General features: G+C 29.6%; 51 protein-coding genes and 2 tRNA genes (2 of these 53 only partly in view). 12 read left to right on the forward strand and 41 right to left on the reverse strand.

Translation table 4 applies throughout. The features are described from left to right. Window positions 1-696, forward strand: the 3' portion of a protein-coding gene (locus NPA11_RS02035; RefSeq protein WP_257043160.1) for an MAGa3780 family membrane protein. 183 nt of this gene lie to the left of the window's left edge; the window shows 696 of its 879 coding nt (coding positions 184-879); its start codon lies beyond the left edge, outside the window; its stop codon occupies window positions 694-696. A 90-nt stretch (window positions 697-786) separates the two neighbouring features. Here NPA11_RS02035 and NPA11_RS02040 read toward each other — a convergent pair. The 3 genes from NPA11_RS02040 to NPA11_RS02050 all read right to left on the reverse strand — a co-directional run bounded on the left by NPA11_RS02040 (window position 787) and on the right by NPA11_RS02050 (window position 3,604). Beyond that, a tRNA-Arg gene (locus NPA11_RS02040) sits at window positions 787-863 on the reverse strand. Window positions 864-870: 7 nt separating this feature from the next. After that, a tRNA-Cys gene (locus NPA11_RS02045) sits at window positions 871-946 on the reverse strand. Window positions 947-1,078: 132 nt separating this feature from the next. After that, window positions 1,079-3,604 carry a hypothetical protein gene (locus tag NPA11_RS02050; protein WP_257043162.1) on the reverse strand — a complete coding sequence of 842 codons (2,526 nt, stop codon included), beginning with the start codon at window positions 3,602-3,604 and terminating at the stop codon, window positions 1,079-1,081. Window positions 3,605-3,871: 267 nt separating this feature from the next. Here NPA11_RS02050 and NPA11_RS02055 point away from each other — a divergent pair, with 267 nt between their 5' ends. The 5 genes from NPA11_RS02055 (at window position 3,872) to NPA11_RS02075 (ending at window position 10,499) form a co-directional block, all read left to right on the forward strand. Further along, on the forward strand, window positions 3,872-5,098 hold the full coding sequence (locus NPA11_RS02055) for a DNA methyltransferase (RefSeq protein WP_257043164.1): 1,227 nt from the start codon (window positions 3,872-3,874) through the stop codon (window positions 5,096-5,098). 85 nt (window positions 5,099-5,183) lie between these two features. After that, window positions 5,184-5,654 (forward strand): hypothetical protein, encoded by a 471-nt coding sequence (locus tag NPA11_RS02060; RefSeq protein WP_257043166.1) that lies wholly within the window; start codon window positions 5,184-5,186, stop codon window positions 5,652-5,654. Beyond that, a complete protein-coding gene (locus NPA11_RS02065; RefSeq protein ID WP_257043168.1) occupies window positions 5,648-7,894 on the forward strand; it encodes a DEAD/DEAH box helicase in 2,247 nt (748 codons plus the stop codon). Before NPA11_RS02060 ends, NPA11_RS02065 begins: the two co-directional genes overlap by 7 nt. Before the next feature lie 581 nt (window positions 7,895-8,475). Continuing rightward, window positions 8,476-9,753, forward strand: a complete 1,278-nt coding sequence (locus NPA11_RS02070) for a hypothetical protein (protein WP_257043170.1) — start codon at window positions 8,476-8,478, stop codon at window positions 9,751-9,753. 146 nt (window positions 9,754-9,899) lie between these two features. Continuing rightward, a complete protein-coding gene (locus NPA11_RS02075; RefSeq protein ID WP_257043171.1) occupies window positions 9,900-10,499 on the forward strand; it encodes a hypothetical protein in 600 nt (199 codons plus the stop codon). 61 nt (window positions 10,500-10,560) lie between these two features. On the opposite strand, the gene NPA11_RS02080 is transcribed toward NPA11_RS02075, so the two are convergent. The 9 genes from NPA11_RS02080 to NPA11_RS02120 all read right to left on the reverse strand — a co-directional run bounded on the left by NPA11_RS02080 (window position 10,561) and on the right by NPA11_RS02120 (window position 17,972). Beyond that, complete coding sequence (locus tag NPA11_RS02080) at window positions 10,561-11,025, reverse strand: MPN499 family protein (protein ID WP_257043173.1); 465 nt, start codon at window positions 11,023-11,025, stop codon at window positions 10,561-10,563. After that, entirely contained in the window at window positions 11,012-11,890 is an 879-nt protein-coding gene (locus NPA11_RS02085) for an HAD family hydrolase (protein WP_257043175.1), read from the reverse strand. The genes NPA11_RS02080 and NPA11_RS02085 overlap by 14 nt, the downstream gene beginning before the upstream one ends. Continuing rightward, window positions 11,871-12,587, reverse strand: coding sequence for an L-ribulose-5-phosphate 4-epimerase (locus tag NPA11_RS02090; protein WP_373457086.1), 717 nt, complete (start codon window positions 12,585-12,587; stop codon window positions 11,871-11,873). The genes NPA11_RS02085 and NPA11_RS02090 overlap by 20 nt, the downstream gene beginning before the upstream one ends. Next, window positions 12,580-13,458, reverse strand: coding sequence for an L-ribulose-5-phosphate 3-epimerase (locus NPA11_RS02095; protein WP_257043177.1), 879 nt, complete (start codon window positions 13,456-13,458; stop codon window positions 12,580-12,582). Before NPA11_RS02095 ends, NPA11_RS02090 begins: the two co-directional genes overlap by 8 nt. Further along, window positions 13,433-14,089: a 3-keto-L-gulonate-6-phosphate decarboxylase UlaD gene (locus NPA11_RS02100; RefSeq protein WP_257043178.1), complete on the reverse strand. Its 657-nt coding sequence runs from the start codon at window positions 14,087-14,089 to the stop codon at window positions 13,433-13,435. Before NPA11_RS02100 ends, NPA11_RS02095 begins: the two co-directional genes overlap by 26 nt. A gap of 23 nt (window positions 14,090-14,112) precedes the next feature. Continuing rightward, a complete protein-coding gene (locus NPA11_RS02105) occupies window positions 14,113-14,592 on the reverse strand; it encodes a PTS sugar transporter subunit IIA (RefSeq protein WP_257043179.1) in 480 nt (159 codons plus the stop codon). A gap of 2 nt (window positions 14,593-14,594) precedes the next feature. After that, window positions 14,595-14,894 carry a PTS sugar transporter subunit IIB gene (locus NPA11_RS02110; protein ID WP_306429069.1) on the reverse strand — a complete coding sequence of 100 codons (300 nt, stop codon included), beginning with the start codon at window positions 14,892-14,894 and terminating at the stop codon, window positions 14,595-14,597. A gap of 81 nt (window positions 14,895-14,975) precedes the next feature. Further along, window positions 14,976-16,868 carry a PTS ascorbate transporter subunit IIC gene (locus tag NPA11_RS02115; RefSeq protein WP_257043181.1) on the reverse strand — a complete coding sequence of 631 codons (1,893 nt, stop codon included), beginning with the start codon at window positions 16,866-16,868 and terminating at the stop codon, window positions 14,976-14,978. Window positions 16,869-16,916: 48 nt separating this feature from the next. Further along, the gene (locus NPA11_RS02120; RefSeq protein ID WP_257043183.1) at window positions 16,917-17,972 is read right to left on the reverse strand and encodes a phospho-furanose lactonase; all 1,056 of its coding nucleotides are present in this window, start codon (window positions 17,970-17,972) and stop codon (window positions 16,917-16,919) included. A 383-nt stretch (window positions 17,973-18,355) separates the two neighbouring features. Here NPA11_RS02120 and msrA point away from each other — a divergent pair, with 383 nt between their 5' ends. Continuing rightward, on the forward strand, window positions 18,356-18,865 hold the full coding sequence (gene msrA / locus NPA11_RS02125; RefSeq protein ID WP_257043185.1) for a peptide-methionine (S)-S-oxide reductase MsrA: 510 nt from the start codon (window positions 18,356-18,358) through the stop codon (window positions 18,863-18,865). Window positions 18,866-19,145: 280 nt separating this feature from the next. Continuing rightward, entirely contained in the window at window positions 19,146-20,471 is a 1,326-nt protein-coding gene (locus NPA11_RS02130) for a hypothetical protein (RefSeq protein ID WP_257043187.1), read from the forward strand. A gap of 161 nt (window positions 20,472-20,632) precedes the next feature. On the opposite strand, the gene NPA11_RS02135 is transcribed toward NPA11_RS02130, so the two are convergent. The 13 genes from NPA11_RS02135 to mutM all read right to left on the reverse strand — a co-directional run bounded on the left by NPA11_RS02135 (window position 20,633) and on the right by mutM (window position 35,640). Then, window positions 20,633-21,673 carry a ZIP family metal transporter gene (locus NPA11_RS02135; RefSeq protein ID WP_306429070.1) on the reverse strand — a complete coding sequence of 347 codons (1,041 nt, stop codon included), beginning with the start codon at window positions 21,671-21,673 and terminating at the stop codon, window positions 20,633-20,635. Between the two features lie 2 nt (window positions 21,674-21,675). Further along, complete coding sequence (locus NPA11_RS02140; protein WP_257043189.1) at window positions 21,676-22,407, reverse strand: YebC/PmpR family DNA-binding transcriptional regulator; 732 nt, start codon at window positions 22,405-22,407, stop codon at window positions 21,676-21,678. 12 nt (window positions 22,408-22,419) lie between these two features. Further along, window positions 22,420-23,211, reverse strand: a complete 792-nt coding sequence (gene nadE / locus NPA11_RS02145; RefSeq protein ID WP_257043191.1) for an NAD(+) synthase — start codon at window positions 23,209-23,211, stop codon at window positions 22,420-22,422. Between the two features lie 132 nt (window positions 23,212-23,343). After that, window positions 23,344-24,927 (reverse strand): APC family permease, encoded by a 1,584-nt coding sequence (locus NPA11_RS02150; protein ID WP_257043193.1) that lies wholly within the window; start codon window positions 24,925-24,927, stop codon window positions 23,344-23,346. Between the two features lie 103 nt (window positions 24,928-25,030). After that, complete coding sequence (locus tag NPA11_RS02155; protein WP_257043194.1) at window positions 25,031-26,602, reverse strand: APC family permease; 1,572 nt, start codon at window positions 26,600-26,602, stop codon at window positions 25,031-25,033. Between the two features lie 205 nt (window positions 26,603-26,807). Continuing rightward, on the reverse strand, window positions 26,808-29,525 hold the full coding sequence (lon, locus tag NPA11_RS02160) for an endopeptidase La (RefSeq protein WP_257043195.1): 2,718 nt from the start codon (window positions 29,523-29,525) through the stop codon (window positions 26,808-26,810). A gap of 18 nt (window positions 29,526-29,543) precedes the next feature. Further along, window positions 29,544-31,880, reverse strand: coding sequence for a leucine--tRNA ligase (locus tag NPA11_RS02165; RefSeq protein ID WP_257043196.1), 2,337 nt, complete (start codon window positions 31,878-31,880; stop codon window positions 29,544-29,546). 17 nt (window positions 31,881-31,897) lie between these two features. Next, the gene (locus NPA11_RS02170) at window positions 31,898-32,725 is read right to left on the reverse strand and encodes an MPN527 family putative ECF transporter permease subunit (RefSeq protein WP_257043198.1); all 828 of its coding nucleotides are present in this window, start codon (window positions 32,723-32,725) and stop codon (window positions 31,898-31,900) included. A 2-nt stretch (window positions 32,726-32,727) separates the two neighbouring features. After that, complete coding sequence (gene upp, locus NPA11_RS02175; RefSeq protein WP_257043200.1) at window positions 32,728-33,354, reverse strand: uracil phosphoribosyltransferase; 627 nt, start codon at window positions 33,352-33,354, stop codon at window positions 32,728-32,730. A 119-nt stretch (window positions 33,355-33,473) separates the two neighbouring features. After that, on the reverse strand, window positions 33,474-33,896 hold the full coding sequence (locus NPA11_RS02180; protein WP_257043202.1) for an MscL family protein: 423 nt from the start codon (window positions 33,894-33,896) through the stop codon (window positions 33,474-33,476). Between the two features lie 14 nt (window positions 33,897-33,910). Next, window positions 33,911-34,255: a Smr/MutS family protein gene (locus NPA11_RS02185; protein WP_257043204.1), complete on the reverse strand. Its 345-nt coding sequence runs from the start codon at window positions 34,253-34,255 to the stop codon at window positions 33,911-33,913. Between the two features lies 1 nt (window position 34,256). Beyond that, the gene (locus NPA11_RS02190) at window positions 34,257-34,790 is read right to left on the reverse strand and encodes a cysteine hydrolase family protein (RefSeq protein ID WP_257043206.1); all 534 of its coding nucleotides are present in this window, start codon (window positions 34,788-34,790) and stop codon (window positions 34,257-34,259) included. Beyond that, entirely contained in the window at window positions 34,783-35,640 is an 858-nt protein-coding gene (mutM, locus tag NPA11_RS02195; RefSeq protein ID WP_257043208.1) for a DNA-formamidopyrimidine glycosylase, read from the reverse strand. Before mutM ends, NPA11_RS02190 begins: the two co-directional genes overlap by 8 nt. Before the next feature lie 166 nt (window positions 35,641-35,806). On the opposite strand from mutM, the gene NPA11_RS02200 reads away from it, so the two are divergent. Next, window positions 35,807-36,229, forward strand: coding sequence for a hypothetical protein (locus NPA11_RS02200; protein WP_257043210.1), 423 nt, complete (start codon window positions 35,807-35,809; stop codon window positions 36,227-36,229). Here NPA11_RS02200 and NPA11_RS02205 read toward each other — a convergent pair. From NPA11_RS02205 to NPA11_RS02220, 4 genes are read right to left on the reverse strand one after another with little or no spacing between them, the layout of a single operon-like run. Next, window positions 36,226-36,696, reverse strand: a complete 471-nt coding sequence (locus tag NPA11_RS02205; protein WP_257043212.1) for a Sua5/YciO/YrdC/YwlC family protein — start codon at window positions 36,694-36,696, stop codon at window positions 36,226-36,228. The two genes, NPA11_RS02200 and NPA11_RS02205, sit on opposite strands and share 4 nt — an antisense overlap. A gap of 15 nt (window positions 36,697-36,711) precedes the next feature. Then, window positions 36,712-37,320 (reverse strand): hypothetical protein, encoded by a 609-nt coding sequence (locus tag NPA11_RS02210; protein WP_257043214.1) that lies wholly within the window; start codon window positions 37,318-37,320, stop codon window positions 36,712-36,714. Beyond that, complete coding sequence (gene rlmB, locus NPA11_RS02215) at window positions 37,310-38,014, reverse strand: 23S rRNA (guanosine(2251)-2'-O)-methyltransferase RlmB (RefSeq protein WP_257043216.1); 705 nt, start codon at window positions 38,012-38,014, stop codon at window positions 37,310-37,312. Before rlmB ends, NPA11_RS02210 begins: the two co-directional genes overlap by 11 nt. Then, the gene (locus NPA11_RS02220) at window positions 38,015-39,235 is read right to left on the reverse strand and encodes a class I tRNA ligase family protein (RefSeq protein WP_257043218.1); all 1,221 of its coding nucleotides are present in this window, start codon (window positions 39,233-39,235) and stop codon (window positions 38,015-38,017) included. It lies immediately after the preceding gene. A 63-nt stretch (window positions 39,236-39,298) separates the two neighbouring features. On the opposite strand from NPA11_RS02220, the gene argS reads away from it, so the two are divergent. From argS to fba, 3 genes are all read left to right on the forward strand, one after another. Continuing rightward, entirely contained in the window at window positions 39,299-40,945 is a 1,647-nt protein-coding gene (gene argS / locus NPA11_RS02225; protein WP_257043220.1) for an arginine--tRNA ligase, read from the forward strand. A gap of 103 nt (window positions 40,946-41,048) precedes the next feature. Continuing rightward, window positions 41,049-41,306 (forward strand): DNA-directed RNA polymerase subunit delta, encoded by a 258-nt coding sequence (gene rpoE, locus NPA11_RS02230; RefSeq protein ID WP_257043222.1) that lies wholly within the window; start codon window positions 41,049-41,051, stop codon window positions 41,304-41,306. Between the two features lie 15 nt (window positions 41,307-41,321). After that, window positions 41,322-42,188, forward strand: coding sequence for a class II fructose-1,6-bisphosphate aldolase (gene fba, locus NPA11_RS02235; protein ID WP_257043224.1), 867 nt, complete (start codon window positions 41,322-41,324; stop codon window positions 42,186-42,188). 253 nt (window positions 42,189-42,441) lie between these two features. Here the strand turns inward: fba and lpdA are convergent, their stop codons facing one another. From lpdA to dnaE, 12 genes are all read right to left on the reverse strand, one after another. Further along, a complete protein-coding gene (lpdA, locus tag NPA11_RS02240; RefSeq protein ID WP_257043225.1) occupies window positions 42,442-44,325 on the reverse strand; it encodes a dihydrolipoyl dehydrogenase in 1,884 nt (627 codons plus the stop codon). A gap of 1 nt (window position 44,326) precedes the next feature. After that, a complete protein-coding gene (locus NPA11_RS02245; RefSeq protein ID WP_373457153.1) occupies window positions 44,327-45,280 on the reverse strand; it encodes a 2-oxo acid dehydrogenase subunit E2 in 954 nt (317 codons plus the stop codon). Window positions 45,281-45,298: 18 nt separating this feature from the next. Further along, on the reverse strand, window positions 45,299-46,297 hold the full coding sequence (locus NPA11_RS02250; protein ID WP_257043226.1) for an alpha-ketoacid dehydrogenase subunit beta: 999 nt from the start codon (window positions 46,295-46,297) through the stop codon (window positions 45,299-45,301). Beyond that, window positions 46,297-47,421 (reverse strand): pyruvate dehydrogenase (acetyl-transferring) E1 component subunit alpha, encoded by a 1,125-nt coding sequence (pdhA, locus tag NPA11_RS02255; protein ID WP_257043228.1) that lies wholly within the window; start codon window positions 47,419-47,421, stop codon window positions 46,297-46,299. The genes NPA11_RS02250 and pdhA overlap by 1 nt, the downstream gene beginning before the upstream one ends. A gap of 99 nt (window positions 47,422-47,520) precedes the next feature. After that, complete coding sequence (locus tag NPA11_RS02260; RefSeq protein ID WP_257043230.1) at window positions 47,521-49,263, reverse strand: GIY-YIG nuclease family protein; 1,743 nt, start codon at window positions 49,261-49,263, stop codon at window positions 47,521-47,523. Between the two features lie 64 nt (window positions 49,264-49,327). Then, window positions 49,328-50,332 (reverse strand): type I glyceraldehyde-3-phosphate dehydrogenase, encoded by a 1,005-nt coding sequence (gene gap, locus NPA11_RS02265; protein WP_257043232.1) that lies wholly within the window; start codon window positions 50,330-50,332, stop codon window positions 49,328-49,330. A 141-nt stretch (window positions 50,333-50,473) separates the two neighbouring features. Then, entirely contained in the window at window positions 50,474-51,337 is an 864-nt protein-coding gene (fmt, locus tag NPA11_RS02270) for a methionyl-tRNA formyltransferase (RefSeq protein ID WP_373457088.1), read from the reverse strand. Next, window positions 51,321-52,169, reverse strand: a complete 849-nt coding sequence (locus tag NPA11_RS02275; RefSeq protein WP_257043235.1) for a hypothetical protein — start codon at window positions 52,167-52,169, stop codon at window positions 51,321-51,323. Before NPA11_RS02275 ends, fmt begins: the two co-directional genes overlap by 17 nt. An 11-nt stretch (window positions 52,170-52,180) precedes the next feature. Then, the gene (locus NPA11_RS02280; protein ID WP_257043237.1) at window positions 52,181-53,155 is read right to left on the reverse strand and encodes a hypothetical protein; all 975 of its coding nucleotides are present in this window, start codon (window positions 53,153-53,155) and stop codon (window positions 52,181-52,183) included. A gap of 371 nt (window positions 53,156-53,526) precedes the next feature. Continuing rightward, window positions 53,527-54,081, reverse strand: a complete 555-nt coding sequence (locus NPA11_RS02285; RefSeq protein ID WP_257043238.1) for a dephospho-CoA kinase — start codon at window positions 54,079-54,081, stop codon at window positions 53,527-53,529. Continuing rightward, on the reverse strand, window positions 54,081-54,968 hold the full coding sequence (locus NPA11_RS02290) for a 5'-3' exonuclease H3TH domain-containing protein (RefSeq protein WP_257043239.1): 888 nt from the start codon (window positions 54,966-54,968) through the stop codon (window positions 54,081-54,083). Before NPA11_RS02290 ends, NPA11_RS02285 begins: the two co-directional genes overlap by 1 nt. After that, window positions 54,961-57,671 carry the 3' portion of a DNA polymerase III subunit alpha gene (gene dnaE / locus NPA11_RS02295; RefSeq protein WP_257043240.1) on the reverse strand. The gene runs 229 nt beyond the window's last position, so 2,711 of the gene's 2,940 nt are visible here — the last part of the coding sequence; its start codon lies off the right edge, out of view; the stop codon is at window positions 54,961-54,963. Before dnaE ends, NPA11_RS02290 begins: the two co-directional genes overlap by 8 nt.

Here is a 57,671-nt window from a genome sequence, read left to right on the forward strand (position 1 = left end):
AATAAAAACATTTTCACTCCTGAGCAACAGAATTTAATTTATCCTAATGCTATTAAAGATTTTTGAGGTGGATCAACTTATTGATTTACATTTATGACCAATGTGTATTTAGCCATAACTTTAGCATTTTTTTCATTTTATAAACAGTCAAAAAAAGCTCAAGTCATGTTTTTTGCTTCAATTGTATATATAAGCATTACTTGTTCAATGTATTGATTAAGTGTGATTATTGATCCTGAACAATTTAATAAATTAAGTTTATTTAGCAAAATTAAATCGGTTATATACCATGCGGTTACTCCATTTATTGCTATAGTGTTAATTATTTTTATACGGAAAGAGCTTGAAATTGATAATATTCATATTTGAGCTTTAATTATTTTTCCGTTATTTTATTATCTATTTACTCTTGCTATTTATTTTATTGGATATAAATATTATGCTAATTTTAAAGTCACAGATTCAGAAATTGATCGTGGAATAGTAATTTATTCGCAAGTATCATTTTATCGTCCGTTAGGATACCAAGGGGATAGTAAATATTTAATTGTTATTTTTAACATTATCTTATGTGCAATGAGTTTATTTATTGCACCGATTATTGGGTTTATTTATCGAAAAATTTTACGAATTAAATCAGCAAATCAACAGACTCTACCAAAACTTGTTTATCGTCGTGTGGTCAAAAATAAATAACGCAAAAAGCGTTATTTATTTTACTCTTTGAAATATTTAAAAAAGAAAACCACACTTTGCAATGTGGTTGGTCATGTATTTATCATGGTATGGCGCGCCCAGCAGGAGTCGAACCCGCAACCTTTAGGGCCGTAACCTAACACTCTGTCCAGTTGAGCTACGGGCGCATAATAATGGAGGCACCAACGGGACTCGAACCCGTAAATCAGAGTTTTGCAGACTCGTGCCTTGGCCTTTTGGCTATGGTGCCAATAACCAAATTTAACTTGCTTAATGTGCTTATTAATTATACTAGAAAATAAGCAAATTCAAATAGAAAAAATGAAAATAAAAATCAGAGCTAAAAACTCTGATTTTTGCTTGTCTCTTATTCAAATAAGTACTATCTTGTGGTAGTTGTTGGAGTACTTTCTTTGGCTTTAGCAGCATTAACTGCGTCCATATATGCTTTATAAACTTGCTCTCATCTTGTTCTTAATGATTCTGAGTAGAATCACACTTTATCAATATCAGTTTTTAAAGTAATAATGCGGTCATATCCTAAATTGTCTTGTGGTTTAAGCGGAGTTGATAATGCTGGTCCAACAAGATTAATGTAGGCTTGAGCTAATTCAAGTTGAGCTTTTCGATTATTTTGATCATCCTTATTAACATCTTTATCTACATATAAAGCTGAAAGGGCAAACCTAATATTATTTGCTTGATTAAACGCTTTAGTAACTGCTGAGTCATTTGATGAAACGTTTTCTGAATATAAATCTAAGAAATCTTCACTTTCTTGTTCAAACGAAGCTTTATTATTCATAATAATTTGTTTTCTCACATTTTGTTCGGCGTTTTTAAGGTCTTCTAAAGCTTGATCATAAACTTTTTTAACTTGAGCAAATCCATTAGTTTTGTCATTGAATTTATTTGCAAATTCAGTTAATTTCTCAATTGTATCAGCTTCTTTTAATTGTTTATATAATTCTTGTGCTTTGGTATATAAAGCTTTAACATCTTTAAGATCTTTTTCTAATTTGGTTTTGTCAAAAGGAGATACAGTGAAATGGTTCCCAAATTCTTGATTTAAGAATGCTGCGTTTTGTTCACCGTTAATATCGCTAACAAATGGGAGAAGTTGATTAGCTTGACCTTTTAATCCATCTAATATAGTTTTGTTAGATCCTTCAAAAGTTTTAAATAATGCATCAAATCTTTCAAGGTTACTTAACATTAAGAATACTGTAGTTTTTTCTGCCCCTTCATTTTTGTAATATTCTGGGTCTGAAACACTTGAGAATAATTCTTCTACAGCTGAATCACTTGTGCTAGTTGAAGCATTATTTAATGTTACAAGTTGATCATAGTAAACATCTAATTTTGCTTTTTCGTTAGCAAGAGCTGTCATTCCTAAGTTGCTAAAGATATCTAAATGTCTGTATGTAGTATATTTGTCAATTCTTTCTTTAACTTTTTGCATTAAATCACTTGATGTCTTTTTGTTTTCGTAAGCTGTTGAAAGTCTTTCGATATTGTAATCAAAATATAAATCATAAACTTTTTTAAGAACTTGAGTATATTTAGTTACTTTATCGTTAAGTTCATTTAATTTTGCTGCTGTATATTCATCATTATTTTTTACATCAACTGCTGTTGCTTTTGAGTTAATGAATTTGTAGAATTCAGCAACTTCTTGCATATCTTTATTTTCTTGGTTTAAAGGATATTTTTTATCTCTATCCTCATTTTCATTGAAAACTGCTGAAATTAAAAGTTTAAGCGAATTAATTTTCTTTGAACCATCTTGATCATTTTTAGTTAATTCTAAATAATGTTTTAATGATAAAACAGTGCTTCTTTGCTCTTCGGTTAAACCACTATATTTAGTTTCATAAGCCGCTTGTTTTTTAGCTTCATTGTATTGATGTGCTGCTCTTACTAAAGCCATTACAAATTTATGTCTATTTTCAAATTTATCTTTATCAAGTTTTGCTGGGAGATGTGGACTTATATATTCAAAAGGGATAACTTTTTTTTGTGATCCACTATTGGTGGATACATCTCTCTTTTTTCTTGTTTTTTGTTTTGATTTTTTATTAGAGGTGGTTTGTTTTTGTTTCTTCTTTTCTTCTTCTATTTTCTTCTTTTCATCCTCAACTTCTTTGAGAAGTTCTTCAGCAGATTTTGCCTTTGGATATGTTGGATTTTCTAAATTTAGATAAACTTGATATTCAGAATCTGCTTTATTAGCAAGACCTTGAGCATCAGTTGAAAGATTAGTAAATTTATCTACTTCAGCTTTGAGAGCTTCTACTTCAGTCTTAATTTTATCTAGACTGCTAGCGCTAGCAACAAGAGGTGATGTTTCTGGAGAATCAAATTCGGTAAGACCTGAAATTTCTTTAAGTGCTTTATTTAATTTTGCTTCTGATTGAACAAATAAATCAAGTCCATAAAACTGGTATTGTTCTTTAGTTTCAATTTGTGCATTTTCATCTCTTGTTGAAAAAGATTCAAAAAAGTTTCTTATTGTATTAACGTTTGAAAAAAAATGGTTTTCATCTTCGGTAAAAGCTAAGTAGTATGACAATCTTTCTAAACGATCAAGTTCTGAATCGCTGTCACTACTTAGTTTTTTAGCCTCTTTAACAAGTTTTTTATATCTGTCCACTACTTTCTTTTGTTCTGCATCGATTTTATTAGCAGTAAGATTATCGGTAGGAGTTACAGTAGTTGCTTGGGTAGTGATTACTTGTTTTAATGTTTCTTGTTTTTTAGTGGTTGTTGTCTCGGTTGATGTAGAAGGTGTTTTTGTAGGAGAAGATGGATTCTCTTTATTGGTTTGAGTAGTGTTGCATGCAATTCCTAAAAAAGGTAAAACCCCTAGTGAAAGCGATGCTACAAAAAGTCTCTTTTTTAATTTCATGTTGAATCTCCGATATTATTAATTCATAATTTGTACAATGTATTTTTTAAGTTTATATATGCATAAAATTATATCACTATTTTGACGTAATCTTTTTGACTAAATAAAAGAATTGTATTTTTATTAAATTTAAGTTCTTCTTATATAATAAATGGTGAATAAATTATTTAAAATTATACTACTTAAATTAATTAAAAAAATTTCTATTTTATATAATTAATTTTAATTTAAAAAAATTCATAAAACTTTATCAGAAACGAGTAATAAATGGCAAATATATCACAACAGAAAAGACGAAAAATGATTAATTTTTTAGATAAGTTAAAACAAATTAACGAAGATGAAGAGAGTATAAAAATTATCAATGAAATAGAAAACTATTTAAATGATAAAAAATATGGTTTAATCTGAGAAAAACACACCGAAAAGTTAGAAGAAATGTTAGAAGACAATGTTCCGGTGTTTATGGATATAACTGATAAAAAAATAAGTTATCCCGAAAATGAAGATTATAACTTTTTGCTCGAGGGGGACAATCTTCACTCTTTAACGCTTCTTGAAAAAACACATAAGGATAGAATTGATGTTATTTATATTGATCCACCATATAACACAGGGAACAAAGACTTTATTTATAATGATTCTTTCGTTGAAAAAAGCGATGGATACTATCATAGCAAATGATTAAGTTTTATGAGCAGAAGAATTCAAATTGCTAAAAAGCTTTTAAAAGATGATGGAATCATATTTATCTCTATTGACGATAATGAACAAGCTCAGCTAAAATTACTTTGCGATGAAATTTTCGGAGAACAAAATTTAGTTTCTACTTTATGTGTTGAATTATCTAAAACTCAGGGAATGAAAGTAAAATCTGCACAAGAGGGAAGAATAGTCAAAAACCACGAATATATTTATGTGTATTGTAAAGATATAAATAAGGCATACGATTCTAGAAAACCATTATTTGATAGTGCTGATATTTGAGATAATCATTATAGTAAAGTTCTAATTAAAAATGAAAGATCTTTTAATTTATTGACAATAAATGACTATATAAAAGAACATCACAAAGATATATATAAAGAATTTGAAAATAGAAATTTATTAGATAAAAATCAAATAAATGAAAAGAGTATAAGAATTGCAATAATGATTGATGAAAAAATAAAAGAATTCTTTTATAAAACAATTGCTGACAAAATCGTTCGTGAAATGGCTTGTTCGATATCGATTCCTAGAGAAATTAAGGAGAAATTAATAAATAATAAAATAGTTGAATATAAAAAGTATTTTTTAACTTATACAAGTAATGGAAAATTAAGACAATATAGAACTTTATCTGAAAACATTAATAAAAGCGATGAATACAATAGTGTTTGAGGAAGAGTTACAATAAGAGGAGCATTGTGAAAGGGTTTTTATTCAGATATGATGAATATACAAAAAGAAGGAATGGTAGATTTTAAAAACGGTAAAAACCTGTTAGACTAATATTACAACTTAATAAATGATGTAACAGACCAAATTCAATAGTACTTGATTTTTTGGTGGCAGCGGAACGACAGCGCATGCAGTTATGCAACTCAATAAAGAAGATGGCGGAAATAGAAAATACATTCTTTGTGAAAGTAATGAAAATGACATTTGCAAAAATGTTACATACAAAAGATTGAAAAATATCCAAAACGAATTACCACACAACTTAAGGTATTATAAGACAAATTTCATCCGGAAATTTCATCCGGAAATTTCATCCGATCGAGATGATCGATTAATCTCACTTAAACTATTAAAAAATATTAAAGAACTAATTGAGCTCGAACATCATATTGAAATTGATAATAAAAAATTTATTATTTTAGAAAATGAGCAAGACCTTGATGATGTTATCAAAAGAATAGTTAATAATGGTAAATTATTTATTAATCAAGGAGTATTTTTATCCAGAACTCAACAAAGAATTCTAGACGAAAAAAACATTACTATCATAGATATCCCAGAATATTACTATAAGGATGAACTTAGAAAGTCGGGGGAATTATGATAGGAATAAGATTAAAAAATTTTCAAGAAAGAGCTGTGGACTTCCTTATAAATAAAACAAATAATTTAAATTCACGATCTAAAATTGTGGTTGAAAGTCCAACAGGAAGCGGAAAAACAATTATATTATTAGCTTTTATCGAAAAATATTTAGATTATAACCCAAATGATATTGTTTGTTGATTGTGTCCAGGTAAAGGGGATCTCGAGGAACAATCGAAAGAAAAAATGAATAAATTTGTTCCAAATATAAAAAATGGTTCTTTATTCGATATATTATCAAATGGCTTTAGAGATGGGACTACTTATTTTATTAACTGGGAAACAATTACTAAAAAAGATAATAACGCTTTAAAAGAAAGTGAAAGAAAAAATCTTTTTGAACGAATCGCTGAAGCTCATAAACAAGGAAAAAAATTTATTATTATCATCGATGAAGAACATCAAAATGATACTTCAAAAGCTAATGACATTATTTCCAGTATAAATGCTAATTATGAAATTAGAGTTTCAGCTACTCCGAAAAAAAGAATTCTAGGTGAATTTCATCAAATATCTGAACTCGATGTTATTAATGAAGAATTAATCACAAGATTTATGTACATAAATAAGGATCTAGATGCTGTTAGTGTATCTAATCCAGAACATGAGGCTGAAATACTGATTGAAAAAGCTGATCAAATTAGAAAACAAATTCAATTAGCTTATATTAAAGAAAACGAAAATGTAAGACCGCTTGTATTGATACAATTCCCAAATCTCAGCGATACATTAGTTGAATTTGTTGAAAATAAGTTAAATCAAATGGGATATAGTTATGAAAATAAAATGGTAGCTTCTTGATTTAGTATTGATGATAAGAAATTTAATTCCAAAAAAATAGGAAAAATAAACATAGGTACTACCAAACAGGATAGCATTACTAATTTAGATGCAACTCCGGTATTTTTGCTTTTTAAACAGGCTTTATCAACCGGATGAGATTGTCCACGTGCAAAAATTTTAATTAAACTACGTGAAAATATGAGCGACACCTTCGAAGTACAAACTCTTGGACGTTTAAGAAGAATGCCTAGAGCTAAACATTATGGAAACGAACTTCTTGATTGTTCATATCTGTATACATTTGATGAAAAATATAAATTAGAAGTGTTGAAAAAAGGCGGGGCTTTTGAAACACAAAGGCTTTTCTTAAAAGAGGAAGTTAAACCATTAAAGCTAAAAAAAGAATTTAGAAATAAAGATGGAACTTATGCTGATGAAAAAGAAATTAGAAATAAAATTTTTGATTTTTATATTAAAAAGTATTCGTTGACAAAAGAATATGACAAAAATTTAGTGATTCTTGAAAATAATGGATTTATAATAAACGAAAATTTAAAAAGAAAATATTTAGAAGGTAAATTTTTAACACTAAACAATATAAGTGATGAACAATTTAATCACAAAGAATTTGATATTAAAATTAATACTGATCAGCATGGTAAGTATTTACGGCGTTATATTGATTCGATTAAAAAAGTTATTGGGCTTAGTTATGAAAAAACTAGTGAATTATTAAAGACTTTATTTTTAGAAGTTTTTGGAAATGAAGAATATAAGATTTTGAATTTAAATAAATATTGGTTTTATGCATTTATAATAAATAATGAAGCTATTATCAGAGAAGATTTAAAAACTTTTGCTTCTATGAAACGTGAGCAAAAGTTTCCGTTAGAAAATAAAGTGGAAGATTTTTCCATCCCATTAGAGGAACATTTTAAATATTCATCAGATGAACCAAATAAAAGAATATTAAATACAAACGTTTATAAAGAATATAATACAGCTATGATAACTGATGATTTTAGATCTAGATCTGAAAGATTATTTGAGTATTATTGCGAAAAAAATAATAAGGTTAAATATATTTACAAAAACGGTGATAGTGGACAACAATATTTATCAATTGTTTATCAAGACAATTCGGAAAAACAAAGGCTATTCTACCCAGATTATGTGGTTATATTAAATGATAATTCAATCTGATTAATTGAAACTAAAGGTGGAGAACTTAACGACCAAAGCAAAAATATTGATAATCAATCTGAAAACAAATTCGAAGCAATTAAAAACTTTGCTCAAAAACATGGTTACAATTTCGGATTCGTCAGAGACAAAAATGATCAATTGTACCTTAACAACACCCAATATACTGAAAATATGAAAGACAAAAACTGAAAAAGCATAGAAAAAATATTTTAACTATAAAAAATCATAGTTATAATAACATAAACAAGTTGTTTAGAAACTCCTATCAAATCTATTAAGGAGTTTTTTGTTTTTTATAACTAGTATGTTGTGATTTAAATTGTTTAAACAGTTGTTTTTAATATTTTTCAAAAATAATATGTAAAGAACATAGATTTAAGATAAAAAAAGAAATGAAGGAATTAAGTGAACAAAAAATTGATGTTAAGTTGAATTTATAGAAATATAAAAAAATATTTCAAATACTCTAATCATTATTTGATTGAACAAATCACTTTTTAGAATTCGACTCAATTAATAAATTAATTTATTCGTTATAAAGTAAAATATTCATTAGAAATTCTAGGGACTAGAATTAAAACACCGCATTTTAAGTTGAAGAAAAACTAAAAAATCATCAATATGTTTTAAATGTGAAAAATGTTTTTTAATACATTAAAAATTATGGTTTAAATTTAAAATTTAAATATATTAATTGTTTATTTGTAAATAAAAAGCATAGTTGCTTTTTATTATATGAAAAAAATTATGGAAATATATCCTTTATTGCTATATAGTTATATAATTATAAAACTATGAAGAAAAATAAGATATTAAAAAGTTTATTGCTCTTAGGGGCACCTATTGCTCTTAGCATTGCGACAGTGTCTTGTGGAAATTCAAAGCAAAACACTGGATCAGAAAATACTCCAAAAGAATCAGGTAAAACTGAAATAAAAAATCCTGAAGCTTCAAAAGATAACAAAGATAAAAAGGATGAAGGTCAAGGAATGAATAATTCAGGATCTTCTACTGAAAGTTCACCGAAAACTTCAGAAAAAGAAAATAAATCAACTGAAGAATCAAATAAAAAAGACGAAAGTTCAAATACTGATAATAAAACAAAAGAAGGTTCAGAATCTAAAACACCTGAAAATACTACTCAAAAAGATCAAAAACCTTCAGAATCTAAAACTGATAAAACAGCAGGTTCTACTGAAACAAAAGAAAAAACTACAAGCGGAAGTGAAACTTCTTCAGGACAAAAAGAATCAATTTCTACTCCTGCAGGCGATCAAACTAAAACTTCTGAAAAAATGGAAAACAAAGGTGTAATGCCTTCAGATGATTCAAAACACACTTCAGGTGAATCAATGGAGAAACAAGAACCAAAACAAACACAAACAACAGATTCTACTTCTATGCAAGCAAGTGGAACAGATACACAAGGTTCTAAAGATACTTCTTCAATGGGAACTGGTTCATCTACAGAAAGTACCGTAAGTAAATCTGGTAATAGCATGACAGCTAGTGGAACACAAAGTGCGGGTGATAAAATGACCACAGAATCTCAAGGTTCGAGTGATCAAATGAGCGGACAAAATCAAACTTCAGGTCAAGACAATACCATGACTACTGAAAAAGGTTCAACAGATACTGCTACAAAACAAAGCGGAGATACAATGATGAAAACTACAGGTGAACAATCAGGTTCATCTGGTAGCGGTATGAACGATGCTTCAGCATCTTCAGGTGGTACTACAATGCAAGCCGGTTCAACAAATGGTCAAGCTTCAAGTGAAGGCACAACAGGTGCATCAGGAACAGAATCAACTGGCGGAAATAGTGGAACTGGTGTAAGTTCAACAAGTGGTTCAACCGATAATATGAGTGCTAGCGGAACACAAAGTGCTGGTGGTGCAATGATGACAACATCTTCTCAACCTACAGATCAAGGTGCAAGCATGAATAACGCAGGTTCAACTGGTGCTGGTGCTGATACTTCTGGACAAGGCGGTAATGCAGCTATGGGCAACATTTCGTCAGGTTCGACAACTGATTCTTCAGCTGGTTCAGGAAGTATGACTTCTTAATTAATTAAAAAATAAATATAAAAAATCGTTTATATTCATCTTGTGAATAGACGATTTTTTATTCGTAAAATTTACTATATATTTATAAATCTTAAAAAGTACAATTGTGTTTTTAGTTTTTAATTACTGATATATAATTTACTTCTATGAAGAAAAACAAGATATTGAAAAGTTTATTGCTCTTAGGAGCACCTATTACTTTTTCGATTGCGTCAGTATCATGCAGTAATTCGCAATCAAATACCAACTCAGAAAATAAACCAACTAAAAACACAAGCGAGAAAAACGAAACTCCAAAAGATAACAATCAAAATAATAATTCTGAAAAAGATCAAAACGATCAAGAAAAAATATCAACACCAGAATCCACAAAAGATCCTGATAAAACAAATAAAAGCTCTGAAGAAACAACAGGTTCAACTGAAACAAAAGAAGTCGAAAAGAAAGCTGGTTCTAATTTAGTTAGCTTAGTTCCAGCAACTCCTGTTAAAAGCGAATCAAAAGAAGAGAATAAAGATCAAGTTAAAAAAACACAAGCAAATTCCGGAACATCTAGTAGTAGTGATTTAAATCAATCTTCAAGTACACAGAATAGTGAGCAATCTGGAGAAAAACAAACATCAGAAAGCTCTGCAAAAACTTCTGACCAATCAGCTCAAAGCCAAAACACAGAATCATCAATGAATTCAACAAATTCGACAAGTTCAACAGAATCAGGATCAACAACAATAAATACACAAGCTTAAAATTAATAATATTAAAAACAGAGTTATCAAAACTCTGTTTTTAATATTAACTATTTTATGGTTAAATTGCATGAAATCCGAATCGAGTTCATTCTAAAACAACTTTATCGTCTTTTTGTTTATGTTTGGTATATAAATACTCAAAGTGTTTGATTCTAAAAAAGAAGATGTAACCTGAATAAATAGTTTTAATGGTTTTAAAATTAAAACGAATCGTTAAATTAGAAATGACTTCTCAATCAATATATTGATTGTCGTTCATTTGTTTGATTTTGTTTAATGGTAATTCAAAATCATATCCACGGTATTGTAATAATGAATTAAAGATTTGAAATTGAGGATCTCCGTTGAAAGAAAAAATAATATCTTCATCCTCAAAACCGTTTTTTTCAATTAAATCAAACAGCGTTCATGCGTGTTTGATGGCAAAATTTCTGGATTTGGGGGTAAAAACTTGTTGGATTGATGGTACCAATCAAAAACCATTATCCATATTATTGATTTTAACTCTTCTAACGTGTCTCATTTTCTCCTATCTGTGTTAAAAAATTATAGATTCCATCATTATCGTTTGAATCAGTGATAAATTGAGCATGTTGCTTAACAAAATCTTTAGATTGTCCCATGGCTACTGAATATTTAGCCACCTTAAACATAGCAACATCGTTTTCTTCATCACCAAAAACAATCGTTTTATTAAGATCAATATTGTATAGTTGAGCCAATTTTTGTAGAGCTTGTCCTTTAGAAATATTACTTGGCATAATATCAAAGACACGTTCTTGTGAATTAATCATGTAAATATGGTTAACCTCTTTTAATTGAGTTGCTGCATGAACGTGATCTTTTGGTTCACTATCAGATTTAATCACTAAAAACTTAACAATTTCATGCTCATTGATGTTAAATTGCTCTTGGTTTCATTGAGCATAAGTTTTTTGTTCAAAATGAAATTGATTTTGCGGTTTACGTGCATTATTTGTGCTAATAATTCATTCAAACCACTTTGGTAAAGAATTGCGATTATGAAATCCAAGCATCATTTTAGTAGTGTAAATTAAAAAGGTGACATTATTATTGATTAAAATATCAAATACAGCTTGAGCAGATTGAACATTAATTGGATTTTTGTCAATGATTTGATTATTTTTAAAATCATAAATCAATGCCCCATTACAGCAAATGACTGGATAGTGTAAATCTAATGTCAAAAATTCTTCTTTAGCTAAATAAGGGGGGCGCCCGGTGATAATTGACATTTTTTTATTGAGTTTTTTTTGAGACTCAATAATTTGTTGAGAACTAGGTAAAATTTGTTTTTTTGAATTTAGTAAGGTCCCGTCTAAATCAAAAAAGAGGTAATCATAATCACTATTTTTTAATTTGACCATAATATGCGTTGGGACCGTGTTTTCTAAAGTGATGTTTATCTTGTAAGGTTTTATTAGCCTGTTCTTTGTGCGGATCGATAATAAGAGTGTTAATTGCCATTTTGGCAACTTCTTCTAAGGTGAGAGCTAAATTCACAGCATCAATAGGATTTTTAATCGATCACACAAATGGACCGTGTTCTTTAACTAGAGTAGCACTAGTTGATTCAAAACTAAGATTGTTTTTTTGATAATGTTCAATAATGACTAACCCAGTGTTGTGTTCATATGCTCCGTTAATTTCTTCATCAGTAAGTTCACGAGTACATGGCACCGAACCATAAAAATTATCTGCATGGGTAGTTCCAAAGCATTTAATTTCTTTCCCGGCTTGAGCAAATCCTACCGCATAAGGAGAGTGAGTGTGTACTATTCCTTGAATATTAGAATTAGCTTTGTAAAGTAAGGTATGAGTCGGAGTATCGCTTGATGGATTTAATTTGGAATCAATGACATTATTATCCATGTCCACAACCACCATATCTTCTGGTGTCATACTTTCATAGCTCACTCCAGAAGGTTTAATCACCATTAATTTACGATCCTTGGTAATTCCTGAAACATTTCCTCAAGTATGAATGGCTAGTTTATATTTGTATAAAAGCATATTTGCTTCATATACTTGTTGTTTTAATTGTTCAATTTCGCTTTTATTCACCTTTAGCTCTCTTTCATTGGGTTTGGTAAAATTCTTTAGCTTGTTTAAGCAATTGTATATTGTGCTCAGGTGTTTCATCATCCTGATTTTTTGATCACATTTCAATTAAAATGGGAACATTTAAATTATTGTGTTTGATTTGTTTAAGCGAGTGCACAAAATCAACAGTTCCTTGTCCTCAAGGGACTTCTTTGAATTTATCTGGAAGGGTATCTTTAAAGTGAAAAGCAACAATTTTATCACTTCCTAGAAAGATTTCGTTTTCAATATCTTTGGTAAATTGATTTAAGTTTCCTAAATCTGGATAAATGTAAAACATTGGTGAGTCGATTTGTTTTAAAAATGATAAACATTTACTAATAGTTCCAGCAAAAGGAGTATCCATAGTTTCAAAGGCTAAAGTAATACTGTATTTTTGAGCTAGCTGAGCTGCTAGTTTCATTCCTTTGATAAAGTTTTCTTTAGTAGTTTGGCTTGAAGGCTCATAATATACATCATAAGCAGCAAGCTGAATAATTCTAATTCCCAGTTTTTTAGCTAGAATTAAGGCTTGTTCCATAATTTCTAGTGCTTTAGCCCGTGTTTGTGGATTTGTTGAACCAAATGGATAACGACGATGTGCACTCAAACACATTGAATTGAAATAAAAGTTTTTAGCAATTAATAATTCTCTCAGTTCATTAATTTGCTCATTGCTTCAATTTAATCTTTCAAGACGAAAATCTGATTCATCGACACTAAATTCAATAAAATCAAAACCAGCTGCTTTGGCAATATCAATTTTAGTGGCTCAATCAAATTTATTATTAATGGCCTTTTCGTAAATTCCTAAAAAACGAGTTGGATTATGATCAGTATTTTTTAAATTCATCTTTAAATTCCTTAGCTGCAGCCTCAGGGTCTTGAGCATCGCGAATTGAACGACCAGCAATAAAAATGTAAATTGGGATATCTTTAAATAATTTAATATCTTCAACTGATACTCCACCAGTTACAGTGACCTTGAATCCCATTTGTGCTAATCTACGCACAGTTTCAATGTCTTTTTCTCCTCATTTAACTCCAGCCGCTTGAGCATCGCGAGCACGGTGTCACACGACTTGAGGAACTTGGGCTTGTTTCCAACTCTCAACTTGTTCTCAACTAAAGTTTGTGGTCATTTCCACTTGAACTTCTTTGTTTCCATCGAAAGTTTTTGAATACTTGACCAAATCATCCATGGTTGCGTTTTCAGCAGCACAAATGGCAGTGATATAATCAGCTCCATTTTCGTAAAACATTTTGGCAAATACTTTTCCTGCGTCAGCAATTTTCCCATCAGCAACAATAATTTTGTCTGGGAACGCTTTTTTCAGATCAGCAATTGCTTGTTTTCCTTCCGAAGCAAGTAGAATAGTTCCTACCTCAATAACATCAATATATTTAGCAGCTTTTCGAGCCGATTCAATTGCATCTTGAGTGGTTAAATTATCAAGAGCAATTTGCAATAAAGGTAAAGCCATATATTTTCTTCCTCTCTTATTTTTTATAAATCTGATGCTTGTTGATCGATTTTAGTAATTAATTCTACTACTTGTTCTTTGCTTGTGGCCTTAATAATCGCTTCAACATTAGCAGGGTCACCAAAAATTTTCACAATTTGTGGTAAAGCTTCAGAAGTGTGCACTTCAGCACTAGTAGCCGCAAGAGCAACTAATAATTTAACTGGGCGCTCGTCATTTTCAAAGTAAACTGGTTCAGATAGTGTCACTAATGAGAATGAATTTTTAAGCACTCCAGCCTCACTTTGAGCGTGCGGCATAGCAAAATAATCAGCCACAATGTAATATGGTCCATATTTAATGGTATTTTCTACAACAGCATCATAATATCTACTTTCAACTAAACCTTTATCAATTAAAGGTTGAACTGAATGTTTAACAGCTTCTTTTCAATCTTTAGCTTTTAGTTGTACATTAACTGTGTCGTATTTTTTTAAAATTTCAACTAAATTAATTTTTTCCATAATTAAAAACCTAATTCTTTAAGTGCAACTTTAAGAGCTTCTTTAATTTCGTTTTTGTCCATTAAATTGGTTACTCCCACGATTTTAGCTTTTTGGTTGTGGTTAAATTCACTTGATAAGTGTTTTGAAGAAATGATAATATCAACTGAATTGGTCATTCCGGTTGATTGTCCCATTGAAAGAGCATCAACTTCAGCATCAATTCCTAATTCTTTCATAATGTTTTGTACTGATAGTTTAATAAGCATGCTGGTTCCCATTCCGTTTCCGCATGCTGCGATAATTTTTAATTTTTTATCCATGATGTTTGTCCTTTGTTTGAGTTTGATTTGATTATTTAAATTATAAAGAAAAAAGATTAGCTTAAGCTAATCTTTTACCAATTAGCTATTAACTAATTTTGGTTTAATTCTAAGAACTTTTTGTAAGAATGTTGGTTTGGTTTGTGAACCATTGTCTGAAATTAATCCAAGTACAATCATTCCGATAATTGCTAGTGGAACTAAAATTCAACCAACAATAGAATTGTATGATGAAATTCACATTAATAAACCAAAGAATATATTTCAATCGGCCATACCGATGAATCCAGTTTGTACTGGCGAAATAATTCCTTTAAAAATTTCGGCACCACGCATTACTTGAATACTAGCCGCTGTATTAGAGATTGCTCTTGATGCAAATGAAATGATGATAATTTCTAAGAATCCAATTAATCCTGGTAGGATTAATGCAGCTTTTCACCCACCGCTAGCATTTGCGTAAACTCCAAGCGAACCAGAGTTAAAGAACAAGGTAATAAATAATGGAATTGCAATATAGGTAAAGTGTTGATTTTCAATATTTGTTGATAATCCAATTACAACTCCTACCCCAAGAAATTGTCCAGCAACCCCAGAAATAAATCCAAAAGTTACTGAGTTAATCGCGAATCCATAAACAGCAGCTACATCAACAGCTACAACAGCCCCTGGAATTATTTTTTCGCTAATTCCATGGAATGATTGTTGAAGTTCGGTAATGAACATTCTAACCCCAGTGATAATTGCAAGTAATGCTGCAACAATTTTAAGCGATCCGCCAATAATGTTAACAACAAAGTTTGCGCTAGATCCAAATGCACCGTTTCAAATAGTAAAGTTTAAATCAGATTTTAATCTTGGGTCTGTTAAACCATCGAGTAGTTCTTTTGATGCTACTGAATCTTTAATAGTATTAGGGTTTACGAAACTATTTCATTGTTTGTCAATTACAGTTCCAGTAGGTGCTACTAATAATAAAACAGTAAATAAGACTAAGAACAAGGTTAAAATGATAATTGTTTGAGTGAAAATGTTGTCTTCAAAGATTTTTAAGTATGAAGGTAATTTTTTAGTTTCAGCTGAATCTTCCTTGTTTCCGAAGAATTTTCCTAATTTATATGTAGTAGTAATTGCTAACATTTGTTGGTGTCCAATTGAAAAACCAGCATTCTGAGTAACTGCATTAGTTCCTTTAATAGTGGCAGTCGAAGCAGTTGCTCAGTACACTCCAAGCACAAGACCTGAAATAACAATGGTTCCAATTTGGTGTCCAACAGGAATTGAATCAGTGAGAATTCCTAAATTTCCGAATAAAACAACATAAAGAATTGTAGTAACAACAGCACTTTGTTGAATCATAACGTGCCCAGTAATCATTAAACTGTTTGTATTGGTTCATTTTTTAAGAGCTACCATTACAATATTAATTGCATAACCTAAAATAAAGGCAAATGAAATAATTGAAGTGTAATCGTTTCCTGTGACAACACCTTTAAAGAATGTATTAGCACTTGAAAGAGCGAAATATGGATCAAGGGGAACGATTCCTGTATTCCCTTTACCAATTGCTTGAATTCCAAGGAAAACAGGTTTAGCTAAACCAACTAAGGCTCCTGAACCAATATTTAAAAGTAAGAATCCAACAATTGTCTTAAGAGCACCAATAATTGATTGTCTTAAACCTCTTCCCATGGTAAGGTACCCAATAAAGGTAAGGAAACCAAGTAGAACAGCCGGTAACCTAAAGAAGTTGCTTAAGTAAACTTTATTAAATAAGAACAAAAAAGCTCTACTAAAAGCATCACTCGACCAAGCAACAATAGTTGTTATTTCTTTTCCATCTTTATCATAATAAGTTGGAACTCCTGCTTTAACTAAAACAGTAACCAAAATAATGATAAGGTTGATAATAACAAATGCTGACCAACCAATGATTAGACCTTTTTTCTTCTTGTTGTCTAATTTATTAATCATCTAATTTTTCCTTTTAAAGATTTTTTAAATGGATGTTAGTTAAAATGATTAACTAACTTTTAAAAGTTTTTTTAATTCTAAAACTCTTGGGTTAACTTTTGAAGGATCAAAAGTTCTTTTTTCATCAAATGTCAAGATTTCTCTTGGATTGTTTACTAAAATGTCTTGAATTGCTTGTTCACTAACTCCAACTTGTTTAAGTAAAGGAATAAATCTGTCGAATAAGTATCCTAAACCAAAGGTTTGTTTTCCTTTTGTTAACCCATAGTGTCTTTGGTAAAGAATTCTACCTGCATCAAGTGATAAAGTAATGTGTTTTTGATATCCTTTATCAACTAAATATTTAATGTTTTCTGCTAAAGTAGCATCTGTGTAGTATTTAACACGATCAGGTCCATCAAAACATAATGAAACACCTAGCTCGCTAATAATTTTTTCATAGTAATACTTATCTGGATTTTTATTTAAGTGTGATAATTGAATTTTTCTTGGATTTGCTCCAAAATCAATTAAGTGTTGAGCTGCTTCATAAGCCATAGTTCCAAGTTGGGTGTGCACTAAAATTGGTGCTCCAGTTTCAATACTTGAACGAGCAGCTACTTCAAGTGATTTTAATTCAAGTCGATCAATAGCAGCATATCCAGTTCCGGCTTTAATAATTCCAGCTTTAGATTTAGATCTTTTCACTACAGGTCCACTGTAGTTAAGTTCATCCATCCCTTCTTCAATTTCAGCTTTAACCATTTTGACAATTTCATCAATTGGAGCTAAAGCAAGTCATGAAGCTCCTTTGTCATAAAAGGCAGCTTTATGGAAACCTGTGGCCATAATAATGTGTGCTTTACCGTTAAGTTTTTCAGCGATTTCTAACATTTTATGTACATCTCTACCCACATTAGGCGGATCCATTGTAACCATGGTTTTTCCGCCTTTAGCAATGTATTCTTCCATTTCTTGTACTGCTGCATCAATTGAAAGCATAACAAAATCTGGATGTTCATGTGCTTCAGGACCATAGTTTTTAATTAAGTGATCATGACAATCCACAACACCTAATTCTTTTGGATCAATGTCTCCTAATACAGTTCTTGCAAATTTTTTCATCATCCTCCTTTTTTATATCTTTTTTTAATTAAAAAATAAAAAAATTTGTTTTATTGTATTTAATTAATTCATCTACTATACAAATAAGCTTAAAAAGCTAAATTATATAAAGATATAATTATATGATATTTTATTTGTACGAAATTTAAATGCAAATAATTTAAAAAAGCACAAAAAATGGTTTAAAATAATCCAAATATGGAAAAAATTCAAAAAATTTCCATATTTGGAATTATTAATTCTATCTAAGCAACTTTGAGTGGATTACTTTAGTAAAGTATTTTATAATATATGTATAAATATTTCAAAAAATAATATTTTCAAAAATTATTTGTTTGAGAAATATTCTAGTTAATTCATAACAAGAGAAAGTATAGGTTATCATGCAAAAAGAAATTTATTTAGCTGGAGGGTGTTTTTGAGGTGTCCAAGCTTATTTTCAAAAAATAAACGGAGTCTTAAAAACTAGTGTCCATTACCTTAATGGTGGTTTTGAGGGCGTTTCATACAAGCAAGTATGCAACAATTCTTCGCATGTTGAAGCAGTAAAAGTAGTTTACGATAGTACTAAATTGAGCGAAAAAGATATTTTTGAACTCTTTTTACGCATTATTGATCCATATTCATACCACAAGCAAGGAAATGATAAAGGAGCTCAATATCGAATCGGAATTTATAGTAAAGATCCAGCCATGAGACATACATTTAATTTATTAAATAATGAATTTAAAGCTCAAGAGAAAAAAGATAATTATATTGAAATTTTAAATGTACTTGATGATACTCTTGCTGAGGAATATCATCAAGATTATCTTAATAAAAATCCATTTGGATATTGCCATATTAATCTAAATTCAATTCCAAATAAATATAAGAAAGAGTCGATTAAATAAACAAAAGGTTTATTTAGTTTTGTGTAATAAAACGTCTAAAGTTAGACCAAGATTTATCAAAGAACTTAGTCTTGTGTTCAACAAAACTAAGTTCTTTTTATTTAGTTTTTAAAATCCATTTTTCCTGTTTTTTCTAGAAATTTAGAAAGTTTGGAACTTTTTTATACTTGTGATCAAAATGTGGTAATTTATGGAAAACTTCTTAAGTGGTTAGAATTTTCTATATAATAAAGATGATTTTATATTAATAATCTAGAACTTGGTTAAGGAGTTTTTACATATGTCATTAAAGAATAAATTATTAAAAATGATTTTAATTGGTGTGCCAGCATTAACAGTGTTCACTACATCTTGTTCAATTAGTATTTTTCGAAAGAAAAATAAAGATTATTTAGAAAGTTTGGTAGGCAAAACACCTTATTTTATCGATTTAATTAGATTAAAACAACATGATCAAGGAATCAAAATGAACAATAGCATTATCTTTGATCAATTTGTTGAAAGTTGATATCATGAGAGAAAATATTTTTACAATGTTTTAGAAGAGGGAAAACTATTAATAAGCTCAATTGATGATTTTTCAAATCATATTATTAGCAAAATTAATTCGTTATATAAAGAATTTAAACTTCCTAAAACTCTTTCTGACGGACAAATTAAAAAAATCTTTGAAACTGATTTCTTGAATGGTCAAAGTATTGAGAACGTTTTAAAAAACAACAATATTCTAGTTTTAGAATCAAACGAGGACCGCTCTCCTATTGGTTTAAATTACGCTCTCAAAGAAGAAAAACAAAATCATGTAAATATTTTACGAATCAATGCATTTAGAATTACTCAAAAAGAGGGGTACCCTAGAGCACAGAATATTATGCCTAATCAAAGTGTTTTTAACGTTATTTTACTTCCAAAAGATAGAAAATTTAAGTTTAAATATACAACCAAATCAGAAAACAATCAATTATTAAGTGATTTATATCACGAATATAATTACAAAGCAGATCAGTTTTATGACTGATATTATTCTGGCATTTCGGGAAAAATAGATATCATACAAAACAAACAAGGAATTTTATATAAGGAAAATTTACTCTTAAATAATTTAACTGATGAATCTTTAAGTGGTTTACCGTTAAATTCTAAGGTACATACTATAAAAGCCACTAATGATTTTGATGAATTTATTACTAGTCCAATTCAACAAGTTGCTCAAAAACTCAAAACCCCTTTAACTAAAGAACAAGTAATTGATGATTTTGAAAAAAATTATTTAAATGGTCAAAAATTAGAAAACGTACTAAAAGGTTCTGATATTATCGTGCAACGAGCAATTGAAAAACCAAGCATGTTGTCATTAAACGATCCCGATCAATTGGTTAAATTAGCTAGTTCTAATTCATCAAAAATACAATTAGCTTTTATTAATGAAAGAGAATTTAATTTTAATTTTACAAGGAAATCTCAATCACCTGATAAAAAACCACAGATTTTTTATCAGGTTCTAACAGTGCCAAAAGGTACTCAAGTAGAGATTAAAGATAAATTAAACTTTAAAGAAACAAATGACTTTTTATTGATAAACAAAAATTATTATCTAAATAAATAGTCAACTAGATACATACTTACTTTAAAAATTATTAAACAATCTTAATTCTGTATTACACGGAAATAAGATTGTTTTTTATTTCATTTTTATGAGTTTATTAAAAAATCAACCTAAAATCAAAAAGGGATAATTAAAACCTGCATTTGCAGGTTTTTGCTTGTTTAGGATATTTGATGTGTATGAATTGAAAGTAATAGCACAGCACAAATGACTCCGATAAAAAGAGTTGCAATTACTTTAAATCAACGTTTTTTTTCCATGTTGTAATGGTAAAATTCTGGAAAAAATTCAACCAAGGAAGTAAATAAAAAGATCCCTCCAATGGCCGCAAAAATAAGCGATTTAAGTTCTCAAGCCGAATTAATAAAATTCCCTGAGTACACTCCAATGAGCATAAATGGCAGAAATAAAAATAAACCCAATAGTGAAATAAAAAGTGAAGTTCATTTAGCAAATCCACTATCTCTCAGACGATAATAAAAGACCATTTCTTCAGGAATTAAATGCAAAATTAAGCTAAAAATGAACACAAACGATAGCGAATTGTTTTGACCTTGTAACAAGAGATTAATATTATAACCAAGTAACAATCCTTCAGGAATCCTGTGAGTTAGCAATAAAACTAAAGCAATGATTTTGAATTTAGCTTCAACTTTATCGGTTAGTGTATCCTGAATCACTTCGCTACGATCTTGATTATTAAAAATATAACTTGGGTGTTGGTGAGTGTGGACATGCCCGTGTTCATCTGAATGTTCATGGACAAAAACTTGGAGTTTTTGAATTTGCATTAACTTTTGATTGATTCGGTATGAAATCACAAATTTAATAAAATAAGCTGATAAAACTCCAATAAAAACTCCACCACCAACAAGTAAAATATTATAAAGATAAATGTATAAACTACGGTTTGTCTTATTTTCAGAAAGCAAGGCATCTGAAAAAACTGAAGAAATTTCAAGCGATTCACGCATAAATCCAAATGTGGACATAATCAGGAAGAATCCGGTAGTAAAAGCATATAAATAAACTTTAGAACTTTTATTAAGTTGTTTTTTTAGTAAAGGAAATAAAAATGAGATAACAATAGGAATAAACAGTAATATACTTAAAAAAATGAGTACAATAATAAATTTAGCTGTACCACTACTTGAAGTTAAAATTCATAAGCTTTCATAAAGATCTTTTAAAAAATGAATCATTATTAAGTGAGTCCAATGTTGTGATAAACTTCTTGGACATCATCATCTTCTTTAAGTTTATCGACAAATTCAAGCAATTTTGCTTGCTTTTCAGGTTCGTATTCAACATACATATTTGGTAAATATGTCACTTCACATTGAATAAAATCGCTAATTGATAAATTTTCTTCAAGTGCATTTTTTAAGTTAGTAAATTCTTCCGGTAAAGAAGTAATTACAAAACTTTGCTCAGTAGTTTCAATGTTTTCAGCACCAGATTCAAGGGCAATAAGCATTAAAGTTTCTTCGTCAACTAAAGATTTATCAATTTCAATAATTCCTTTTTTATCAAAAGCAAAAGGTACTTGTCCGGTTTTTCCTAAAGTAGCGTTTTGTTTATTAAAATATGATTGAATATTTGACTTTACCCGATTTAAATTATCTGATAGAGTTACTACAATAAAAGTAGCTCCGCCAGTAACAGTAGCATTAAATACTGTTTCCACAAACGAAGAAGCTCCTTTATCCCCGCGAGCTTTAGCAATTGCACGTTCAATGTTATCTTTGGGCATGTTTTTACTTCGTGCTTTAGAAATTGCTAACTTAAGAGCTGGATTTTTTTCTGGATCAGGTCCGCCTGCTCCAGAAGCGGCTACAAAAATTTCTTTAGAAAGTTTTTGAAAAATTTTTCCCCGTGCGGCATCTTGAGCGTTTTTACGGTGTGCAATATTTGCTGAGTGTGAATGTCCGGCCATCTTTTTTATCTCCTATTTAACGTTTTTTGGTGTATAAACTTTATCTCGTTTATGTTGTGAATTCTTGTGTAATTTTTGAATTTTATCAACAATTTTGGGTTCAATATGTTTTTGAATACTTTGAGAATCGTTTAAATGGTTAATGTAAAAATCTAATTGATCATACGAAAATCCAAGTTCATTTTCATCACTTTGTCCTTCTCAAAGTCCAGCTGAAGGAGCTTTATCTAAAATACTTTGTGGAACATTAAGCAATGAAGCTAAAAATTTCACTTCTCCTTTAGTTAATTTACTAATTGGTAATAAATCAGCTCCTCCATCTCCGTATTTAGTAAAGTATCCAACAAAGACTTCATCTGCATTATCAGTTCCCAAAACCAATGAGTTATTTTCTTGCGCAATTGCGTATAATGTGGTCATACGTAATCGAGGTTTAATATTAGCAATGGCTAAATGATTACTTAAATTAAGTTGATTTAAAAAAATTTCAAAAGTTTGAGTAAGATCTTTGATTAAAAAAGTACTATTAGTGGCTTGTTCTAATTCCTTAATGTGTTTTAAATCATTTTCCGTCATGTTGATAATAGGCATGACAACACCAATGGTTGAATTTGGAAAGGTTTGTTTTGCAATGGTATATACCAACGAAGAATCGATCCCTCCACTAATTCCAACTACAACCCCTTTAGCATTGGCTTTTTTAACCTTGTTTTTAAGAAATAGCTTGATGGTGTTTAAATAATTTAAAGCTTTTTCTTTATCGTAAATTGCTTGATTGTTTTTGTATGAAGTTATTTTGCTCATAGTTGCATCACTTTTGATTAGTTATAAATTTATCTTTATTTTATCATAAAAATATATATTCCTTTTTAGGAATATATTATATAAGGAATCAAAAATGCAAATAAGTGCATTTTTGATTTAAACATTGAATGATTAAGGGTTTTGATTAATATCCTGTTTAAATTCATTATGGGAATTAAAAACAAAAAATTGGTACTTTCTCTTATATGCATGAGTTCGAGAATTTTGAATTGAAGTTAAATTAATTCGAGTGTTCTTTTTAGCATTATGTTCAGCGATGAAAAACATAATATAACCAAGTAGTAAAACCGCTGGATAAAGAGTGATATTAAGTGTATTTTGAATGGTTCAATTTAAGAACACAATTGATTTTCCTTGGACAATTTTTGTGTCAATTGGGAAAAAGAAGATAAATAAAATAATTAAAATCAAAACAAGAGAAACTATTTGAATAATCAATGAAGTTATATTTCTTCAATTGGTTTTATCTTTAATTTTTCCTTTATGATAATAAACAAAAAAGGTGATAAATCCAAGTACATATTGGAATAATCCGCTTGCTCCGCTAATTCCGGCTGCTCTTGTAACAGCTAAATCAAAATCAGTTTTGTCATTGATTAATGATCCGAAAAAGATAAGTATCATTAAACCTAATGATAAAGCTAAAGTTAAATAAATAATTCTTGAAAACTTGTTTTTGCTGTTTTTGACAAGGAAATATTTAGGTAAATAGCCATCTTCTGACAAGGGAACAAGTTTGTATGAAGCTGTTAATGATCCTGATATGCGTGAAGCGATTGAATTTGAAAGTGATCCAATGGCGAAAAATGAAAGCGCTACAATTCCACCAACAGCTCGATATACATCTGAATAATTTTTAATTCTAATTGATGCTCGGGATGAGCCATCACCAACTGGCAAGCCACTAAAAATAACAATCCCAAATGCATAAATAATGAAAACAATAATAAAAATGATGTTTAAATCCTTTTTAAAAGATTTTGTTTTGACTTCAGGTGACATACACGCAAGATCTTCAAACCCACCATATGCATAGAAAAAGGCAGTTGATATGGCAACAATTTTAGGTAAACTAATCTCTCGTGGTTTGTTATTATAGGTTAATAAATAATTTTCAGAAAACCCAATTCCTGCTGTTTGAGCAATTAACACTATAGCAAAAATTAATGAACTAAAAAGAATTAATCATTTAACAAAGGCAAAAGTAAAAATTAACCCTTTGCTTAATTGATAACCTAAAGTCGAAATAAAAATTAAAAAGACAAAAATAAATAATCCGCCGAGAATTAATCCTCATTTTGCAGTGGTATTATTTTTATCAATAAACGAGGCAAAAACTGAAACTAAAAATAAAGGGACTGTTGCTGAAGCAATTAAAGGACCAACATAATTGTTTCATCCAGTCAGAAAAACAAACATTCTAGCACCTAGTGTTTTTCTCCCGAATGCTTCACTGGCATAAATATACGGTCCTCCAAAACGTTCAGGTGATGATTCGGACATTTTTGAGAATGAAAGCATAACAGCTAAAGCAATTAATGAACAAATTGCAAAGACTAAAATTCACAATGGTCCAATTGAAAATAACGATAAGACGATTGCAACAAATGCAAATCCGGCAATAAAATTGATCCCGAACCCAATAAATTGTTTAGAACTAAAAGGTTTTTTATTAATATTAATATCTGTAATCATATAATAGACTCTAATTAACGATATAAGTTGTTTAATAATTTTACCATTTTTAAATATAGATTGTATATTTACAGGCGTTGAAATTTAGGTTTTAATTAATATTTTATTGGTTTTCTTGATCAAGATTGCTTGATGAATTAGTACTAAAAAATTGATATTTTCTCTTTATAGCATGAGTTCGAGAAGTTTGAATTAAAGTTAAATTAATTTGATTTTCTCTTTTTCAAGTGTGTTCAGCAATGAAAAATAAAACATAACCAAGTAATAAAACCAATGGATAAAGGGTGATATTAAGTGTATTTTGAATGGTTCAATTTAAGAAGACAATTGTTTTGCCATCGACAATTTTTGTGTCAATTGGGAAAAAGAATAAAAACAAAATCATCAAAATTAAAATTAAGGAAATTGATTGAATAATCAAGGAAGCGATATTTTTTCAATTATTTTTATCTTTTAACTTTCCTTTATAGTGATAGACAAAAAAGGTAATAAAAGCAAGGAAATATTGAACAAGAGCACTTGCTCCACCAATTGAAGCAGATTTTGAAACTGCTGAGTTAAAATCTCTCGATCCACTAGCTAGCGAGACAAAAAAGATTAAAAACATTAAAGTTAATGTAAGAATTAAGGTTAAATAAATAATTCTTGAAAATTTATTTTTGCTGTTTTTGACAAGGAAATATTTAGGTAAATAGCCATCTTCTGACAAGGGAACAAGTTTAAATGAATTTGCTAAAGTAATCGAGATTCTTGAAGCAATTGAGTTTGAAAATGAACCAATCGCAAAAAATGAAAGTGCAGTGATTCCACCAACAGCTCTATAGATATCTGAATAACTTTTAATTCTTGTTTGTGTTTCTGATCCTTGGTTATTTCCAATTGGTAAGCCACTAAAAATTAATAGTCCAACTGCATAAATGATAAAAACAACAATAAAAATTAAATTTAAAATTTTTTTAAATGATTTGGTTTTGACTTCGGGTGACATGGTTGAAATGTCTTCAAGTCCAACATACGAAAAGAAAAAAGCAGTGATTATTGTGATGAATTTAGATAAGTTTATTTCATTTGGTGTATTTTTATATGATAGTAGATAATTCTCTGAAAACCCAATTCCTGCTGTTTGAGCAATTAACACTATAGCAAAAACCATTGAAGTTGCAATAATTAATCACTTAATAGTGGCAAAAAATAAGACTAAACCTTTACTTAGTTTATAACCTAAAGTCGAGATAAAAACTATTAAAACAAAAATAACTAATCCAGCAATAATTAAACCTCATTTTGCTCCAGGGTTATTTGTATCAATAAAATCAGCAAAAACTGAAATAAGAAACAATGGAGCAGCGGCAGAATACATTAATGGTCCAAGATAATTATTCCAACCTGTGAGAAAAACAAACATTCTTGAAGCTAAGCTTTTTCGACCGAATGCTTCACTGGCATAAATATAAGGTCCTCCAAAACGATCACTTGAAGTTTCTGACATCTTTGAAAAAGAAAGCATGACAGCAAAAGCAATTAAAGAACAAATTGCAAAGACTAAAATTCACAATGATCCTAATGAAAATAAAGACATTGCAGTAGCGATAAAACCAAAACCAGCAATATAATTAATTCCAAAAGAAAGAAATGATTTTGAGCTAAATGGCTTTTGAACATTACTTGTACTCATATTAAAATCCTTTTCATCAATTATTTAATAACATAAAACTTGTAAATATATAGTGAATTTTACAATGTAAAACCATTTATCCACATTTAAAGCATATTAAAGTTTGTATAATTTCTGTAATTTAATACACAGAATTTATTAATAATTTTATCATAAAAATACTCTTTAAATTAGTAATATATTCTTAAAAAATAAAAATGCAGAACTATTCTGCATTTTCACAAGTGATGATTTGTTGTTTTGGTTCTTGCCCAAGGAAAAGGACATTATAAATATCATCATAAGTTTCAACTGGAATATAAACAATTTTACTTTTAATTTCATTTGAAACTTTAAGTAAATTTCTTTGATTGTCAGTTGGGATGAAAACATATTTTATTTTCCGTTGGTATGCGGCAAATGATTTTTCCCTTAAACCACCAATTTCAAGAACTCTTCCACGCAAGGTAATTTCACCAGTCATTGCATAACTTGTAGGAATTGGATAATTTTTTATCGCTGATAAAATTGCTGTAGTAAAGGTAACTCCAGCACTTGGTCCGTCTTTAGGAGTAGCTCCTTCAGGGACATGAATGTGAATAATGTTTTCGTCAAAGTTAAATTTTTGGACTCCGAATTTTTCAGCATTAGCTCGTACATATGAAAGTGAAATCATAGCTGATTCTTGCATTACTTCTTTAAGTGACCCAGTTAGTTTAAGCTCACTTTTTCCTGGGAAAATATTCACTTCAATTTGAAGTAATGAACCACCATAAGAAGTGTAAGCAAGTCCATTAACCACTCCAGAACCATATTCAGGTTCAGATTTTTCGGTATTATAAATAATTGGTCCTAAAAATTCGTCTAATACTTTAGGTTCAATTTCAAAGTGAGTAATACTTTTATCAAATTCAGTTTGTTTACTAATTTTCCGAGCAATTTTATCAAGCACTTTTTTCAATCCACGAACTCCGCTTTCACGGGTATAATGATTAATAATATATCTAAGCATATCGTCAGAAATATTGTATAAATCTTGATTGATATATGCTTGTTCAATTACTTTTGGGAGTAAGTGTTTGCGTGCAATTTGCATTTTTTCACTAAGTGTATATGCTGGAACTTCAATTAATTCTACCCGATCTAAAAGAGCTTCAGGAATTCCTTCGTAATAATTGGCTGTAGCAATGAAAATAACTTTTGAAAGGTCGTATTCATGCTCAAGGTAATGGTCTTGGAATTTAGTGTTTTGCTCAGGATCAAGCACCTCAAGCATAGCACTGGCAGGATCACCTTTAATAGCATCTGAAGACATTTTATCAATTTCATCAAGCAAAATAACTGGGTTAGAAATTTTGGCTTTTTGAATTGCTTTAATAATTTTCCCAGGCATAGCTCCAACGTAAGTTTTTCTATGTCCACGAATTTCGGCTTCATCACGAACTCCACCAAGCGAAACTTTAACCATTTTTCTTCCTAAAGCTTCAGCAATAGCCTTACATAATGAAGTTTTTCCTGTTCCTGGAGGCCCGATTAAAGTCAAAATTGGAACATTATTAAATGAAACAAGTTCATTTTCATTTTCTTTAAATAAAGATAAATCAATTTCAGTGTTTTTGTCAACACTAATCCGTTTTTTAGCGGTTTCATTTGAAACTCGCTTAGCTTTCATTAACACAGCAATGTGTTCAATAATCCGATCTTTAACTTCACCAAGTCCATAGTGATATTTATCTAAGGTTTCTTGCACTTTATTAATATCCAGCTTTTCTTTTTGAGTAATTCTTCAAGGAAGCTTTTTCATTAAATCAATATAAGTTTTAGTGATATTAACTTCAGGTGAAGTAATCATCATTTCTGAAATCCGATTAGTTTCTTTTTCGATGGATTTTTGAATTCACAGTGGATAACGTTTTGATAATTTTGCGTTTTTAAGAGTTTCTTGATATTCATCCAATTCAGCTTCTTTAACGACCATATCTTTAAGAGTTTTATATCTTTCTCTTAACATGTAATCATCTTGTTGCTCATTAAGTTTAGTGGCAATTTTACGGTTAATTTTGTTTTCAATTGAAGCTAAAAAGTAAATGTTTTTTTGAACTGTTTTACTAAATTCATCAAAGGAATCTCAGTGAAATTCGTATAAAAGCTTATATTTTAAAATATTTGGAGCCACAAGTTTGCTTAAAAAACTAAAGATAGTAAATTCAATATCAAAATTATAGTTAATCTCATCACTTGCATTGAATGCAGGATGAGATTTATAAAATTTGACAATGTTTTTAATTGTTGTTGTTTGTGCTTTGTCATTTGGGAGTTCTTGGAACATTGAATTAGTAAAATCAGCTTTGTTAATTGCCGGTTTTTCAACAAAATCACCTAATAAAATGCTAAAATTTTGACTTTTTAATTCTTTATAATGTTCTTTAATATCCGAAGCTAAAAGAAGTTCATAATCAGCTTTCCCGTCAAGTAAATTTTTATTAATTGCTTCTTTAGTTGGATTATCTTGATCTGCAATTAAAGTAATTGCAGATTTAATTTTGCTTATTTCAAATTGAGCAAGTGCTTTGTAAATGAGTACATATTCATTATTTTTTTGTTCAATTGTAATCACTTTAACAAGTAAGCCAGTAGAATATAAATCTAATTTAGTGTCTTCGTCGGTGCCAATTGCAAATTCTTGCATAGTTTGATTGGCTTCAGGATAACTATCAAAACGACCAGCACGATAAACAATTACTAAATTTTCAGTAAATTCGTTTAATAGTTGCGAATCAGTATCTGAATAAAGTTTTTTAAATAATTCCAAACGAGCTTTATTAGCTGGTTCGTTTTTCAAATCAATATTAATTGAGTGAATTGCCCCTGGAAAAGCTACATTATCCATGTCAGTGGTAATGTAGTGAACTTTTTTATCTTTTTTTGTTTGTTTAGTTTGCATTGGTTTTCTCTTTCGTTTTTATTGTTTCACAACAAAGTTAATTAATTTATTTGGAATAAAAATTTCTTTGACAATGGTTGCATTGCTTAATCATTTAGCAGCTTGATTTTTAGCAAGATCAAGAATTTGTTCTTTAGATGTGTTTTTATCAACTAAAATTTCACATCTGAATTTTCCATTAATAGTTACTGCATATGAAACTTGCGAAACTTCTAGTGCTACTGAATCAATAGAAAAATCATATAAATTTTTTAAATCAAAAAATTTGTTCGATAATTCTCAAGCAAAATGTGGAATAAAGGGTTCAAGAATATTAAGTAGAACATAAAACATTTCGGTAATTAACGTGCAATTATTAATTTTATCATATTCATTAAGCGTTTCCATTGTTCATGAAATCAAGGTGTTAAAAGCGTATTCGTTTTGACGATTTAAAAAGATTTCATTTTGTTTGATTAGACCTAGATAAAGTTTGTGTCGTGCTTTTTGTTCTTGCTCAGTGAGTTGTGAGTGAACAATATTTTTATAATCACATTGCGGATTCACTTCAAACGAACGTTCTCAAAGTCGTTTAATAAATTTAAATGCTCCATTGATCCCTGAATCACTTCACTCAAGTTCTTTTGTTGGTGGAGCAGCAAAAAGAATAAATAAACGAGTAGTGTCGGCACCATATTTAGCAATAATGGTCGAAGGTTCAACAGTATTGCCTTTTGATTTAGACATTTTAGCCCCATCTTTAAGCACCATCCCTTGAGTGAGTAAGTTTTTAAATGGTTCTCTAAAATTAATTAATTGTAAATCAGCTAGAGCTTTAGTGAAAAAGCGAGCATATAATAAGTGTAAAATAGCGTGCTCAATTCCACCAATATATTCATCAACTTGATTTCAATAATTTAAATCTTTATTGCTAAAAATAGTGTTTAAACGTAAAGTTTTTGGAGTGGTAAATCTTAAAAAATATCAACTTGATTCAAAGAATGTATCAAGTGTATCGGTTTCGCGTTTTGCTTTTGAGCCACAAACATGACAAGTTGTATTGATCCATTCTGACACTTGATCTAATGGATTCCCGTGTCCATTAAAAGTAACATTTTTAGGTAGAGTTATTGGAAGTGAGTTAAGATCTACTGGTATAGTCCCACATTTTTGACAGTGAATTAACGGAATTGGAGTTCCTCAGTATCTTTGGCGAGAAATTCCTCAATCACGTAAATTGTATTTAGTTTCTAAAGTAAGTTTGTCTTTATCAATTTCATGCAATTGCTTGTTTAAAACAGGAATATGGTTTGTTTGCATAAAAATTGATTGAGTTTTATTTTTGCTCGAGGCAAATTGAGCAGTTTTGGTTAAATGAACACTTGCAAAATCAGTTATATATAAGTCTAAACTAATATTGCTATGCTCAATTTTAGCACTAAAAGGTAATTTTAAAGCTAATTTATCACTAAAAATTTTATTATTAATATTTGAATTAATTCGTTCAATTATTTGAGTTTGTTCAAGAGTGAAAAACTTTTGGTTAATGAGATTTTGCACCAATGAATTGCTAGTCCCTAAAGCAATAAAATCTGCATTTAATACATTGGTTAAATCGCTTTCATAAATTGGCATTTGTAAAGTGCTATTATCAAGGTGATTAGTGAGATTAAGTACAAATTTATATTCTTGCTTCTTACCGATTCAATTATGTTGCATTGAAAGAACTTGGTCTGGTCAATGTTTCTTTAATGAGTTTAATTCTTCTAATAATTCATCAGCATAATCAGTAATTTTAAGATAATAAGTTTCAAGTTCTTTTTGAATAATGACATTATCACAACGTCAACATTTATTATCAATGACTTGTTCATTTGCTAGAACAGTATTATCATGCTCACAAAAATTTAATAAACTTTTCCGTTTATAAATCAACCCTTTTTCTCAAAGTTTAATAAAAAGAAACTGCTCCCACTTAGTATAACTTGTATTTGCAGTGATTAGTTCATAATCTCAGGCTACTGAAATTCCAAGCTTTTTAATTTCTTGATCCATTGAAGCAATATTTTGATAGGTTCATTGCTCAGGGTGAATTTGACGTTTAATAGCAGCATTTTCAGCTGGTAAACCAAATGCATCTCAGCCGAATGGATGAAAGACATTAAAGCCTTTACGCCGATAAAAGCGAGCGATAGCATCGCCGATTGAATAATTACGCACATGCCCCATGTGAATTTTTCCACTTGGATACGGAAACATACTTAAAATATACTTTTTGGGCAAATTAAAGTTATCAAGCGGTTCATTACTTTTGTGTACATCTCAATATTGCTGTCACTTGGTGTCAATATCTCAAAAGTTATATTCTTTGTCCATAAATCTCCTGATCAAAATTAATAAAAAATATTGTGCTTATGTTTTAAATTAGTAATCACACGAGTTTTTCAATCTAAAGCTCAAATCAATGTAATAATAACTAAATTAAGGGAAAGGTTCATAATATTGAAAATAATATATAAAGTATACGATCCAGCAAAATAATTATTAATATTTAAAAATAAAAATTTAAAGTCTGGATACTTTTGAATTGTACTTTGTAGTGAAAAAGGAATTTTAAAGAAGAGTTTAAAGTAAACTAAATTAATAAAAAAGGTATTAGCTGTACTTAAAAACAGTGTGGTAAAAATAACAGTAAAACTAATTGAAAGAGAATAAACAATTAATAGTCTGAACAATTTTGCTCTGTTATTTTGCGGTGCATTAAATTGATAATTAACAAATTTTAAAATGTATTTGAATGAGTAAATCTGGACAAAAACAAAGACTAAATGTAAAATTAATAAGTTAAATTGTCCAATATAGCGAATATCAAAACTTTGGGCTGATGAACTAAAAAGGGGAGAGATTAAAAAGTTAATAAAAATAATGGCTAATCCATATTTCCAGCCTACTACATAAAATCCAAAAAGTATTGGAATTAATGAAAAGTTAAATTGTAAAAAGCTAAAAACGTTAGGGGTAAATTTGCTAATAGCGCTAAAAATTAAGGCTAAAGCTAAGATTAAGCCGCAAGTAACAATTTTGGAAATATCACGATAATCATTAATTCCATATCTAATATACGATTGAGAGTTGGTTTTCTTTTCAAAGTCTTTAGTTTGATTAGAACAAACAAATCGATATTCGATTTGTTTGTTTTTTTGGTTGAATTTAAATTTCATTCTTATTTGGTACCAAAGATACGATCTCCAGCATCACCAAGACCAGGCACAATGTAACCATTTTCATTAAGCTTTTCATCAAGTGCAGCTAGATAAATTTTAAAATCTTTACCAAAATGTTTCTCAACATTATCAACACCAGCTTGCACACCAACTAAGCAAACTAATTGGACATTAGTAAATCCATCCTTATAAAGGGTTTGAATTGCATCTACAGCTGAATTTCCAGTTGCAAGCATAGGGTCAACAACAATAACGTGTGAATCTTTACTTACTTCAGGCATTTTATAAAAATATTCAACCGGTTGAAGGGTTTCTTCATTACGATAAATTCCAATGTGTCCAACTTTTGCTTGTGGCATAAGTTGGATTAAGCCATCAACCATTCCTAATCCAGCACGTAAAATTGGCACGATAATAATTTCCTTGTCAAAATCTTTTCCAACAAAATTTTTAACCAAGGGTGTTGCGACCTCTTTATTTTTGGTAACGTAATCACGCATGACTTCATAAACCATTAATGATGCAATCTCGTTTAGATTGTTTTTAAACCCTAAATGATCAGTGGTAACTGAACGCATTTTAGTTAACTTGATATCGATCAAAGGGTGTGAAATAACTTTTAACATAACTCTCCTTAAATTTTAATAATATACATTTTTAAATTATAACTTTTTCAGTTAAAAAAGCTATAGCTTTTTTTAACTGTAGAATGTGCAAATCAGAAAAAAAGACCTCAGTATGGGTCTTATTCTTTGCTGAGTTTGGTATTAATATTTTTTAATTCTTCAAGGATTAATTGTTCAGTAGTTGGTTCAGGTTTTTTCTCTGGTTTTGGTTCGTTTTTACCATCAGTTATATAACGATTTTTAATTCGAATCACAGTGAAATAAACTGATAAAAAAACAAACACAAACAGTGAAACAACAATAAAATAAATTAAAGCTCCTAAAAATTTTCCATACTTAATAGCTTTATAACTTAATTTATCTAAATCGTTTTCGCCAACTATTGAAGTAATCATTCCCATTAAAATATCATTAGCAAAAGAAGAAACTAATGCACCAAAAACATTTCCTAAAATAAATGCAGTGGCTAACATAAAAATGTTACCCTTTTTAAGTTGTCCTTTTGCGTCTTTTATTGCTAATTTAAACAAACTTTTTTTCATAAAATTATTATAGCTTATTTTAGTTTTTTAAACTCATTTAAAGAGACATTAAAAATTTCTTCGAGTTCAGCTTGGTCTAGTCTGGAATTAGTTTGATAATGATTCCAAAATGCTCAATTATCTCTTGAATTGTGGATATAAGCTAAAACAGCTCCGTTATTATTAACTAATTCTCATGTAATTAAATGATCATCAAGTAGTTTGGTAGTTTGAGTAATTAATGCTCCAGTACCTTTGCCAGTGATGAATAATACTTTATCAACTTTGAACTTTTTTAAATCATCAATTAAGAGCAAAATTTTATTTTGAGCTTCAATTCACTCATAACCATGGAGATCAATTTCCAACTTTTTGAACATATTAAATAATTTTAACTCCTGCTTGGGCCATTAATTTTAGTGCAAATTGATGAAATTCTTGGGCATTATGTTCATTTGAATCATAAGTTGCAACAAGTGATGAATCAACAATGATTTCTTTGTCCATATTAATTTTGTTAAAATAAGTACGAATTGATAATGCTAGTTGCAAAATACAAATATCAGTACAACATCCTACAATTAAAAATTGATCATATTCATTCCAAATATTTAATGCAAGCAATTCTCAAAAAGCATTAGTTGTATTTTTGTAATAAACATTGGTTGGTGTTATAAAATTCTTTAATTCTGAAACTATTTGTGCTTGAGTACTATCTTTTTGACAATGTAATGGATATTGTTTCATTTCTAAATCGCTATCATTATGAGCATCACAAACAAAAATTACATCATCACCCTTTGAGAGTTCACGAGCAATTGGTTGAATAATTTTTGTTATGTTTTCACTAGCTAATGGCCCAGAATGAGCAAATCCGTTCAACATATCAACGACAATGATAAGTTTATTATTCATAAGGGTCTTTCTGACAAACAGGGCAATAACTTGTTCCTCTCCCGTTGGGTTTAAAATCTAATTTTACTTTAACAATTTCTGAACGCTTACATTTCATACATACACTCTTGGCTTTTCCGTATACCTTGAGTTCATTTTGAAAGGTTCCAATTACTCCATTAACTGATTGATATGAATGCACTGAGCTTCCGCCAGCAACAATACTTTGATCCATTATTTCTTGAGCTGTGTTAAGTAAATTTTTTAATTGTTCTTTTGAAAGATCTTTAGCTTTAGTCATTGGGAAAATATTGCAATGATACAATGATTCGTCAGCATAAATATTACCAATTCCTAAAATTAATGATTGGTCAAGCAAAATAGTTTTTATTGACTTATTTGATTTTTGGAGTTTATTATAAAGTTGGTCAACATCCACAAAAGCTGGTAATTGAGCTAAATTTTTAAGTTCATGAATACTTACATCATTCTCAGAAGGATCTAAGATTTCAAAGCTTCCAAATTTACGAGTATCATTATAAGCTAAAACACCCTTATTTTCTAGGTAAAAGTATAAATAATCATGCTTAAAATGATAATTTTCTAAAACTTGTTCATCTCGAATATAATATTTACCTTCCATCCGAAGATGAGAAAGAAAACGTTTATTATTACTTAAATGAAAGACTAAAAATTTCCCAACGTTTGAGATATCTTCAATTATTTCACCCTTAACAAAATTAATAAAATCTTTGGCCGATGCATTCTTAATAAATTTAGGATCAAAAATTTTAACATTAAGTATTTTGTGCCCTTTAACTTCATTTTGTAGGGTTTTTCTAACGACGGTTACTTCTGGATATTCTGGCATAATTTATATTATAATACCTTTATTTATATTTAAAAAGCAATTGATTTTTACAATTTAAGATAGTTTTTATCAGTTATAATTTATAAAAATAGCTTGCACTCTTTTGCAAGCTATAAAGTTAATTATTAAATACCTTAAATTTTAATTAGCTAATTAGAGAGATGAAATGAAAAAAATATTAAATTATCTAATACATCGTTTTATATACGAAATAAAAACAGTAAAATTTTATCTAATAATTCTTTTTCATTCTGTTTTAGTGGGAATTATTATTCTCATATCTCGTTCAAAATATGATTTTTCAAACCAACAACAACTTATAGATGCTTTAATTATTGCTTTTGCAATTTCTTTTTTTGTCAATTTAGTTATTGTTGTTGGTAAAAATAGCTTCTTAAAAAATGTAGGTAAACACAAAGAAAGACAAGCAAAGTTAAAAAATCTAAGTCCAAATGATGCTAAAATTCGCAATATTATGCTTGAACAAAAACAAGAAGTTCACAGACATAATAGTTTATATTCATTTTTATTTGTTGCTTTTAGTACTACTTTATCGATTTTGATTTGCTATTTAAATTATCCAAATTAATCTCTTTTGATAATTTGAAAATTTTTATCTAAATTAATTAATGTGCTTGGTTTACCTGAAGATTCTCCAAAATTATGTACATTTTTTACTTGAGGAAAAATATTGTGAGCTTGATCAATGCTAATTGGTTTGCTTCCTGATAAATTTGCACTAGTCACATACATTGGGCCATTTTGTTCTAAAAAATTTAATAACAATTGATTATTAGGCATCCTAAAACCTTGGTCATTAATAATGATACTATATGCTCCGGGCCAATATTTTTCGGCAACTTGAGTTGCCATATCATTTCATTGTTTAAACTTTTGAGCTTGTTGAATTGAGGAAACTAAAATCATAATTTTTTTATCACGTGGTCGATTTTTAAGCTCGTATAATAATTCAAGAGTTTGTTCGCTAATTGGTCCACCAATTCCAGTGACTGTATCTGTACTAAAAATGTGGATTTTTGAATACTTATCTTCCATTGGATTCCTTATTTTTTAATAATTATTTTTCTGAAATTGCTGAATTTTAAAATTGATTGAACGAATAAACTTATTCTTTTGATAAGTTGTGTAAAGGTCAGTTACAGAAGTTTCGCGATTCAATTGACTGATTAAAAATTTATACTCTGAATCTGAAGAAATAGATTTAAGAAAATCTAAATTATAGATTCCAGATTCATCATGATTTGAATTATTTAAATCATAACTGTGAATAATTCCTTTTAAATTATTGATATTATTAGCTATTTTTTCTTCAAAATCAAATTGACGATTATTGATTTTATTAATATAGTTAATCATTTTTAATTTAATTGTATATCAAAAATACGCTTCAAAAGGCATATGAAGAAAATTCTTCCAATATTCAATAATTTCAAGCAGAATTGAATAAATATAATTTTGAATTTCTTCTTCACAAATACCATTATTAAATGAGTGTAAACGTAAAATTTTACGTGCTAATGAACGAATTTTATATTTAATAAATTCGTAAATTAAACTTAATAAATGCGATGATCGAATTCTTATAAAATTATGAAGTTCGAAATAATTAATAATTTCATCTCTTAAATCTTTACGATAAATATAGCATTTATTCTTCATTAACCTTGTTAGCAAAATCAAAGAGAATGATTCCAGTTGCTACCGATGCGTTTAATGATTGAACACTTCCATATTGTTTAATATAAACACTCTGATCAGCAACTGAAAGAACACTTTTTGAAATACCGTTACCTTCATTACCGATAATTAAAAGTGAAGGTGTATTGTAATTAACTTGAGAATGGTTTACTGAATTTGAATTAAGTGTGGTTGCATAAGCTCAAAAACCTGCTTTTTTAAGCTTAGTAATAGTGGCACTAATTGAATTGACTCGATAAAAATTCATATTAACAAAACCACCACTTGCAACTTTTAAAACAGTTGGAGTAATATCACAAGAATTTTCCTTAGGATAAATAATATCCTTAATCCCAGCTGCGTTAGCAGTTCGAATGATTGCTCCAAAATTATGGGGATCTTGAATTTTGTCAAGGACTAAAACCCCTTTTGGTTTAGTCTTAATCAAGTGATTAGTATCTTTATAGTTAATCTCTTGTAAATAAGCTATAAAACCTTGGTGATTTTCTTTGCTAATTTGATTGAGTTTTTGAGAATCAACAATCTGGATCATTGTTTTTTTAGAATCAAAAAGACTCGCATGTTCTTTTTTAGATACTAAGATTTTTAAAATGGGTAAATTATTTTTATAAGCTTCAAGCACAGAGTTTTTGCCGCTGATTATGAATTTATGCATTTAAAAAATTCCCTTCTTAATTAGAAGACTTCGAATCTGGTCACTTTGTTCATATTTTTTTTGTGAATTAAGTACTTCTCATTGTTTATATAAAATTAAGTATTCTTGATAATTAATATTTTGAAAATTAAAGTCCATTGAGTTAAAGATTTTAATTAATGTGATTGCATAAACAGGATTATTATTAGCTTTTTTAATGAGATCGTGTATAAGATTCATGAATTTAGAAAAATTAAGCTCTAAAATAAAACCCATAGCTTGTTTAAATATTTCTTGGTCATATAATATATTTGAAATTTGTGATTTAAATATTTTGAAATAAATTTTTGTAATCTTGTTAATGAGTTTATTTGCGTTATTAATCGCATTATCATCTAGATTAATAATTCCAGTAATTGAGTTCATAAGTAAAATAAATTTATAAACATCAGCTCCATGAATATTAACAAAATCCTTAGCTAAAATAACATTGTTTAATGATTTAGACATTTTAATTCCATTTAAGTTAAGGGTCCCTGTACGAAGTCATTTTTTTGTTATTTTATTTCCGGTTAAAGATTGAAATTGAATATTTTCATTTTCATGATGCGGAAAAATAAGGTCAGTCCCACCTCCATGAACATCAACACCTTGTGAACCAAAATTTTTGTAAATGATCACGCAACATTCAGTATGTCATCCTGGTCTTCCATTTCCAAAAGATGAAGGATATTGCACACCGGGTGTTTTAGTTTTCCATAAAGCAAAATCAGCTGGATGTCTTTTTTGATATTGAGTATCTTCAAAAATCATATTATCAAGTTTTTGATTTGAAACAGAACCATATTGCTCTTGGTTCTTACCAACATCAAACCATACATTTTTATCTGTATCTATGTATGCATTTTTACTAATAATTAAATTTTTAATAAACTTATCAATGTGTTGTAAGTTTTCAGTTACATATTCAATTTTTGAAATAGTGTTTACATTTAATTGTTCAAGTAAGCTAAGGTACTCTTGAGCATACTTTTGAGCAATTTGTTTTTCAGAGACATTTTCTTGAATTGCTCGATTAATAATTTTGTCGTCAATATCGGTAATATTGTGAACAAAATAAAATTTTTTTCCTAAATTTCGAGCTGCTTTTAAAATTAGATCCATTGATAAAATGGGTCTAATGTTTCCAATATGCACACTATTATAAACCGTTGGACCACATACATAGATTTTGTAAAACATAAATAAATTATATATGTTTTAATCACTTTTTTCTTATATAATTAAAAGACTATAAGGAGAAATATGAGCTTATTTTTGGAAATAAAAGAAAAAATTAATAACGTTTTAGCACAATTAAAAGAGCAAAAGGTTTTAAGCGATCAATTGCAAATTAATTCACTTAATTACAACCTTTCTACACCTAATGTTCCAGATGATTTAAATAGTCAAGGAACAAATTATCATTTTGCTACTAATGTTGCTTTTATAACTAAAAAATATTTCAATGAATCTCCTTTAACACTAGCAAATGTCATTCAAACTCAATTACAAAATGATCCATTTTTTGCTCAAATTGATGTTGCTAAGCCTGGATTTATTAATCTTGTCATTAATGATCAACAATTAATTAAAAAGGTTGAACAAATTGCTCAATTAAATGAAAATTATGGTAAGAATCAAGTTGCAAGCGAAAAAATTAATTTAGAATTTGTTTCAGCAAATCCAACTGGATTTTTACACGTTGGGCACGCTCGTGGTGCGGCTGTTGGAGATTCGCTGGCTCGTATTTTAACTCACGCAGGGCATCATGTTGAAAAAGAATATTACATTAACGATGCTGGAAATCAAATTAATATCCTAACCGAATCAACATCAGTAAGATATCATGATCTTTTCGGAATTAAAATGCAATTTCCTGAAACATCATATCGGGGCGAAGATATTGTTTGACTTGCTAACAAAATCAAAGAAAAATATAATGACAAATTCATAGATAAAACAGATACAAAAGAGTTTAAACAAATTTGTATTAATATTCTTTTAAACAAGATTAAAAGTGATTTAGCTAATTTTAATGTCACCTTTGATACATTCTTTAGTGAACAATCTTTATATGATCAGAATGCAATTGAAGTAGTTTTAGATAATCTTAAACAACATACTTACACTAAAGATCGTGCTCTATTTCTTCAAACAGAAAAATTTGGAGATGATAAGGATCGTGTCCTTATTAAACAGGACGGCACTTATACATATTTACTTCCAGATATTGCTTATCACCTAATTAAAGCAAATAAAGCTCAAAAACTTCTTAATGTTTGAGGAGCAGATCATTCAGGTTATATCAATCGAATGAAAATTGCTTTAACTTGTTTAGGATATTCGCAAGATAAGGTTGAAATTTTAGTAGTTCAATTGGTTCGTTTACTTAAAAACGGACAAGAATATAAAATGTCTAAGCGTGCAGGAACTAGTGTTTTTTTAAGTGATTTACTTGCTGAAAGTTCAACAGATGCAGTGCGTTTTAGTATGCTTAGTCGAGAAGTTAATAGTAAATTTGATTTTGATATTAACTTATCAAATCAAAAAGATCAGAAAAATCCAGTTTTTATCGTCCAATACGCACACTCAAGGGCATTTGCTTTATTAAACAAACTTACTTTGAATGATATAAATTATCATTTTATAACATCAGAAAAATTGCAAAAATTAATTTTAGAATTAGATAAATTTCCTGAATTAATTAAAACAATTGCAAATACTTTAAAAGTTAATTTAATGGTGCAATACTTAATTGATTTAGCAAAAGCTTTTAATAGTTTTTATTCTGAAAGTAAGATTATTGGTTCAGAAAACCAAAATACTTTAGCTTATGTTGTTTTAGCAACTAAGAATACTTTAAAACTAGGACTTAATTTAATTGGTGTCTCTGCTCCTAATAAAATGTAAAAGTCTTGAATTTTTAGACAAATAATTTATGACTTTTATGTAAGTAGTTTAAAATATTTATAATTTGATTAATTGTCATAATTAATCAGCGAAAGGATCTATTATGAGAACAATGTTGGATATTGCAATTGACGAAATTAAAAAAGATCCATTGAAAAAATTTGAATTTAACGAAATTTTTGAAGTGGTTGAAAATGAGCTTAAACAAACTTGAACATTAAATTTTGTTTCTAACGAAATTCCTTATGAAAAAGTTAGAGAGCGTAAGATCGGAGAGCTTTATACATTGTTAACCGTTGATAGACGTTTTGAAAGAAACTCGGACGGAACATGACAAAGTAAAAATGCTGAATTTTTTTAACAAAGGAGTAATAACATGCCATTAGTAAACGCATCTGAAATGCTAAAAAAAGCCAAAGACGGTAAATACGCCATCCCACATATTAATATTAATAATTTAGAATGAGCAAAAGCAGTACTATTAACTGCACAAGAAGAACAATCACCAGTAATTATTGCAACTAGCGAAGGAGCTTTAAAATACATGGGTGGATTCAAGGTAGTGAGTGGAATGATTAAAGGTCTTATTGAAGAACTTAACATTTCAATTCCAGTTGCATTACATCTTGATCACGGATCATATGATGGAGTTAAAAAAGCTCTAGAAACAGATGGTTATACATCGGTGATGTTTGATGGTTCACATTTTCCATTTGAAGAAAATTTCCAAAAAACTGCAGAACTTGTGGAAATTGCCAAACAAAAAGGATATTCATTTGAAGCTGAAGTTGGAACTATTGGAGGAGAAGAAGATGGGATTGTGGGCGATGGCGAATTTGCTGATCCAGTTCAAGCAACTAAAATGGCTTCACTTGGAATTGATGTTTTAGCAGCTGGAATTGGAAATATTCACGGACCATATCCAAAATCGTGAAAATCATTAAGTTTTGAAACTCTTGAAAAGATTTCTCAAGTAGCTGGAATTGGAATTGTACTTCATGGAGGGAGCGGAATTCCAAGCGATCAAATTCAAAAAGCTATTTCACTCGGTGTCACTAAAATTAACGTTAATACAGAATTACAACAAGCAAACCACAAAGCGATAAGAGAATATATTCTTTCAGGTGAAGATTTAAAAGGTAAAAACTTTGATCCAAGAAAGCTTTATCTTCCCGGTTTTAAAGCAATGTGTCAAGTGGTTAGAGACAAAATTCGTGAATTTGGTTCAAATAATAAAGCTTAAGATTTTTATCATGGATATCACCTTTTCAAAGGTGATATTTTTTCTTCTCCACTTTAGTAATAAGATTTTTGATCAAAAACGTGAAAAAATTTTAACTTTTTTCATTGCCTTTATTAATAACAGAAAGAAAATCCAAGATCCACAATTTAACGATGATTCTATCACAAACAAATAAATTGTAGTTATTATCTTAATAGAATAAAACCACAATACGAAATTGTGGTTTTATTTGTGAGTACTTAATAATTTTAAATTATCTTTTCATTGATTCAAGAGAAAGTTTAAGACTAGCTGCACGAGCTGCTTCTCAAATAATTTCTCCATATGTTGGGTGTGGGTGAATAGTGTGTGCAATTTCGTGCACGCTTAATTCTTGTTCCATTGCTACAGCAATTTCGGCAACATAATCGGTTACATTTGGACCAACCATTCAGGCTCCAAGAATTTCACCAAATTCTTTGTCAACAATAAGTTTGACAAATCCAACATTATTTACTGAAGCAATTGCTTTTCCTAAACGTTCAAATGAGTATTTTGAACTAAAAACGTTTTTACCTTGAGCAAGAGCTTGTTCTTCAGTAAGTCCAATAAATGCAATTTCTGGACTGGTGTAGATACATCCAGCAACTGATTTAGGCTTGTAAATTCCTTTGTGTTCATCACCTAAAATATTAAACACAGCAGTCATAGCATGTGCATAAGCTACGTGAGCAAGCATTGCTTGTCCAGTCATGTCCCCAATTGCATAAACCCCAGGCACATTGGTTTGCATGTGTTCGTTAACAAGCACTTCTCCACGTGAACCAAGTTTAATTCCAGCTTCTTCAAGTCCTTGTGTATTTGGTGTACGACCAGTAGCAGTAAGGATTAATTCTTGTTCAAGAACTTTTTGTTCCCCTTTAACTTCTACATAAAGTTTATCATTTTCAAATTTTTGAGTTTGAGCATCAAATAACACTTCAACTCCAAGGTTCTTGAGCATTTTAGCTACTTCAACTGAAACTTCTTTATCAGCGGTAGGAAGTAAGCGATCAGTATTTTGGATAATAGTTACTTTAGTTCCAAGCACTGAGAAAATACTTGCAAATTCAAGTCCAATTACTCCACCACCTATAATAGTTACTGATTTAGGACGTTTTTCACTTCAGTTAATTGCTTCTTTCGAAGTAATAATTTTATTATCTTTATATCCTTGCTCAAATCCAGGGATTTTCATTAATTTGTTAGCTGATGATCCAGTTGCAAGAATTAAATGTTTCGCACGGTAAACTTTACCTTCAACTTGAACAACACGATCCCCGATAACTTTTGCTTCTCCAACTAAAGTTTTAGCTTTAGAAGCTTTCATTAACATTTGAACACCCATTGAGATTTTGCTTACTACATCAGCTTTACGCTTGTGCATTGCAACTCAAGTTTCATCTTCAGAAACTTGTTGTTCTTTACTTAATACAATTCCATATTGTCCTGAGTGTTTAATGTGTTGCACGATATCAGCTGTTTTAAGCAAGGTTTTAGTTGGAATACATCCAGTATTTAAACATACTCCACCTCAATTTACTTTTTCGATAATTAAGGTTTTTAATCCGCTCTTACCAGCCTCTTCAGCAGCTAAATATCCACCAGGACCCGATCCAACCACAATCACGTCATATTCTTCGTCAACTTTACCTGTGTATGGTTTAACATCACCAGATGTTGCAATTGTAGTTGGTTGTGTAGGTTCGGGAGATTTGGGTTTTTCTTGTACAATTGGAGCTGCTTTTTTAAAGAAGTTAAGGTCGATTAAATCATTGTTTACCACTGATTCACCAACAACGCTAGCGCCACCTTCTGATGGTTTTTCTTCTTTGGCAGGTTCTTTTTCCGATGCTGGAGCAGGAGCTTCAGCACTATCTCCTGAACCATCATCGATTAAGAAAATTTCTTGGCCAACGTGAATAACATCACCTACAGCCATCATAATTTGAACGATTTTTCCATTTACTGGAGTGGTGATATCTGAAGTAACCTTATCAGTTTCGACACTAAAAAGATTATCTCCTTCTTTAACTTCTTGTCCGACTTTTACATAAATTTCAGCAACTGTACCTTCGTGAAGACCTTCACCAATATCAGCAAATTGAAACTTATACATATTAGTACACTCCTAAAACTTCAGGTTTTTCAAGTAATTCTTTTACTCTTGAAGCAAAACGACCAATTTCTGCTCCATCAATTCAACGGTGATCAGCTGCAACAGTAATATACATCACTTTCCCGGGTACTATTGCACCATTTTTTACTACTGGTTTATCAATAATTGCACCAACTCCAGCAATTGCAAGTTCTGGATAGTTAATAACTGGAACTCCGAATAAACTTCCTACACTTCCATAGTTAGTGATGGTAAATCCAGCACCTTTCATTTCGGCAGGTTTAATAGTTTTTTCACGTGCTGCTTTAGCTAAACGAGCAATTTCTTTGGCTAAATCTAAAACTGATAATTGGTCAGCTCCAGGGATTACTGGTACCATTAATCCAGCTTCAGTATCAACAGCAAACCCTAAGTTAATCACACCCGGAAAGTCTAAAGTTGATTTTGCTTCATTGTATTTAGCAGTAAATTTAGGAAATTCTTTTAAAGCAACTGAAACAGCTTTTAAAATATATGGTAAAAAGGTAAGTTTTACACCAGTATTTTTGAGAACTAAATCTTTAATCGATGAGCGTAAATCCCAAAGTCTAGTCATATCAATTTCATGAACTAGATTAACATATGCTACATTATCCCATGAATTAGTCATGGCTTTAGCAATAGCTTTTCTAATTGGAGTAACTGGTTGCGAGTATGGTTCTCCAGTTACAACTCTTGGTGCTACTGGGGTTGGAGTTGGAACAGCAGCTCCGGTTGGAGCCGCTGTTGGGGTAGGTGTGCTTACTACTTCTGGATTACTTGGAGCACTTTGTTTTGGTTGAGCCGCAAATGCTTCTAGGTCAGCAAGTAAAATTTTTCCGTTTTCTCCGCTTCCTTTAACAAGAGAAAGGTCAATACCAAGTTTGGCCGCTTTTGCACGGACAATAGGGGTAGCTTTAATCATTATTTTTTTCATCTCCTTCTCTTTTAAATATTACATTTCATATGACATAACTTCTTTAATTTTGTCAATGATTTTTTCGTCGTTAATTGCGTGGAAACTTTCTCCCTTAGGAAGAGGGACGGTAATATCGTATCCAGTTAAACGAAACATTGGAGCTTGAAGGTATTCAAAAGCTTTTTCGTTAACTCTAGCCATAATTTCAGCTGACACTGAGAAACTTCTTACCGCTTCATGTACTACAAGTAATCTTCCAGTTTTCTTCACCGATTCAACAATGGTTGCATGATCAAGTGGTTTAATGGTTCTTAAGTCAATAAGTTCTACTGAAATTTCTGGATTTGTAGCTTGAAGTTTTTTAAGAGCTGAAAGCGAATCGTGCACTTGAGCTCCATAAGTCACTAAAGTTAAATCAGTTCCTTCAACTAAAACATTAGCTTTTCCAATTTCAACTTCATAGTATTCAGTAGGAATTTCTTGTTTTCCAGCACGATAGATTTTTTTGTTTTCAAGGAAAATAACTGGATCTGGATCGTTAATAGCCGCTAAAATTAATCCTTTAGTATCATATGGGAATGCAGGCATAACAACTTTCACACCTGGGACGTGTGAGTAAATTGCTTCAAGAGCTTCTGAGTGGTGTTCAAGAGCTCTAATCCCTCCACCCATAGGCATTCTAATAACAATAGGTACGTGTAAACGTCCTCTTGAACGGTTTCTTAATCTAGCTGCTTGAGTGAAAATTTGTTGCATAGCTGGGAACGAGAACCCTTGAAATTGAATTTCACCAATTGGTTTTAATCCAACTAATGATGCACCAATAGCAACTCCAGCAATAGCTGCCTCAGAAATAGGGGTATCGAAAACTCTATGAACTCCGTATTTTGCTTGAAGACCTTGAGTTGCACGGAAAACTCCACCTTCAAAACCTGCATCCTCTCCAAATAAAACAACATTTGGATCTCTTTCCATTGCAAGATCAAGAGAGTGAGTTAAGGCTTCGATATTGTTAAAAACTTTTGTATCAGACATTAGTTAGCTCCTTTTTTTGATCAATAATCAATAGCTTCTTGTTTTTGTTCTTGTAAGTATTCTGGAAGTTTTTCATAAGTGTAATCAAAAATATCTTCAAGTTTGGTATTAATTTTGGTCAAGCTTTCTTCGTAAGTTTTTTTAACAAAATCTAGAGATTCAGCTCAAATTTTAGTTTTAAGTTCTTCATTGAAAATACCAAGGTCAGTTAAATATTTCTCGAAACGGTGCATTGGTTCTCATTTTTCGTGTTCTTTTTCTTCGGTTTCAGTTCTATAAACTCTTGGGTTATCTGAAGTTGTGTGTGGACCCTGTCTTCAGGTTACAAATTCAACCACGATTGGTTTGCTTTCGGTTCTAGCATATTCAATAGCATCTTTAATAGCTTCATAGCTAGCTAAAAAGTCGTTTCCATCAACTCTAATTCCAGCACATCCATAAGCTGCCGCTTTGACCGAAAGTGTTGAAGAAACTGATTCAAAGTGATTTGGTGTTGAAATAGCTCATTGATTGTTGTTAATACAAAAAACTGCTGGTCATTCTTGAACAGCGGCAAAGTTAATTCCTTCTGAAAATTCTCCTTCAGTAGTTCCACCATTTCCGATAAAGGTAACTGCAACTCCACCTGTTTTGTTGTGTTTCATTCCATATGCTATTCCGGCAGCATGCGAAATTTGTGCACCAATAACAATGTTAATTGGAACTACGTTAACCCCTTCAGGCATGTAGCAACCTCATTCGTTCCCGTTTCAGTAAAGCAATTGGTTAATCATTGGTACACCAAGTGCTAACATTGTTGCGTTTGATCTAAAAGCTGGAACTAACCAATCTTTTTTACGATCCATAGCATAAGCTGTTGCCACTTGAAGTGCCTCTTCTCCAAAGTTTGGAGCAAATGTTAACATACGTCCTTGTCTTTGAAGTTGAAGCATGTATGTATCTTGTTGTCTTGATAATACCATCCATTTATATGCTTCAAGTAGTTGATCATTAGATAATGGAGATTTGTATTTTTTATCGATTAAATCACCGTTAATATCTAAGATTCTAATCATTTCATTAGGATCGGACATAACTGTATATTTACCATCTTTATCTAATGCATATTTGTATTTATGTGACATGTGATTCCTTTCATTCATTTCTTTGTATTCTAATTATACTAATTATTTGCTTATTTTATATAAATAGAATATTAAAAAGGAAATAATTCCACTATTTTACTACAAATTTTCTTTGATGATTTTAGCAATTTTTGCTCCGACTACTTGTGCTAATTGTTCTTGGGTAGCATTGTAAATTGACGCAAAGTCTTTAAAATTTTTGAGGAGCTTAATTTCTGAAGCGATTCCTACCCCTTTAATTTGTGAAAGTTTACTTTCAAGTGAAGCATTTAAATATTTGCTTCTAAAATACTCTTTTGCATACTGATCCACTTTACTTTGTAAAAAGCTTAAATAATTAAACAAATCTATCTGCTCAATTTTCAATTGAGAATTATTTCTAACCACAATTTCTCGGGTATTATGATTATCATCCTTAACTAAACCGATTAAATTAATTTTGTTTTTATCTAAAAAAGGAATGCTATCTAACGCTTTAAGAAAAGCTCGAATTTGAGTAATTCCGCCATCAACAACAAACAAATCGTCATATCCATAATCTTTGAATAGAAATTCATTAATGCTCAAATAATTTTTGACATTGTAGAACATATATTCAGTATCAGCACGCTTGCCTTTGGTCTCAATCAGTTTATTAATATCAAATTTTCGATTCAAAGTTTTAATGTTGCCGTGAACATCAAAAGCCATTCCAACTCCAACAACAAAATTATTGTTTAAGTTAGAATTATCAAAAATAAAAATGCGATGAATTGGTTTGTTTAAGGATAATAGTTGTTCAAGCTTTTTAAAACATTCCTGAACTTTTAGTTGCTGAGATTGTAGCTTTAAGTATTTTTGTTCAAAAGAATATTTCAAATTATCATAAGCTTGATTGAGTAAATTTTTTAAGGTTCCAATTTTGGGAAATACCATTTTTTTACTCAAAAACCCAAAATCTCAATCTACATATTTAGGATCTAAAACAATTAAATCAGCTTGAGAGTGTTTGAGATAATATTGCTCTAAAATTTCGTTAATATCATTTTGTTCATTAACCAGTGAATCGATAAAAAAATAGCGATGAGCTACTTGCACTCCAAAGCAAAAACTCATTTCAAAAACATGTATAGTGTTATCAATATGTTTAAAAACAAATACATCAATATTCTTTTTATTGCTAATTTCGCTGACTTGACGTTTTTTCATTTGTTCAAGAAGTTCAATTGAATCACGATATTCAATTGCTACTTCAAAATCCATACGTTGAGAAGCTTGGTCTCGTTTGTTGTATAGTTGTTTAATAAAATCATTATTTTTAAGTTTAAGGACATTGATAATTTCATGGTAAGTTGTTTGTAATTCTTTCTCATTTCGTTGATTAATTTCAAATCCATTATGGAATAAAAAATTTCTTACGAGCACATTTATCAGCTCTTTTCGTTTAAAACCGGCTGTAATTGGACCATAATAAAAAGTATTAGCAGTATTCAAATTAATCTTTGGAGAAGACTTAATTTCAATCTTTTTGTTTTTTATTGCCACCTTAATATAGCTGTAAGTTTTATCATCTTTGAGATTGATATTGTATTTAGGTTTATATTTTTCTATGTATTGTTTTTCTAGAATTAAAGCACTGGATTCATTGTCTTTAACCACAAAATCAAAATCGCTAATTTCGCTAACAAGTTTAGTGGTTTTATATGAATTAATACTTCCTTTAAAATATTGGTGCATTCGTTTGAATAAATTATTTGCTTTTCCAACATAAATAATTTGATTCAGTTCATTTTTTCATAAATACACACCAGGTTTTTTCGGAACTTGTGCTAAGCGTTCGTGTAATAATCTTGATTGATCCATAATTAATGTAATTATATTAAAAAGATAAGCTCGTGCTTATCTTTTTACTTGAATAATGTGGATATTATTTTAATTTAGCAAAGTGTGATACTGTTCTCACAAGTTGTGAAACATATGACATTTCATTGTCATATCAAGCTGAAATGTGGTAAAGATTTTTACCATCAGCTCCTTTAACAATTTTAGTAAGATCAGCATCATAAATTGAACCATAGTGTGAACCAATAATATCTGAAGATACAATTGGATCAGTTTCGTATTTTAAGCTTTCATTAGCACCTTTTTTAAATGCTGAGTTAATTTCTTCGACTGAAGGTTGTTGTTTAAGTTCAACCACAAGTTCAACAAGTGATCCGGTAATAGTTGGAACTCTTACTGCTGATCCATCTAAAATTCCAGCAGCTTCAGGAATAACAAGTCCAAGTGCTTTAGCAGCACCAGTTGAGGTAGGAATCATGTTAAATGATGCTGCTCTTGAACGACGTAAGTCGCTGTGAGGAGCATCTTGTAATCTTTGGTCTCCAGTGTATGAGTGAACTGTAGTCATTCATCCTTTTTCAACTCCAAAGTTTTTTACAAGCACATCAACCACAGGTGCTAAACAGTTAGTGGTACATGAAGCAGCTGAAATTACGCTATCTTGAGGAGTGATTGTTTGGTGGTTAACATTGTAAACAATAGTTTTAACATCTGAACCAGCAGGTGCTGAAATCACCACGCTTTTTGCTCCAGCTTCAACATGAAGTGCAGCAAGGTCTTTTTTAACAAATCTTCCGGTCGATTCAACCACAAGATCAATTCCTAATTTACCCCAAGGCAATGCTTTAGGATCCTTTTCTGCATACACAGCAATTTTATGTCCATTAACAACAATTGCTGATTCTTCTGCGTGAACATCAGCTTTTAACATTCCAAAAGCTGAATCATATTTTAGTAAGTGAGCTAAGGTTTTTGCATCGGTTAAATCGTTAACTGCAACAACTTGAACATCTTGATTATTTGTTTCAAGCAATCTTCTTAAGAACAATCTTCCGATTCTTCCAAAACCATTAATGGCTACTTTTTTCATAATAAATATCCTTTCATCTGAGTAATATTAAATACTTTATTACTATTATAATACAATAAATTATTACTAAGTTAAGGATAAAAAGAATTTTAAAAACCAAAATGGCAATGTTTGCTCATTTTGGTTTTTAAAAAAATTAAGTTAATGATATTTTAAAGTGATTCTTTTTTTAGATTCGAATTGATAATCAATTGCATATAAACTACCATTGGAAAACTTAAGCTCAATTGCATTATTAACATGATTTTTGGATGCATAATAAACTTTTAAGCGTTTATCACCAATAAATACATAAGCTCCTGGATTAGATGAAAAAGCTCGAATTTGATTAAAAGCTTGATCAACGGTTAAACTTCAACCGAGTAAAGCATCTTCTTTGTTTAATTTGGGAGCTAAAGTCACTTGAGATTCATCTTGGATAATTTCTGTAAAATTATCATTAAAAAAATCGTTTAATCAAGATACAATGTGTTCAGTTCCTAATTGAGACATTTTTTCAAACATAGTATCAGATGTATCATTGGGTAAAATGTTTATTTTAGCTTCTTTAATAATATTTCCAGCATCCATGCGATCAATCATATAGATTAAATTCAGGCCAGTTTGATCATCACCATTTCACACACTATGTTGAATTGGAGCGGCTCCACGGTATTTTGGAAGAAGAGAACCATGAATGTTTAATGATCCTTTTTTAGCTAAATTTAGTATTTTAGTAGGTACATATTGTCCAAATGCACAAGTCAGTAACAGATCATAATCTAATTCTTTCAATTGTTCATAAATTTGTCCAATTTTTTCGGGTTGAAAAAGTATAATATTATACTTTTGAGCCAGAAGTTTTGTTGGAGTTGGATCAAGTTTATATCCACGATTTGCGGGCTTATCTGGTTGAGACACAATTGCAACAACATTAAAATTTTGAATCACTTTTTCAAAAATAGGAACTGAAAATTGTGGTGTCCCTGCTAGTACTATTTTAAATTCTTTATTCAACTCACACATCCCCTTGGGTTAAATTTTTAACCGCTAATTTAAAGTCATTAATTTGTCCTTTTGTAAACAAATCGTCAGTATTTTGAGAATCTAACACAGTTTCAATTTCGCTTTGTGAAATTTTTGAACCAAAACAGGTAAATTTATTATAAGTAATTCGATAATTCAAAATTTTTACCAACATTTTAAAAAATCATTTGGGTAGCCGATCATAACCTAAATTATCAAAAATAACTGCATCGCATTTCATAATGGTATTAATAACATAATCAGTGCTATTATCGTTAAAAGATGACTTAATTTCATCAAGTAAATATTCAATGTTCACATAAGTGACCTTAAGATCTTGAAAGGCAAGATCTTTAGCTAAACCGGAAAGAATTTCATGACGAATATTCCAGTTTGATGAGTGCAAAAAAAGTCCTTTGAGTTGTTTTAATGATTCAGCATTTCCTAAAGCATGTCTAAATTCTTTTTGATATTGATATAAATCAAAAAAATCAGCCTTTTGAATCAGCTGCTCTGAAAAAGGTTGGTATTTTTGATTAATTCCTAAATTTTCAAAAACAATGTTGTTATATAACAAGTATTGACGGTATTTTTCATTGTTTGCAAAATAACGTTTTGTTTCAACTAAGCCTTTAGCATTACGAATTAATTCGATTCGATCAATATAATCTTCTGGATTAATTTCACGCAGTTTTACGTTCATTAAATCAATGAATTTGTAAAATATTTCTTCATCACTCATTTGGAGTTGTTCAATTATCTTGAGCAAACTCGGATCATTTTTTGCGTCTTGAACTAATTTTTCTTTAGTTATAGCCGGTTTTTTAAGCATGTAACCTCATTTTAAATTGAATTAAGGTAAAGTTTTTTAATGTAGTTTTTTGATTTGATTGATTTATGGTAGATTTTGTGGTCTGAATATTTTCCGTCAAGATAATTTTCAGCTATTTCAAACGAGAAAATCTTTTTGCTACTTAGCTCTTTTAAAATACTATTAACTTGCTTTAATTCCACAATGTTCTTATTTAAAAAACTAATTAGCATAACAAGGTTAATCACTTTATTATCAAATCCTAGAGTTAAAAATTCTTTAATAACTTCATTTGCATTGTCTTGAATTTGATTTTTTGATAAAAAATTATAAAAATGAAGAGGTTCATAAGTTTGTAGTGCTTGATATTCATTTCGGATTTCTTGATCTAAAAAATGAAGCGGCATTTTTAATTCAATGTTTTTAAAACTTGAAAAAGAATTGTTTTGAATGCTTTGTTCAATTCTTTTTCCGGCTTCAATCACCAAATCAATACTTCGGGTGCTTTTTGGAGCTTTCATTTTTTCACCAAAAACATCGATAAAATTAGCACTAATATCTTTCATGTAATCAGCTGGTACACTTCTTTTAATCACATTACTTGCAAGTAAATTATCAACAATATCTTTACCTAAACAATTAATTAAAGCGTTTTTTAACAAACGATTACTTTTAACTTCTTCTTTATTTAATGGTCTTTTAATTAAAAACATTAATTTATTAGTTTTTTCATTAAAGTAAGTTTTAATTAACCCAATGGCTTCAAGATTTGATCTAGATTGAGATAGCTCATCCATTTTAACAGATAAAAAAGAGCAAATGCCTGAAAAAGCATATTCAGAATGATAAAGTTTATCAACCTTGATTTTATTATATAGAAAATTATATAAAGTAACAGCTTGTGAGCCAATAATTGGGAGATAAAAATTTAAAATATTTTCTTGATCACTCGGAGTTAAGTCCTCGTTTCTTTCAACAACAAAATAATTATAGTGAATGCTTTGCATTTTGTCCCCCTTATTAAAAATTTGACAACCAATTTTTGGTCTCTGTATATCAATTTTAAAAGAGTTAAAAAACTATTTAGATAAAAAAATATTTTAAAAATTTTATTAGCAATAAAAACTTGACATATCCACAATTATAAAAAAATAAAAATTACATTTTAGCCTACAAAATAACTTTAAAAACGCTTTTTTAGATTATTATCCCAGTTATTCACAAGTTGTTATTTTTTAAAAATTTGAGTTTTTAATAAATTTATTAAATTATTTTTTAGCTTAAAATCTAATTTCGGCTTTAAACGTTGATAAACATTTTTTCAACATCAAAAATATCTTATATGAATGCATAAAATTTAAAAAAATAGAACAATTTTTTAGCTTTTTTTGGGTAAATTTTGTAAATATTTTTCTATTTCTTGGGAACTATTTAATCAAATTTTTTCAATTAATCTAAATGGGTGGTTTTGTAAAAAAGTTAAATCATTTATTTGGTCTAATAAAGTGAATTTTTCTGCACTAACCTTGCGTTTTGTACAAAAAGTTTTTCTTATATCTTTATCTAAATTGAGCACAATTATTTGGCTAAAAATAGTTGCAAAATTAACATGTTCACTTTTTAAAACAGGAACTTCAACATAATCATACTTGTTGATATTTAAATGATCATAAATTATTTGATGAATTTTTTTTTCTAATTTCTTAAATAGTGGATAATTGTTTTTAATTAACCTAACGATCTCTTGTTTGTTAATTTGGTTATTTAGAACAATCATTTTTAAATCTGAATCTTGAATTTGAGCAATAAATTCAGCATTTTGATAAAGTTGATCAACAAATTGATCGCAATTAAATACTTTATAGCCGCAATTTTCAAGTTGATTTAAAAATGTAGTTTTACCTGAACAAATTTTTCCACTAATCACAATCATTAAAATAACTCCTTAAGATATCTAGTTACTATATTCAATTCGAGTTCTTTAAGCATTGAATTTGCTGGCTCAATTTGAATATTTAGTTTAAGAACGTCTTTGTTGATTTCAAATTCAGCAACATTAAAATTTAATTGTGCAAGATCATAACACATTTGTCCTTGAGCTTGATTATTAATTAATTTATCTTTAAGCGATCCTCTAAGTTGATCTAAATTTTGATAAATTCCACTAAATGAGTGGAATTGTTTAAGTAATTTAATAGCGGTTTTATCTCCAATACCTTTAATTCCGGGTAAATTATCGCTCGGATCACCTTTTAAGGCTTTAAAGTCAACAATTTGACTAGGATAAAGATTATAAATCTGATAAAAATTTTCATTGGTAATAAGTTGATAGCTGCTTTGGAAATCCTTATCAATAATACTAGTTGACTCATTTACAAGTTGCAACAAGTCTTTATCACGTGAAAAAATGAGTTTTTGTAAGTTATCTGAATTAAATCTACGTGAAGCTGTAGCAATGAGATCGTCGGCTTCAGCTCCGTTAATTTCAAAATGGAAAATGTTTAATTTGCTCAATAATTGTTTGATTATATCAAATTGAACAAATATTTCTTTTGGTGCCTTAGTCCGATTGGCTTTATATTCAGGATAAGTTAAGTGTCTTTGGGTTTTGGCGCTGGCATCAAAAGCAATAAATAAATATTCAGGGTTAAAAAAACGAATTAATTTAATGATTTGTAATAAAAATAAATTAATTGCATTAGTGGGTGTTCCATTTGATGAGTGCATAATTGCATTGACATCTCCACGATATGTAGCGTAAAAAGATTGGAACATTAAATAGTTTCCGTCAATCAAGAGCATTTTTTCTTTATTATTCATGTTTTACTTCCTCTCAACTTTTAATTGAATAATATCCTTTAGCAGATAAATATAAACTCACTAAAATAACTCTTGGTTGAGGAAAATCAATTAAATCTTGAGCTGAATGTTCAAAAATAAAGGCTGAAATTGCTCCTGAAGAATCTGATACTTTAGCTCTAACTTGTCCTTTTTGGTTTTTATTAACATTTTCTAAAAAGACATAAAAGAAATTGTTTTGATTTTCTTTTAAATCTTCAAGGCGAATTTCTCGTTCGTATTTTTTAGTTGGATAAACATTAAATACTGATCCGAGTAATTCTTTTTCAAGCTTAATTTCAAGGTTTAAGTCTAAATCAAACGATTGAATTTGTTTTTGATCAAAACCAGTACTTTGAAAAAATTTCTCTAATTTAGTTTCCAATGATTCATCAGATTTAGAATAAAGATCTTTAAAAATCTTAGCTCCATTATTAATGGCAGGCAGTGCATTGATTAACTCAACTACATTCCCAAAATCACGGAACACATTTGCCTTAATTAATGTTTCAATGACCGCATCACCTACACCTGAGATTTTTAATCTTAAAATTCCTGTGAAAAAGTTATCAATCTTACCACCACGTTTGAGTTCTTGTGCAATTTTAGCTACTGCACTTGGTCCAATTCCTTTGATTATTAAAAGTGGTAAATAAATTTGTGATTTACTATTTTGCACATTTTTGAAAATAATTTCGCTTTTAAATAAAGCATGATTAATATGTGGGGAATGGACGATAATATTTTGTTTTAATGCTTGAACAGCACTACTTTTGATGGCTCCTAAATCCCCTGTGGCATTATCAATGATCACTTTATAAAAAATTTCTGGATAGCGAGCCTTATAAAATGCTAATTTATAAGTAATAAACGAATAAGCTACTGCGTGAGCTTTATTAAATCCATATAAAGCAAATTTTAAAATTTGATTATAAATTTGTTCAATGACGCTTTTATCAATATTATTTTGAATTCCTTTTTGATAAAAAATTTCTGAATACTTGCTTAAATCGTGAGCATTCTTTTTCGAAATTGCTCTACGCATTAAGTCAGCTTCAATAAAACTCATTTTGGCCACTTGTTGAGCAATTTGCATAATTTGCTCCTGATAAACAATAATTCCATATGTTGGTGCGACAATTAAATCATACATTGGATGAATAGATTCAATTTTCTTATTATCAAATTTTACATCAGCATAAATTGGAATAAAATCCTTAGGACCAGGTCTAAAGAGTGAAATAATAGCATAAATATCTTCAAAGGTGTCCACTTGGACTTTTTTAATTACACTTTTCATCCCTGGAGATTCGAGTTGAAAAATCCCGTCAGTATTAAGTGAGTTAATTAAATCAAAAGTTAAACGATCATTGTATGGATTAAAATTTAAATTAATCACTTGATCAAAGCGATATTGTTCACTAATTTGACTTTCAATCTGATTAATCACAGTAAGATTTTTTAGTCCTAAAAAATCAATCTTAATTAATCCGTATTGTTCTAAATTATTCATTTCAAACTCAACTTGATTTAATGGAGCTGATGAATGACGAACAGGAACAACTTGGGTTAAAGGGCGATCAGAAATAATTACACCGGCAGCATGAATTCCACTTTGACGCGGCATTCCTTCGATTTTACGAGCATATTGGTGTAATTTTTCGTGCTTATCAACAAGCATTTTATATTTAGCGTTTCGCTCATAAGCAACATCAAGCGAGACATCAAATTTGCTTAATGAATCACAAATTTTATCAATTTCAGGGAGCGAAATTTTTAAGACACGAGCTACATCACGAAGCGATGATTTTAATGCTAATGTTTGAAAAGTTGAAATTAGTGCACATTTATCTTTTCCGAAACGATGGGCAATATACTCAAGTAATTCGTTTCTACGATCGTCCTGAATATCTATGTCAATATCTGGAAGCGATACTCGAGCTACATTTAAAAAACGCTCAAACAAAAGACCGTACTCAATTGGGTTAACATTAGTAATATCAAGTAAAAATGCAATAATTGAACCTGAAGATGAACCTCTTCCTGGGCCAACTTCAATTTTTTGACTAGCAGCAAAATCAAGAACATCCTTAATCACTAAAAAATAATTAATAAAATTAAGTTTTTCAATTGTGTCTAATTCATAATTAATTCTCTGGTCAATAACATCTTTGCCATGTCGTTTAATTAATTGCACATATTTGTTTTTGTTCAATTTTTCAAGCAACAATTGCTTAGGATTTTCAAAGGAAGCTAGTTTAATTTCGTTAGAAATAGTAAACGGTTCAATTAAATTAACAAAATTTTGCATGTGCTCTAAAACTTGCGGATCAACATTGTTAAATTCATTACTATCGAAATAATCAGTGTATTCAATTTCCTCTAGAGCTTGATTTTTCTGAGCAATTTGGTTGAGAATGTGAAGAATTTCATTTTCGTTTTGGTATAACACTTTTTTCAATGGGGCATAAACAGTTTTAAAATTGCCTACTATTTGTTTGGAATTAAAGTAAAAATTATCAAGGGCTTGCTCAATTTCATTTGGCTCAAATCCATTTGTTGGATGGTTAATTAATAAAATATTGGGATTATTTAATTGCGAAAGTGAAACACTGATATTTTCTGAACGCATTAAGATTAGCTCATTAATAAACACGTATCCTTGATAATTTTTAGCATAAACTA

Origin of the sequence: Mycoplasma sp. 1578d (assembly GCF_024582695.1) — a bacterium.
GTDB lineage: Bacteria > Bacillota_I > Bacilli_A > Mycoplasmatales > Metamycoplasmataceae > Mycoplasmopsis.